Raw genomic sequence first — 57,671 nt, 5'->3', positions numbered from 1 at the left:
TGTTCATTTTCTAGAACTAGAGCATCTGGAATTCATTAGATTTTCAGAATGAGCGATTTTGGTTGAATAAAGGGTATTGAGTTCGTTAGGGGGCTTGGTTTTCCTATAGGATCATTGACTGACGATTCATTGTGATGAGACTGTTTGCCAATCGTTAAGAAATCGTCTCTAGCCTGACTGCGTCATCGAGAATGTCGAAAAACATGCAAGGCAGAAGGTATATGCCTTCATCTAGAGGTGTATATATAACATATCAAGTGGAAACGATTACAACTTGTCCTAAACTCCGACATCAACTGAGCTTGGCCTCGACAACACTTGCAGAACAGTCAGCCATGAGGAAGATGGTGAGCGCATGCAACTGGTTTTAACGGATGAACAGCAGATGATTCGTTCCATGGTGCGCGATTTTGCTAAGAATGAAATTGAACCTACCGCTGCTTGGAGGGATGAAGAAGAGAAATTCGATCGCGGACTGTTCGATAAAATGGGTGAACTCGGTTTAACGGGCATTCCATGGCCGGAAGTCTATGGCGGGCTTGGTGCAGATTTTCTTACGTATGCCCTCGTGGTTGAGGAACTCTCCCGGGTATGTGCTTCTACGGGTGTTATGTTATCTGTGCATACGTCACTTACAAGCTGGGCGATCTATAAGTATGGTACAGAAGCCCAGAAGCTTAGGTTTTTGAAATCATTGGCCGAGGGCAAGCAGCTAGGGGCTTATAGTCTGACTGAAAGCGGATCTGGTTCCGATGCTGGCGCTATGCGTACGACAGCGACTAAGGAGGGAGACAGTTATCTGCTCAATGGCTCCAAGCTGTTTGTGACGAATGGCGGAGAAGCAGAGATTTATATTGTTTTTGCGATGACGGATCTCGCACAGAAGCACAAGGGATGCACGGCATTTATCGTGGAAAAAGGTGCTCCTGGCTTTATTTTTGGTCACAAAGAAAGAAAACTGGGCATACGTTCCTCGCCTACGATCGAACTTCGCTTCGAAAACTGCCGTATCCCCGAGGAAAACCGATTAGGGGAAATAGGTGAAGGATTTCCGATTGCGATGAAATGTCTGGAAGGAGGACGCATTGGCATTGCTGCGCAAGCACTTGGTATTGCGCAGGGCGCAATGGATGTCTCTATCGCATATGCCAAGGAGAGAAAGCAGTTCGGCAAGCCAATCGGCAGGCAGCAAGCGATTGCCTTTAAGATTGCCGATATGGCAACGAAGATCGAAGCGGCTCGGTTATTGACTTACCAAGCCGCCTGGAGGGAAAGTGCTGGGTTGCCATATGGCAAAGAAGCCGCTATGGCGAAGCTTTTTGCAAGTGATACGGCGATGCAAGTAAGCATCGAAGCGGTCCAAATATTCGGAGGCTATGGGTATACGAAGGAATTTCCGGTAGAGCGTTACATGCGTGATGCCAAAGTAACTCAGATCTACGAAGGAACGAATGAAATTCAACGTATTGTAATTTCCCGTATGCTGCTTGCAGATTGAAGGAAGCGGTTGAACTTGAGGAAGGGAGTGCATGAGATGAGTGATTTGCACCGACCTGGACTTGAAAATGTCATTGCCAGTGAAACAGCCATTTCGTACTTGGATGTGGATCAAGAAGAAATCGTGATTCGTGGGTATGATTTGATCGAACTTGCTCAGAACGTAACCTATTTGGACATTGTGGGACTGCTTCTTTACGATGTTTTGCCTAGTGAACGGGGGCGAAAGGATCTTGAAGGGGATATCCAGAGGGAATATGACCTTCCTCAGAACGTGTGTTCTGTTCTTGCTTTATTGCCACCTCAGGCTCATGCCATGGATGTATTGCGCACAGGGATTTCGACTTTAGCCAGTTACGATCCGGAGTTGGATGATCGATCTCATGAGGCAAATGTGCGCAAAGCGCTGCGGTTGCTTGCCAAAGTGCCGCAAATTGTCGCTTATGGCTATCGAGCCAAGTGCAGCCAGCCGTTCATTGAACCGCGGAAAGATCTATCTTATACCGCTAATTTCTTGTATCTGATGACGGGACATGTCCCAACGCAATTGGAAACGGATATTTTTGATCAGTCACTTATCGTCTATAGTGAGCACGAGATGCCGAATTCAACTTTCGCTGCAAGGGTCATCGCTTCAACGCAATCGGATATCTACGGAGCATTAACTGGCGCGGTTGCCTCGCTGAAAGGGACCCTGCATGGGGGAGCTAATGAAGCCGTGATGGCTATGCTATTGGAAGCAGGAACAGAAGAGAAGCTGGAGTCTATCCTCTTGGCTAAGCTGCAAAAGCGGGAACGCATCATGGGGTTTGGACATCGCGTTTATATGAAAAAGGCGGATCCACGCGCAATTCTTATGAAAACGGCGTTAAATGAGCTAGCCATACTCAAAAATCAGCCTCAGCTATACAACATGTGTGTCCGAGGGGAAGAAGTCATGAAGCGGGAGAAGAATCTGCATCCCAATCTGGACTACTATGCAGCCCCTGTCTATTATTTGTTAGGGATTCCTATTGAGTTGTTCACACCCGTGTTTCTGGCAGCCCGTACGGTTGGGATTTGTGCACATGTGATTGAGCAGCATGATCATAATCGGCTTTACCGCCCGCGCGTGAGCTATACAGGACCACGAAATCTGCATCCTTTCACGGCGGAGAGTCTTTAAGAGAAAGGATGGATGTCGATGAGTAGCTTTGGTTACTCGGATGCTAAAGCACTATCCTTTGATCCATTAATAGAGGAAATTGCCGAGTATACACTGAACGCAAAGATCGAAAGCGCGGAAGCTTTTCGAATTGCCCGATATGTCTTACTGGATTCTATTGGAACCGGACTGCTGGCATTACGCTTTCCTGAATGTACGAAGCATTTGGGTCCTGTTGTCCCAGGTGCCTATTTGCCAGGGGGAGCCCGCGTTCCGGGCACCAGGTATGAGTTAGAGCCGATTCATGCGGCCTTTAATATTGGCTGTATGATTCGTTGGCTGGATTATAACGATACATGGCTTGCAGCTGAATGGGGGCATCCATCTGATAATTTGGGCAGCATCATTGCACTTGCCGATTATATAAGCCGCTGTAGGATCAGCGAAGGGAAAGCTCCTTTTCTTGTCAAAGATGTTCTGAACATGTCCATCAAAGCCCACGAAATTCAAGGCGTGCTTGCGCTGGAAAACAGCTTGAATCGTGTGGGCTTAGATCATGTACATCTGGTCAAAGTCGCCTCTACGGCTGTGTCGACCGCGATGTTGGGAGGAAACAAGGAGGCAATAGGCAGCGCGATTTCCCAGGCATGGATCGATGGAGCCAGTCTGCGAACCTATCGTCATGCCCCGAATACGGGCTCGCGCAAATCGTGGGCTGCCGGTGATGCTACGAGCCGCGCGGTGCGACTGGCTTACATGACGATCGGTGGTGAAATAGGGTACACCACGGCGCTAACCGCCAAAACCTGGGGTTTTCAAGACGCTTTGTTTCAAGGGAAAACGCTCACTCTAGGGAGAACGCTTGACTCATATGTCATGGAGCATATTCTTTTTAAAATCTCCTATCCGGCTGAGTTTCACGCCCAAACTGCGGTCGAATGCGCGCTTGAACTGTATCCGTTGGTTCATAACCGTTTGTCAGATATCGCTGTAATCACGTTGACGACGCATCAATCTGCAATGCGAATTATTGATAAACAGGGTCCGCTTCATAATCCTGCTGATCGTGACCATTGTTTGCAGTACATGGTAGCCATCGGGTTGCTTTATGGCACATTAACAGCTGAACATTACGAAGATGACATAGCCCAAGATCCACAGATTGATCAACTTCGCGAGAAAATGATCGTGGTAGAAGATCCGCAGTACAGTTTGGATTATTTGGATCCAGATAAACGTTCAATTGCAAATGCGATTCAAATTCACTATAAGGATGGCACATCAACAGATAAAGTCGTCTGTGAATATCCGCTCGGTCACCGCAAACGGCGGGAGGAAGGGTTGCCTAAGGTAAGAGATAAATTTGAAGCCAATTTATTAACCCGCTTTCCTAAGCGCAAAGCCAGTGAGATTATGGAGCTTAGTGTAGATGAAGATCGCTTGCTTCAAATGCCTTTTCATGAATTCATGACCCATTTTGTTATTTGAAGCCGTAAGACTGGCAACAAGCCAAGGAGGAGGGGACTATGTCCTGGCTGATTGAAGATGAGCCCGATCAACGCCAGCTTGCTGCTTTATTTCGAGAGGCTGTAGAAGCGGGGCCAATTGTCAAAATCCCCGGAACGCATGACGGGATGGCTGCGAGATTAGCCAAGCAAGCAGGGTTCAAGGCAATCTATTTATCAGGAGCTGCCTACACCGCCAGCAGAGGGCTGCCTGATTTGGGTTTGATTTACTCCAACGAAGTAGCAGAGCGTGCTCGTGAACTAATTCGCGCAGCGGGGCTTCCTTTGCTGGTCGATATTGATACGGGGTATGGTGGGGTCCTGAACGTGGCTCGCACAGCAAAGGAAATGGTGGAAGCCAAGGTCGCTGCCGTGCAAATCGAGGACCAAGATATGCCTAAGAAATGCGGGCATTTAAACGGGAAGAAGCTCATTTCATGTGAAGAAATGGTACAAAAAATATTAACAATCAAAGCGGTGAGTCCAACGCTGTATCTCGTCGCCAGAACGGATGCCAGAAGCGTTCACGGCATGGAAGAAGCGATTGCACGAGCAAAACGCTACCTGGCCGCTGGCGCTGACGCAATATTTCCTGAGGCTTTGGCCAATCAAGATGAGTTTAAGCAGTTCGCACAAGCCGTGCAATGCCCTCTATTGGCAAATATGACAGAGTTCGGTCGAACGCCCTATTATACAGCCGAACAGTTCGAAAGCTGGGGATATCGAATGGTGATTTATCCCGTGACTTCACTCCGGGTCGCGGCCAAGGCGATCGAGAATGTCTTGGCAGAAATTAATCAAACAGGGACCCAGATTGCCTCGCTTCCTGCCATGCAAACACGCGGTGAATTGTACAAGGCAATTCGGTATGCCGATTATGAAGCCTTGGATAAGCAAATCGCCAAAACGGTCCTGCCTGAAGAGACGGGGGGGCGAAGTGAATGAGGCAAAGTGTTATTGTAAGCGCGGCTCGGACGCCATTCGCTAAATTTGGTGGAGCTCTGAAGGATGTTCCAGCAGTCATGCTTGGCGGAATTGCCATGAAGGAGGCAATTAGACGTTCATCGCTGGATCCAACGATGATTGATGAAGTTATCATGGGGATGGTGCTGCAAGGCGGAGCAGGCCAAATACCTTCTCGGCAGGCGGCGCGCTTAGCAGGACTAGATTGGTCCGTTACCACTGAGACGATAAACAAAGTATGTGCTTCTGGTATGCGAAGTGTGACACTTGCCGATCAAATTATCCGTTCGGGCGATGCGGAGGCGATTGTTGCAGGCGGGATGGAGAGTATGAGCAATGCTCCGTACTTGCTGCCAAGTATCCGTTGGGGAGCTCGGATGGGCGATCAGCGGATCATGGATCTTATGCAGCATGATGGTCTGATGTGCCCGTTTCATCAGGTTCAGATGTTCGTGCACGGCAGTGAGGTCGCCGATGAATTCGCTATAGATCGTCAATCTCAGGATGCATGGGCGCTTCGCAGTCACCTAAGAGCTATCCGAGCTATACGGAACGGTTATATGGCTGAGGAGATTGTTCCTGTAGACATCCCAACGAAGCAAGGGACGCTTGCGATTACAGAAGATGAAGGTCCTCGCCCAGATACAAGTCTTCTCAAGCTCTCGGCATTGCCCGCGCTAGTGAAGAATGGGACGATAACCGCAGGCAATGCGCCGAGTGTTAATGACGGTGCAGCGGCTCATTTGCTCATGTCCAAAGATAAAGCCATCGAACAAGGGATAGTGCCGCTTGCAACGATAGTAGGCCATGCAACCGTAGGTGAGCGTGCGCCATATATTGCGATTACACCTGCCTTGGCCATCCAAAAAGTCCTGCGCCAAACGGGGATTTCACTCGATCAAATCGACAGATTTGAAGTGAATGAAGCATTTGCAGCGGTCTTGCTGACCTGTAAGCAGCAGCTGGGGTGGAACTCCGAACGAGTCAATGTGAATGGCGGAGCCATTGCACTTGGCCATCCCCTCGGCGCAAGCGGGGCCCGCATCATTTTAACACTGATTCACGAGCTGCGCCGACTAGGGGGAGGATATGGGATTGCGGCTATTTGCAGTGGAGCCGCCCAGGGGGATGCGATTCTGCTCAAAGTAGATGGGTAATTCCATGTGAATGGAGAGGTGATCCGATGAACATTCAAACCATCATGGTCGTTGGTGCAGGTCAAATGGGAAGCGGGATTGCTCAAGTAGCTGCAGCTTCAGGCATGAAGGTGTTCCTGCATGATACGTCATCAGAAATGCTGAACAAAGGTTTGATATCCATTAACAGCCAGCTTCATCGACAGGTTGAAAAAGGAAAGATAACGGCAGATCGTAAAGCTGAGATTCTAAGTCACATTCATTTAGCGGAGTTTTTGGAACAAGCCGAGCAGGCGGATCTTGTGATTGAAGCCATTTCAGAAAATATGGCTTTGAAAGCCTTGTTATTCCATCGCTTGGATAGCCTATGCCGACCGGCAACAATCTTAGCCACCAATACGTCATCGCTTCCCATTTCAGAAATTGCCGCCGTAACCAGAAGGCCATCGCATGTAATTGGCATGCATTTTATGAATCCTGTGCCCATCATGCCTCTTGTGGAAGTGATCCGCGGATTGGAAACCTCACAAATTGTCTTTGATGAGATATATCAGCTGAGTGAGAAGCTGGGTAAAATCCCAGTTGAGGTGAACGATTTTCCTGGTTTCGTATCCAATCGTATTCTAATGCCAATGATCAATGAAGCCATTTTTACCGTGTATGAAGGTGTGGCTACGGCCGAATCGGTGGATAAGGTGATGAAACTGGGAATGAACCATCCGATGGGGCCATTGGAGTTAGCGGATTTTATTGGATTGGATACCTGTCTCTCCATAATGGAAATCTTGTATGACGGATTCAAGGATCCCAAATACCGACCATGCCCGCTGCTGCGGAAATATGTCAAGGCAGGACGCTTAGGTCGTAAATCCGGGCATGGATTTTATGTGTATTAGAATAAGAGGAGGGACAGGTGAAGGCTGCTCAAACTGTCCCTTTTTTAATTGACTAGGTAGGCATATAATGGTAGTTATTTGAACCCGGGTCATGGCTGAACAAGCCTGTCAAAACGTGATGGATACTTTACAGGTATTTGATGCGTATGAGGAATTATCCGTGCTTGATCTTGGCAGCGGTGTAGGCCGTAATAGCATTCCGATCGCTCAATCATTGAAATCTCGTGGTGGACAAGTCGTATGCGTGGATATCAAATATTTACGGATGTCATTCGGAAAATGGTGCGCGGCACGAAAGTTAATGGCATTAACTGTCTTATCGTAAATACCAATTGTCAGGAGATAGATTTGTTGTCAGGCAGCTTGCTTGAACCGATGATGGAAGTGAATCTGGCAACGGAAAAGGCGGAGAAAATCTTCGCCGAGGCTTATCAGGGTTGGGACATTACTTATACGACAATCAAGCAATTAGAGTTTGCAATTGAGCGTAATGAACGGCCCGTGCTGCTCAAAAGTGATTGTATAACGTATGTTGCACGCCGAGTAAACTAGTTATTGCGATGCACAAAGTTTTATAATACCCCCGTAGAATGGAAACGAAATGCGAACAACTATTGGGTATGCAGTCCATACATAATCAACTAATATACCGCTACTATGGGCAATGTCTATGAAACAGCGAGAAGGAGCGAGTCATGTTAAAGAGAATGGAAGAACTGTTCGGTGTTGATTTGGGCACCTGCAATACGCTGATTTACCAACAACGCAGAGGTATCGTTCTGCAAGAACCGTCTGTCGTCGCCATCCAAACGGATACGGGAGAAATTAAGGCTTTTGGTCAGGAAGCTTATGAAATGATCGGGAGAACACCTGCGAATGTAGAGGTCATTTATCCTTTGAAGGATGGTGTCATTGCTAATTTCGATATGACCTTAGCGATGCTTAAATATTTTATTGGCAAAATAAAAAGTGGTTTTCGTTGGTTTCGCAGCTTCCATGTCCTGATTTCTGTCCCTTGCGGCATTACGAATGTGCAGAAACGTGCCGTGGAAGAAATGATCGTCCACAAAGGTGCAAGACGTTCAGCAACAGTGGAAGAACCGCTTGCTGCAGCTATGGGCGCTGGACTGCCTGTTGAGGAACCGATCGGGAGTATGGTGCTTGATATCGGCGGTGGAACTAGCCAGGTTGCTATCATTTCTCTTGGAGGCATTGTTGTCAGTGAAGCTATCCGCCGTGGCGGTATGTCAATTGATCAAGATATCATTGAATATGTGAAGCGAACGTATAACATTATCATTGGCGAGCGTACCGCTGAGGATATTAAGAAGACGGTTGCGGCGGTTATGATGCCAGTTAAGGATATCCAAATGAACATCCGTGGGCGTGACCTTATGGAAGGATTGCCTACTAGTTTGACCATTTCATCGAATGAAATTTATGATATTCTGAATGATTTCATGCAATCGTTACTGGAGTGCATCCGTTTGGCGATGGAGAAATGTCCGCCGGAGCTTGCCGGTGATGTGATGGAACAAGGCATTTTGCTTTGCGGTGGAGGCGCTCTATTAGAAGGATTAGACAAGCGTTTACAGCTAGAGTTAGGCGTGCCGGTTCATTTAGCGGAAGATCCTATGGCTTGTATTGCTCTTGGGACAGGGAAAATGATAAACTTCAATGGGGCGATTATTGACCGGTCTATCAAAGTGATGGAAGAGGATCGGGAAAGCGTCCAATAAAGGAGGCTTTTTCCATTGAAATTCAGAGCAGTTTCTGAGCAGACCCGAATGAATTATATGATGTGGAGCATAAAAAGGGAGATTCTCAAGGAGAATGCCTATTTGCTTTCGCTTACTTATGACCCGACACCTATCATGAATAGAGTGAGCCAGATTATCGATGCCTGGGATCCTATTGGACTATTGGATGAGCATAGTCTTGACGATGAGTATGAAGGGGAAGCCCGTACGATTACCATTTTTATATCGAAGCACCTCCAAGATCTGAATTCGCAAACTCTTAGCAAGGAAATCCAGAAGGTGTTTCGGCGGTCGTTCCTTGATGAATTTCAAGATGAGGAAGCCTGTTCGGAAATTGCAGCCGCGATGATTCTTTCCCTGCAGGAGAGCCATTCACTAGGGTGATTTCTGTTGCAATAACCTGACATTTATAAGAGAATAGATCGAAGGCTAGTGAAATGGGGTGTTGCAATGAGTGAAATGCTGAACAAATATTGTGCGAAACTATTCGGTAAAACCGGTGTCATTATTGAAATTGGTGTCGTCAAGAAAGTTACGAATCGGACTATTCATGTCGATTGGGGCAAGAAAACATGGATCTATCAAAACAAAGATTTCATATGGGTTCCATTGACTAAGGAAGAATTCGAAACGAGATACAAGAAGCCCAAATTCTCCGATGGCGCGTTAATCCGGGCTGCTGAGTTAGAACTCAAGATTACGTATAATTAAGCTGTCTTACAACCGCGCTATGGGTAATTGCCATTGCGCGATTTTTTTATTTTACCGTTTTTCCGAAACTTGGTAAAATGAGTAGGAAGTGAAATTTGCCTAGGAAAGAGGTTGACGAACCACTTGAATGCAATTCAGAAACGAATAGATGAGCTTCAACTGCTCAATCCCCCTTTGACAGCAAGAGAAGATCTCGATGAGTTTTGGCATAGAACGTTGGAAGACGGTCAAGCAAGACCATTGAATGGCAGCCGCATACAGCAACCGAGCCCACTGCGCTATGTGAATTCCTATCGTGTAACGTATGAAGGTTATGATGATACTCCGATTCATGGCTGGTTTCTGGTGCCCACTTTCGTAACTGGAAAGCTGCCCTGTGTAATTATCTATCCCGGATATACGGGGGGGAGCGGGCGCCCAGAAGATTATGGCCAGTGGTTATTAATGGGGATCGCTGTCTTTGCCGTAGATGTCCGCGGTCAGGGAGGCGATACAGGCAACCATCTTCCACAAACGTCAGGGATGACGAGAGGCTGGATAACCCAAGGAATTCTGGATAAAGAGACCTGTTATTATAAAGCGATTGCGGTGGACAGCCTCAAAGCTGTGGATTGGGTGTATGCACAACCAGAGATTGATCCCGCTAAAATCGGACTTGTTGGCGGCAGTCAAGGTGGTGGACTTGTCCTTCTTACAGCAGCATTAAGTGATAAAGCTTCACTTACCCTAGCGAATATCCCCAATATGTGTCATCTCGACCATGGTGTGCTGAATTCAACAGGCTCCTTGACGGAGGTCGCGCAATACATTGAACGTAATCCGGATAAGCTGGATCAAGTTCTGGCAACGCTTAGTTACTTCGACATGCTGAATTTGGCTGACCGTATTCGCACACCGATTCTCATGTCTGTTGGACTTAAGGACACCGTCTGTTTGCCAGAAACGATTTATCCCGTATACAATCGCATACCAAGTGAAAAATACATACATGCTTACCCGTTCACAGGACATTTGGTGACGAGTCATCATAACCGCTTGATGCTGGATTTCGTTGCTAAGAAGTGGGCTTTAGAAGGGAATGCAAGAGACGGAGAGTGAGTCACCTTGTTAAAATTGAAGTTGGAAAAAGAGCAGAAGGATCAACTTATTAGTCATGTTCAAACGTACTTTTATGAGGAGAGATCAGAAGAAATCGGCGCACTTTCCGCAGAATTTTTATTGGATTATATGATCGCAGAAATTGGACCTTATATTTATAATCAAGCTATTCAAGATGCTTTGAAACTTGTTGGTGATAAGATGGTTGCCTTAGAAGACGATCTTCATGCGATTGAGAAACCGCTACAAACGAAACGAAGATAATGGAGAGATAGCAGCATGAGTACGTTAACCAAAGCAATTTTCATCGCAGCTAAGGCTCATGATGGTCAAACGGATAAAGGCGGCAATCCTTACATTCTGCATCCGATCAGGTTGGCCAGCAAGGCGGAGACAACAGAAGAATCGATCGTGGCTGTTTTGCATGATGTTGTGGAAGACTCAGACATCACCTTGTTCGATTTGAAAAAAGAAGGGTTTTCCTCGTCCATCATTGAGGCGCTGGACTGCTTAACCAGAAGAGCTGACGAATCTTATGCCCAATTCATCCAACGGATTAAATTGAATCCGCTAGCTACGCAAGTCAAATTATTGGATCTAGAAGACAATAGCAACATAAGTCGAATTCCTAACCCTACGGATTCTGACTATGAGCGAATGGATACATACAAACAGGCTATAGCGGCTCTCCGATTCTAAAATAAGTATGCTTTAACCATGAAAGCACCGGTCTATCAGAAGGAAGTTCTTCTAACTGACCGGTGCTTTTTAACATGACATAAGTCATCTTGGTTTGGTTACTATGTTCACTGTTGGTTCAATCCTAAATGAGTGATACTTAATTAATAGAAAGAACAACTTTTAGGAGGAAATAACATGAACTCAACTGTATCCCTAAGTATCTCCATTTTGATTTTTATTTTGATCCTTCGCGGGCAATTCCGCGGCACTCAAAAACCGATTAAAAGATCAGGCACACCTCTATTATTGCCCATTCTGTATATTTCTACTTCTCTATTTCAATTGTTTGATCCGAAATTACACATACAAAGCGTTCAAGTCATTACGGCGTTAGCCATAGGCATCGTCGTTGCTATTCCCCTTATTATGACAACCAAGTTTGAAGTAAAAGCGGATGGCACTTATTTCAAACGAAGCAAAGCAGTCATTGTGATTCTGATCGCGATCTTTGCATTCCGATTCGTGCTCATGGAGACGATAACGAATATGGATGCTTCAACACTTGCTTTCTTCTTTAATTTGGTGACGTTAAGCTACATCGCAGTCTGGCGCATGGTTACCTTCAGTAAATTTCGCCGTGTTTCGCAAACCCTTGCTACGTAATTGAAATATGCTCAGAATGATTTGTTTTGAGTGGTTGTCCTTCTTTGTAATATAAATGGGGGGACAATAGAATGAAAAAGATATGCACATCTCCGTACTCATGTTCATCCAAAATACGATAGAGGGCCTGCACAATATCATCATGCATCTCCTGATCTCTCGGAAACATAAGGATTTCCAATGACAGCGGAGAGTTGTTGATTTGCTCAATATGAAGTAGTTCAATCTTTACTTTCTCTGGAAGTACACCTGTAAGCTTGGAGAATTCCTGAATCATAATGGATGAAACAGAGGCAATAAATTCCTTTGGAAAACCTTTGAATCTGAGAAAAGGCATCGTTGTATCCTTCTTTACAATGTGTTAGCAAGCGAGTTTATTAAGTTTAAAGAAAATCAGGAGGAAAAACAAAATCGATATTAGATGAAATCAATCTCATTCATAGATAGATAGACATTGAACGATCTGACTTGCTCATACGTATTATAGGTGTTTCCATAAGAAAGCGGGAACATGCATCATGATTTTTACCAAATAGATGAGGTAATTAGGAGGTAGTTCAATGTCTAGAACAATTGAATTTACAGAGGATGCGTTAATTTTGCATTTATCGGGAATTGTCAGTGCAGCAGCTTTAAGACGCCGTGTTGAAATACCTTATTCGCAGATCAAGCAAGTAACCGTAGATGATTGTAAAATTTCGATGTTTCAATTCCGGGTGGGCACATCGATTGCGGATATCAGGGAAGGCCGCTTCTTAATTGGAGACAGATGGTGCTTTATTTCTTATGAAAATCATAACGATGTTGTTACAATCGAGCTGGAGCAGCATGAATTCGGCAAAGTTGTTTTTCAAACGGAAGATCCAGTGGGGACCAAAGATCAAATTATCGAGCATCTAACTAAGCGGCCAAGAAATTAGGTTTGACTTTTTGAATGGTTAGAACTATACTGGTTACAACCGGTGGGTGATGACATGAAACAAATTAGCAGTCGTTTTTCAATCGCGGTTCATATCCTGTCGCTAGTTGCGACGATTCCTTCGGAATGTACAGGCGATTTCATTGCAGGCAGTGTGAATACGAATCCAGTTATTATTCGTAAAATTATCGGTCTATTGAAGAAAGCCGGTTTTGTAGAAGTCAGAGCAGGGGTAGGCGGAACTTCGTTGCGGAAGCCTGCTGATCAAATTACATTGCTGGATGTTTACAGGGCAGTTGAAGTGATTGAGAATGGGGAATTGTTTAATTTCCACAATCATCCTAATCCCAATTGTCTGGTAGGGTGCAACATTGAAGCCGCACTTCGTGCGGAATTAAGGGATGCTCAAGCAGCTATGGAGCAGCGTCTAGGTCAAGTGACACTGGCACAATTGATCACTAAGTTTAAATAAAAATAGCTCTTCAATGAGCTAATTTTTATATATTTGTTGTAACTGAAATAGTTATAACTAAAGTTGTTCTATCATACTTAATCATCATAGGAGGAATTACAATGAAAATTTTGGTAACAGGTGCGACAGGACAATTGGGAGCAAAAGTGGTTGAGGCTTTACTTGCGACATTACCGGCAGAAAGCTTAGCTGTCAGTGTGAGAGATACGGACAAAGCCTCTGGCTTGCGTGCTCGAGGCGTAGATGTACGCCATGGCGATTTTGATCAACCGACAACTTTGGATGAAGCTTTCACTGGCATAGATCGTTTACTTATCGTATCCACGCAAGGCGATAATGAAACACGAATTCGCCAGCATCAAGCAGCTGTCTCAGCAGCGCAGCGGGCAGGAGTAGGTTTCATTGCTTATACAAGTGTGACAAATGCGGAAGAAACTACACTTTTTCTAGCACCTGTACATCGTGCGACAGAAGATGCCATTCGTAAAACCGGCATTCCGTACGCTTTCCTTCGAAATAACTGGTACATCGAGAACGAAGTAGGCACGATTCAAGGAATCTTAGCTGGTGCACCGTTAGTCACATCAGCGGGTGAAGGGAAAGTCGGTTGGGCTTCCCGCGGCGATTATGCGCAAGCTGCAGCCCAAGTACTGGCAAGCAGCGGGCATGAGAACACGATATATGAGCTGTCAGGCCAACCTATCTCACATGCAGATTTGGCAAAAATTCTGGGAGAGGCACTCAATCGCGAAGTTCAGGTCCAGCAAGTAGATGATGAAACTTATGGCACAATTATGGCCGGAGCAGGTGTTCCAGAACCGGTTGTTCCTATCCTAGTGGCGATCCAAAGTGGAATTCGAGATGGAGTTTTGGATGTAGTTAGCTCGGATCTTGAGACTTTGCTTGGTCGTAAAGCAACTCCTTTGCAAGAAGCGATTAAGGAAATCGTTGCTAATCTGAATGCCTAATTATATCGCTATTTAATTGAAGAGAGCTGCCCTTTCTGCCATCATTTTGGCTTTCTGGGCAGCTTTTTTTAGGAATTGAGTTGAAACCTCTGGGGAATATTATGTCCGAAGAGATCGTCGGCGTGATGAACTAGGACAACCATGAGGAGGCAAGGAAAGTGGAGAAATGGCTGATAAGAACTTTGTTCGTAAGCTCAATGGCTTCAATGCCATTTATTTTGAAAAGAAAAAATCTATTAATGTACTTAACCATTTTCTTTGCAAAAGGGGTACTATCGACTTCAATGGATTCGTATTTTATTAAAAGGAATAGAATTTCTTACCCCGTACGACCGTTCTCCAAAACTTTTGATACCAATGTGTTGTATGATTTATTGTTTTATCCCCTGCTGAGTGTGATCTGGGTCAGATATACCTATCACAGTAAGCCTCGTGAGTTGATTATAAGAAGTTTATATTTCAGTGTCCCGATGTCTCTGTTGCAGTGGGCTTTGGAGAAGAAAACGAAATTGTTTAATTGGAAGTCGTGGTCCGTTTTCCATACGTTCGCTTCGATTAATTTCACCTTGTTCACCATTAGGGGGTTCGTTGGGCTTGTAAGACGAATGATGCCAACCCAAGCGCTGCCAACCATGGCGCATAGAACGGAACCCGTTCTACCAACGCATATGAAGATGTCCAATTCGGTTGACGACTCGAATCCCGCTCAGTTCGCTTGACTCAACACCATTCTTGCTTTCAAGAGCCGATCCCTGGGATCGGCTGTTTTTGTGTCTTTTTACAGTAATTCCCTACCGATTCAAAGAGGATTGTGTGATAAACTACAACTGAATGTTTTGAAAGTGTATGAGGCATCTTTTATTAGACAAAATTCGATTTTAAGACCTAAATCATTTATAATAGTAAAGACAATTTTATGCGAAAGCATTCGATAAATAAATTGTTTGCGGTTGGGTAGAGGAGGTTACTATGATTAAGAGACGTTACTTGCTCTGCAGCAGTGTAATCCTTTTTTTGCTGCTTACAGCTTGTCAGGCGGATAGTTCGACTGTTAAACGGCTGGATGCTAAGAACGTCAAAAATTCGTACGGAGAGCAGATGCAGGTCACCCAAAATCGTGACATTTTGTATCAATTTATTACAAAAAAACTTACTGGTAGTTATGGTATCTATACCAATCTACTAGAAACAAATCAAACGAGCGAAGCGGCAACAGGTCACGAAGTGTTGAGTGAATCTGGGGGTCTCTTGATGAGGTATTATGCCTTAACGGGTCAGAAAGAGCGATTCGATGAGCAGTGGCAGCTTGTTAAACAAACTTTTGATCTGTCGACGGGTTTTAGTTATCGCTATAGCCCTAAGTTGCAGAAAAAATTTACCCTTAACGCCTCAGTAGATGATCTGCGAATTATTCGGGCGTTGGCCGAAGCTTCACTTATGTTCCATACGGATGCCTATAAAGCGGAGTTAGAGGCTTACGGGAAACGATTTTACCAAAACAATATCGCAAATGACCAGTTGTATGATTTCTATGATGAAACCTACAAAATGAGGAATACCTTTATTACCTTATGCTACATAGATACCCTATCTTTGAAGCTGCTTGAAGTACCTAAAGCCAATAAATCCAACCTGGAATCAAATATGTTAAAGATTGCCAAGGACGGTTATTTGTCCGATGAGTTTCCCTTTTATCAAACGCGATATGATTACAGAACGCACGCTTACCAATCGGAAAATATCAATACGGTAGAGTCTTTGTTGACCATTTTGAATTTGGCAGAAGTCGGGCAGCAGAAAGACGCAAGTATTCAATTTGTAAAAGAACAAGTGAAAGCCGGAACTTTGGTTGGTCAATACTCAGTAGCAGGAAAGCCTTTGAATGATGTAAGGTCTACAGCCATTTATGCGATGGCAGCCATTCTAGGTTCTGTTATTGGGGATAAGGAATTGTATGAAACTAGTATTCAAAGAATGAATGAGTTTCAAATTCAGGATCAACAAAGCCCCTTATATGGCGGATTCGGAGATACGCAAGTTCAACAAGCTTACTCCTTTGATAATCTGATGGCTTTACTAGCGTTAGCTAACTAGGAGGGAGGGAATGTGATGAACAGCAGCGTTATGCGAGGCGTACTTCGTTACATGTCACCTGCTGCTTTCGCCGCTGCTTGTGTGATGCTGATCTCAGCTATCGCACTTTTTATGCAACCTTATATCGGAATGGCCGATAACGGCGACTTTTTTCGGATTTTATACAGTAACGGACTCTACTTCAACGATCCCAACTATAACAGCCAGTATCTTGGTTTTTTCGTGAAAAATTACGGAATCTATCAATATTATAACGAGAACGGCGCAACGTTATACTCCTCTCAATCATTGTTTATCAAGTCCTCCATGTATGTGAATCACTTTTTTCATGATGCTCAGAACTTTGATATTCGTTATCAAGCTTTGCTGTATCTAGTACTCTATGTAGTCGCTGTTTATTTGTTGGTGGAGGCGCTGACCTGGAAAATATCCAAAAAGAAAGGTTATCTCATCGCAGTCATTGCTATTTTTATTTTAGGTGACACGGGTTATACGGCCTACTTTAATTCCTTTTATAGTGAAAGTGTCGTACTCCTTATGACGGTTCTCCTGTTCGCCGCAGGGTTGCTATTATATCGGAAAAGATATAACGACTACGTCCTGTTAGCTGTATTTGTAATAAGCGCTATCGCTTTAACGACAAGTAAGCAGCAAAATGCTCCGGTAGGCATCATAACTGCTGTTCTAGGCGTTTTCATTATCAATATTCGCAAAAAGCGAAGTTATCGAATCGTTACTCTTATCTCACTCTTTGTCATGCTTGGCGTGGGGATTGGTACTTACGTCCTTATTCCCAAAGAGTTTATCAATATTAACAAGTACCATGCGATGACTCGCGGGGTGCTTATGAATTCCGTTAATCCCGAGAAGACGCTGGAAGCCTTTGGCATTGATAAGCAATATGCGGTTCTAAATGAAAGTTTGTACTATAATCCGTACGCTTCCGTTGATGTAAATTCCAAGATGCTGCAAGACAATTTCTACAGCAAATATGGATTTGGATCGATATTGTCGTACTATATGTCTCATCCTGATCAAGCGGAGAACATGCTCAATCTGGCCGCTCGTGATGGTTTCACGATTAGACCCAAAGCAATGGGGAATTACGAGCAGTCGGTTGGAAAATCATTCGGCGCGCAGACCGTCTTTTTCTCAGGATATAGCCTATTGAAAGACGCCCTTGCACCTAAAACTTTCGGATTCATCATTCTCTGGATTCTGATTGTCCTGGGGTTATACACGCCAGCATTCGTTGCTGCTATCCGTCAACGTCAATGGAGGAGCGCCCTGAGACTCCCGTTAATTGTGATGATGATTCTAATGGGGCTATCCGGTATTTTCGTTTCAATTATCGGGGCAGGTGACGCGGATCTATCGAAGCACGAATTTTTGTTTACATTAACTTTTGATTTGGTGTCTTTATTGACAGTTGTCGATTTATTGGCCAAACGGCTCTGGAACAACGAACCCATTAACGAACTAGGGACAGACGAAAGCTAAGGGAGGGGACGAGATGCAGAATCGGCGAATCTTTCTACTAGGACTCCTACTTCTGATTGTACTTGCAGGATTACCCTATTCCAAAGTTGCTGCAGCTAATACGCCTAAACCGGATTCCGTACTTTTGCTTTACGATAGTGCAGCGATCAGTACGCCAAAGGAAGGAAATGTTGAGGCGCTTGAACGATTGTTGGCTTCCTTTGGAACTCAGGTTACCGTGCTTTCTTACGATCAATATCAAGCCGGGATGTTGATGAAATATTCCAAGGTTATTTCAGTGCGCAACGCAGACGATTTATTTCAATTGCCTGATAGTTATAAGCAGGATTTGGGTAATTATCAGGGAGATTACTTGCATATCGGGAATCAAGTTCCCATGATTGTTCAGCAAGCATTGGGACTTGGTGAACAAATCGTAGAGCAGGATACCGCAAGCCTGAAGATTGGACAGTTGAGTCAAAAAGCGATGATGGTTAATGAGATTTCCTATGTAACCAAGTACACGGGCAAGGCTTATGGCAGTTTTACATCAGACAAACTAAAATCAGCTGCGCCGTATGGCGTTTCCAACGGGAAATATGCTTATATTCCCTATTTGGCAAAAGGAAATTTAACTGAATTGGCCGCGGCCTATTTATTGAGAGATTGGCTGTCAGCAAAGTCGAATCATCAATTTTACTTGCTGCTGGATGAGATTTATCCCTTTTCGAATTTGGGCTTGTTGGATGAAATGGCCGATCGCTTGTATGAGGCAGGCATCCCTTTCATAGCCAATGTGCAGCCGGTTCTTAGCAATCTTGATTATCCAGCCGCGCAGCGTTACCTCGAAACGTTAAAACACGTGCAGTCCCGAAATGGCAGTATCGTTGTGAATGCCCCAGTTGTTGCTTCTACGATCAGCCAGGATATCACTGTTTTGAAATCGGAAATGAGCTCATTCCTTGATGCTTTGGCAGGATACGGTATTGTCCCGCTCGGAGTAGGGTCTGAAATGTATTGGACCTATGATGATCATTATGCAGCCAATGGCTTGTCTTATTTTGATTCCAGCATCCTGTTTCCAAACGAGCATGTCATGTATCGTGCGAGGACTGATAAATCACAAGCTTTCGGATCTTCCGTTTACACGATTCCAGCCGATGATTTGAAAACCTATGTAGCCCAAGGTCAAATCTTGGAACCACTGCCGATGGACGCTGCACTTGTGTATGCATTCCCCGATAACAATAAGAAACTTGATACCCTGATGTCATCTTTGATCCAAGATTGGACGTTATTTTCTAATTACAAGTATGAGGACCACACGGTTCGAACGCAAGTGAATGAAATGGGGTCGGGCAAGGGGCAGCTTCACATTAACGGGCAAACCATTTTGTTAAACAGTGTTCTCAAAGACATCTCAGCGGATCATGCTTATGTCCAAGAAGGCAAGAAAAGTTTAACAAACTTGTTTTCGGTACAAAATAAAGTATTCATTATTTTAATCGCCTCAACACTACTCATTTTCAGCGCTTTTCTATTTATCGGCTACCGTCTCTACAAACGAAAATACACGCATACGGGGAGACAGCTATGACAATTGCAGACATCCTCATGTTAATCTCGGTCATTTGTATCTGGTCATTGCTTCTTGTGAATGTTGTTCTCATTGTCGCCGGTTACCTGTACTACATTGAAATTGAAAATAAACCGCTTCCTCCTTTGAAGGGTGAAACGCCTTTCGTTTCGATCATGGTTCCGGCCCACAATGAGGGGAAAGTGATTATGAAGACCGTTGAATCCTTGCTTGCCCTAGACTATCCGAATGACCGATATGAGATCATCGTCATTAACGATAATTCCTCCGACAACAGCAGTGTATTGCTGGAACATCTTCAATCGAAGTACCCGGAGAGAAATTTGACGATTATCAATACGGATGCAGTGACAGGGGGGAAAGGTAAATCTAACGCGTTGAACATCGGTTTTCAGAAAAGTAAAGGAGAATATATTGCGATCTATGACGCTGATAACACACCGGAGAAGAAGGCGCTGCTCTATTTAGTTTCGGAGATAACTAACGATCCCACACTTGGGGCAGTGATTGGTAAATTCCGCACACGCAATCGAGATGCTAATCTGTTGACGCGATTTATCAATATAGAAACTTTGTCCTTTCAATGGATGGCCCAGGCAGGCAGATGGAAGTTGTTTAAACTGTGCACGATTCCGGGCACGAATTTCATCATGCGGCGAGAGATCGTGGAACGTATCGGAGGTTGGGATGTCAAGGCGATCGCAGAGGATACGGAAATCAGTTTTCGCATTTATATGATGGGCTATCGAATCAAATTTCAGCCCAAATCCGTCACTTGGGAGCAGGAACCTCAAACGGTCAAAGTCTGGTTCAAACAGCGGACAAGGTGGGCGAAAGGTAATATTTATGTCATCGTCAAAAATGTCCCGTTGTTATTCAAAAGATCCGCTCGCAGTATCCGCTTCGATATTATTTATTTTCTTTCGATTTACTTTTTGCTGCTGACTTCGCTCGTCATGTCGGATTTACTTCTTGTGCTTCACGCGCTTGGTTATATAACGACAACGATTGCTAGCTTCAGTTCTTTTTTATGGGTACTTGCGATTACGCTGTTCGTAGTAGGTACCTTCGTAACTCTTGTCACTGAAAAAGGAGAAATGAGGCTATCCAATATATGGATCATAATGCTTATGTACGTATCGTACTGTCAGATGTGGATGGTCGTCGCGGCTTACGGCATGTATACATACTTAAAAGATTTAGTGTTTAAAAGAGAAGTAAAATGGTACAAAACCGAAAGGTTTTAGCTAGGAGTGAGCGATATGAAGAAAAGAATGTTGGGGCTCGCCGTTTTATTCGCATTGGTTATAGGCCAATATGTTTCTCCAATGGCAGTATCAGCTGAAGAGATAACCGCGGGAACGAAGCAGTATCAAACGAATTTCACGGAAACTTCGCTATCCGGCGGAAATACCTATATGCAGCAATTTTTTCAAATTGAGAATTACTGGCACGTAGCAAGTGTTGACGTTCACCTTGATTATAAGGTTTCGCAGCTCACTCAGAATGAGCGTTCCAACCTCACGCTAATGATTAATGGAACACCTTTTCACTCCTTTCGGCCAATCGAACAGGCTGTGGGTGGACAACAATTAACCGTTCATGTTCCACCTGAAATGATTGTGAAAGGTGTAAATTCACTAACGGTACAAGGGCATTTGGAGACGAGCTCCCCAATCGTACAAAATACGTGCCTTCCAACAGACACAAGGGATAATTGGCTGCAAATTGCCAAAACCTCGCGTATCGCAGTAAATTATACAACGGAATCGATACAATTAAGCATTCGTGATTTTAATCAGCATTTTATTGGCATGGGCACGGTGAAAGAGGGCCAGAATGCAATTGCTGTCCCCAAAGCGGGAAATCTGGCTGAATTAGAAGCAGCAACCTATGTGGTATCCGGGTATGCCAAGGCCAATCCGGTCACGGATAAGGCGATTCCACTCATCGAGTATAGTCCAGACAATGTGAAGGGCAAACAGACTGTTATATTGGTGTCACTATTCGATGATCTACCAGAAGACATGAAGTCGCTCGTGCAATCGAATAATCTTGAAAATACAGCATTGATTCAATTAATTAAGCAAGCAGATCACGACATATTGGTCATTACTTCGGCTGATGCAGGTTTGTTGGTCAAAGCTGGACGATTGGCTGCGAATCAGACTTTGTTAAGTCAAATTGACGCCGACCGCAAAGTTGTGGACAACACGACAGAAGTGGATACACCGACCGTAAATGTGAGTCGTACGATGACCTTGACAGAAACTGGAGATAAGCTGACAGGGGATAGGCACCAGGAAAAAGCTTATTTTATTTCCTTACCTGGAAACCGCTCAATTGCGGATGCCAGTAAGCTAAGGATTACATATCGCTATGCGAGAAACCTTGATTTCGACCGCTCCATGGTAACTGTTTTGATTAATGACACACCGATCGGCAGTAAGAAGCTATCCACTGAGCTTGCTGACAACGATCATATGGATTTGATCATCCCCAAAACGTTAAATATCAGTGGTAATTTTACGGTAAAACTGGCCTTTGATCTGGAACTTAAGAATACAAATTGTCTCGAAAACCAAGGACAAATGCCGTGGGCTTTCATTGAGAAGGATTCCATGCTTCAACTAAATACCAAAGATAAAGCAGATCTCTTGTTTAATAATTATCCTTATCCGTTCCTGAGGGACGGAAGCTACAATAAAGTAGCTGTCGTTCTGCCTAAAGATAAAGATCCATACATCTATCAAACCTTAACCAATTTATTTAATTTATTGGGACGTTACGCACAAACAAACACTGGAGAAGTTCTTTATTTCCAAGACAATGTTAGTGCGCAGCAGTTAAAAGGACGGGAAATTATCGCGATTGGCAGCTACAAGGATAATCAGGTCATTCGTGATCAAAACAACAAGTTATATTTCCGCTATGATCAGAGTGGCCGAGGCTTTGTTTCCAATGAGAAAATGAGTATCGATGCCAGTTACGGCACACGCATGGGGACTCTGCAATTGCTGGATTCGCCATACGAGAGCGGCTTCGGTCTCCTCGCTGTAACCGGCAGTGAATCTAAGTACATGTATTTGGCATCGAAGCTGATCGGTTCGGAAGGCACGTTATGGAAAGTGTTTGGAGACGGGGTAGTAACGGATATAGATGGCAATATCCATGCGTTCCGTTTCAAAAAAGAAACGGCTGCCGAATCATCGAACGTGTTGACAGATGTGCTTGAACGCCGTGATGTGCTCGGCTTCATGACTGCTGCACTGCTTGTTGCTTTGTTGGTTCTCTTATCACTCATCATGATGATTCGTAAATACAACAAGAAACGGGGCGATCGTCGATGAAGCGCTCTAGAAGCAGTGTCATATCGGATGGTGCATTCCTGCTGCTGATTCTTGCCTGTTTTGTCAGTATCGTCTTCACGGCTGGCAATCCAAACTTGTATATTCAGAACATCATCTTCTTGAATCTTGCTTTTCTAATCGCTGTCGTTACCTACTTCACTAGTGTAACTACGGGGTTGATTCTGAATATATTGTTCATCTTCGGTTATGGGACATTTACGCTATATCAAACCGTTGTAGTGGGTGGGCTTATTGGGACACAGAATTATTTCTGGCTCATTATGACGCCATTATTTACTCTGGCAACTTGGTTGTTAACCTTGGGAAACAGACAGCTCCAGCAAGAAAATGAACAGTTGGTTAAGGTGAATGAATCACTAGCGACGGTTGATGCCAGGACAAGTTTGAAAAACACCCTGTCTTTTCAAAGCGATGCCTCGGTATTCATGGCTTTGTCCGCTCGGTACAATATACCTTTAACTTTACTAGTTATTAGTGTAAAGTACTGGGATGAAATTCGGCGCATGATTGGAGAGGATCAGCTTCTGGAAGCTGTACATGATCTGTCCAAAATGAGCCAAATCAGCATCCGTACGAATGATTCGCTCTATTTGCTTAATAAAGAGAATCCGATGTGGGGCATGATATTGTTCACAGATCTTCCTGGTGCGATGATCGTCATTGATCGGTTAAGAAGTCGAGTCGACGAACGGAATCGGGACGAATATGCGCAAAAATATCGGGTCGAGTTGATTCTGAAGATGGGAGCCGTCGCTTATGACGCCGAACAAATCTCGAATCCGCTGGAGTTTATTGCATTGGCGAAGAAACAGGTCGAATATGATGTTTGATGTAGGAAATTAGCTGCCTTCTGGCAGCTTTTTTTTACAGACTTTATATGTTTTTGGGATGAGAGATGCTTACCTCTTATTTATAGAATAATAGCCAGAAACGTCAAGCCGCGATACTAGCAAAATGTGTCAGGATAGCGAGTTGGAGGGAACTACAGTACGCTATAATTCTGAAAACCTCAATGTTCCGCTTCAAAGGGAACTACGATCCGCTACTGCACCATTTCCCGGTTGAAACGGACAGTTTCCGCTTAAATAACGGATCTCAGTTCCCATTCATGCTATGTTTACCCCAGTTCTCGCCATTTAGCGGATCATAGTTCCTTTTCACACGACGCTCTCTGTCATTGTAAAGCCCAAAGGGGAACTAGGATCCACTAATTGTTGAAAGCGGCTATGAAGCCGCTCATCACCTAGGGCGGCAAAGCTGCTTTTTTTATTTTAACTTGACAAACGACGTGTTGAACGTTAAGTTTTATTTATTCCGACCGTACAGTATAAATAAAACGAGTGGTATCTTTTCATCAGAAGTGGAGGCACTATTCATGCCCAAAGTAGGAATGGAACCTAAACGCAGGGCGGAGGTTATTAATGCAACTCTCACCTGTATTAGTAAATTTGGAATAGATGGCATGACTTTGGATAAAGTTGCTGAACATGCAAGCTGCTCTAAGGGAGTTGTGACGTACTATTTCAAGAATAAGGAAAGCTTAATAATCGAGGCTTTCAAATCCTTCTTGAGCTACTACGGTATGAAGATCAATGCCGAAATTCAGCAAACAATGACCCCCAATGAGATGATAGAGCTCACACTCAAGCATATTCTCCCACCTAATAATCATGTGCAAGGAACCATCAATGTCTCAGATCTTGAGGGTGTTGAGAACATGTTCATCCCGCATGAAGATCAAGCCAAGCTTTTTCTTCATTTCTTCTCGAGAGCTGTTTTGGATCAGAAATTACAAGAAGTTGTAGCTGCAGTTTATCACAAGGAAATATACGGTATTGCGAGGATTTTTGATTATGGCAACAAGCTGGGAAGTATGAAGGTTGATGATTCAGTTAGCGCAGCATACGGCCTCTTGTCGATGGTAGTAGGATTGAGTTTTTTTAGAGTGGCTAATATCCAGCCGATGAATCAGGGAGATAATCGCTATATTGGCGAGGATTATGTTCAAAGGCTGATCAAGCGTTAGCGAAGCAACAACCGATAATGGAAAACATGGAGGAAGATGATGAAAATAACGACTATCAAAGAAAATGATGTGGAAATTGCTGTTGTGACTAGCAGTGAAATCTTGATAACGGATGTGCAATCGGCCTTGGATCTTATGGCAACTATTAATTATGAAACGGGTTGCAACCGTATTATTTTGCCTAAATCAGTTCTGAACGAAGATTTCTTTGACTTAAAAACACGCCTTGCAGGTGAGATCTTGCAGAAGTTTATTAATTATCATATCAAAATGGCCATCGTCGGAGATTATTCTGGCTATGCGAGTGAGAATTTGAAAGACTTTATGTATGAGAGCAATAAGGGAAAGGACTTTTTTTTCCTGTCAACGGATCAACAAGCGATTGATAAATTGAGCAGACAGTAGCTCAGCAAACAAGGATGAAAGAGGAGGAAGGATGATTGCCAAATACCGCGCAAAGCTATTTTGATTATCCGATGGTACCAATTCAAGGCGGGGCAGTAGAATTAAGGGACGATAGAACCAAAAAGAAGTGGCAGACTAACATTCAACCCTTCCTGCTTGCACCATTTCCTGTTACTGCGGGCATGTATTCAGCAATCACTAGTAAATCAGCCTACTCAGCAGAAAGAGATCATATGCCGATAGTTAATGTGTCTTGGCACGAGGCTGTTATTTTCTGCAATTTACTTTCCCGGAGGGTAGGATTGAAGGAGAGTTATACGATCCAAGGGGAAGACATTATCTGTGATTGGGAAGCGAATGGTTATCGTCTTCCTTCCGAAGCTGAATGGCAATATGCTTGTAAAGCAGGCACAACAGGATATAGGTATGGAGAAGTTGAGCAAATTGCTTGGTATAATGAAAATTCAGAAGGAACTAGCCATGAAGTGGGACAGAAGCAGCCAAATCCTTGGGGGCTGTATGACATGCTAGGGAACGTCTGGGAATGGTGCTGGGATGTTTACGATGAGAACGTCTACGGTTCTTATCGCATATTTCGCGGAGGCAGTTGGGCCGAGGAGGCGAGGGGATGCGGGGCCACATGCCGGCGGCGCAGCCACCCGACTTTAAGTATTGATGACCTGGGATTTCGTCTGGCTCGGACTCCGGGTTAACCGATATCGGACCCTGAGTGTGAAATGAATAAGGACAGAAAGAATGACTATAGCTAATCTTTATTAAGCAGATTTCCTAGACGTTTGTTATCCTATTCATATGATAAATAACAGTTCGATTCAAGAGAAAATGAAATGGCAGATCGATGAGACGATCATCGTCAGCAGGCTGCGGGCCGCGGGTTGTGTGTTTGCCGAGGATGAAGCCCGGATGCTACTATCAGCAGCATGCAGCCCAGACGACCTCATGGCCATGGTGGACCGTCGATCAGCAGGCTTGCCGCTGGAGCACGTCATCGGCTGGGCAGAATTCTGCGGGCAACGAATTATGGTGGATATTGGCGTCTTCGTTCCTCGTCACCGCACAGAGTTTCTTGTTCTACAAGCTGCTTTGCGTGCTCATTCAGGAGCCGTTGTCGTTGACCTATGCTGCGGTTCGGGTGCGGTCGGTACAGCATTGTGTACCACTGTGGAACGGATCGAGCTGCACGCCGCTGATATCGACCCGGCTGCTGTAAACTGTGCGCGCCGCAACCTCGCTGCCGTCGGAGGTAATGTATACGAGGGTGATCTCTACGATGCGCTGCCAGCCAAGCTGCGAGGCCGTGTCGATGTGTTGGTTGCGAATGCACCTTATGTGCCTACCTATGCAATCAAGATGCTTCCTCCGGAAGCCCGCATACATGAGGCGCGGATGGCGCTCGATGGGGGTGAGGATGGACTGGATATTCAGCGCAGAGTGGCGGCTCATGCACCATTCTGGTTGGCACAAGGCGGCTGCCTGCTAGTCGAGACTAGTCTGAGACAGGCGCCTCAGACCGTCCAGATTTTCGCGCAGAGTGGATTGATTCCACAGGTGGCTCGATCGGAGGAACGGGATGCAACTGTCGTAATCGGAACGATGCCTTGATCTTGAACGTTTGCAATCTATTGGTTGACAATATAGATTAGTTATCTCTATAATTTTGACTACTATCAAAGTCAAATTAAAAGGTGAATAATGAGATGTCTCCTAGAACCAAAGAGCAAAACGAAATCATTCGCAAGCAGCGAAAACAAGAAATTTTACAGGCGGCTATCCGCGTTTATGTCGATAAAGGCTATGTCGCGTCTGAAATGAGCGATATCGCGAATCAGGCAGGGCTTGCACATGGCTTAGTTTACTATTACTTCAAAAATAAGAAAGCTTTGTTCCGCGAGTTGTATGAGTATATGATGGAGGAGTCCAAGCAATATACGAAGACATTTTTCCAGCAAGAAGGCTCATCTTATGCGTTGTTCGAAAGCTACGCACGAATCGTCTGCGAGCGGGTTTTGGAGAATCCTGTCACGCAGCGTTTTTATATGCGAATCAGCCTGGACGTGCATCACTTGTACACGCCAGAAGAGTTTTCTCCATTTGAGTGGATTAGAAACTTCATGTCTCAGATGACATTGGCCATCGAGAAGGGCATCCAACAAGGCGCGATTCAGCAAGGCGACGCTAATTTGATGGCTGTGCAATTCTGGGGATCTGTCTCTCAGGGGATGAATTATTTGGATCAAGTCCAACAGGAGCTGACAGCGCAAGGAATTCCCGATGCGGATAGGAAAGATCAGCTTAAGACGATATTGGATCAAGTTGTAGAATCGGCGATTTCGTTATTTAAGCCTAAGTAATTTTTTTTGCTTTTTATATTGACTTATATGTCAATCAAAAATAAGATGGGATTATGAAGTGAAAGGAGTTAACGTAATGAAAATATTGGTTATTGCAGCTCATCCTAATTTACGTGAGTCACGTGTCAACAAACGCTGGGTAACGGAATTGCACAAGTATCCTGAGCAAGTAACTGTGCATGAATTGTACGCAGCTTATCCAGAAAAAACGATTGATATTGAGCGTGAACAGGCATTGATTGCAGAACATGATCGCCTAGTGCTTCAATTCCCTCTACAATGGTACAGCACACCGGCTATGTTGAAGCAATGGGTGGATGACGTATTTACAACGAGTTGGCTGTTTAGTCACGGAGGCAAGAAAGTAGCCGGCAAAGAACTTATTCTCGCAATATCAATCGGTGGTGTAGAAGCGACCTATCAGGCTGGAGGCTTGATCGGGTACACGATCAGCGAACTGATGCGTCCTTTTCAAGCCTTGGCGAATCAAATTAATCTGACATTGCTTCCACATTTTAATTTGTACGGCGCGGTTAAGGCAACGGATGAGGAGATCGAAATCAGTGCTGCACAGTATGCCCAATATATTTTGACCCCTGAACTCAATCCTCGAATTGCTTGGAAACGAAACCTGGAAGCTATGCAAAAAACAGTGATGACAGAGCAGAAGTAAATCTTATTACACTACTTGGTAAGTAACCAAGGTCGCAAGATGGGCAAAACGTTGGCGGCTTGCATGGCCTGTGTATGATCAAGGCCCTCAAGAAGTGAGACATCCCAACCAAGAGCTTCAATCTCCTCACGCCGCGTAATGAGCGGACCAACGATGTCCACTTCCTGATCACCCCAACGTTTGCCATAATGAATCTTGTCAGATGAACCTGCAAAGCATAGACGTGGGCATGTTATCATGGTTTGTGCCTCTAGATCGCTGAAATCTTGGAGTACCTGATATAAGGTGACGAACTGCTTGGTCTGAGCCACAGTCATTGTTATTTCAACTCGGGACCAATCAAAGTCAGTTGAAGCGTTGTTCTGGGCGGTGTTCGAAGACTCAATCGTTGAAACGGACAACTGATGCGTCGCCCTGGTGACGCTCAGCATTTCACGGTAGGGACCGTCGATTGGCGGGAAACCACCCATGACAAGGGCTGAAAGCCGACGAGTTCGAATCGCCAACTGCATGCCACAAAGAGCAAGCCATGAATAGCCGTAATAGGCAAAATTCTCTGCATCTGCCGTATCGGCAATGGACAGAAAGTCGATAGTAATGTTGTTCGGTGTTAGTGTATCGGGTTTAGCAAAACTCAAAACATGACCTTCATAGTCGAAGGCAATCACACGAAATTTATCGCAAAGACCGTCTATCAGAGAACGGCCAAGGGCAGGATCTACGCCCCATTGTAACATCTCCTCGGCTTGTGGCCCTTCGATCGGAAATGGATTTACCGGAAGCAGCAGGTTAGGTCCATCCCCTTTAATCTCAACATGTATCCAATTGCCATCGTGCATTTTTACATTCAACATTTCGAATCCTCCCCTTACTTTAATCTTTGGATTTAAGGTTTGCATAAATCGAGAGTTTGGGGTAATTTAAAGTTGCAAGTGATTAAATCAAGGAGTGAATGGATGCGATATTACAGACCTGTAGATATTGCCAAAGAGCTTCAAATAAGCACAAGTGCTTTAAGACATTATGAATCTTGGGGAGTCGTCCCATTGCCTGAACGAAGTGATAATGGGTATCGTCTCTATACCAAAGTTCATTTGGTCTATTTTCGCTGTCTTCGTGCCATGCTGCCCGGCTTTGGTTTCACACTTACTTATGATGTGCTTCGTGATATTCAAAAGGCAGATATGGACCATGCATTTTGGCTTGTTAATGCCGAACAAGCCAAATTACATGAGGAAAAAAGGGCTGCTGACCAGTCGCTTGTACTGCTTCAAGACCCCCAATTAACTGTTTTCAAGGATAGGAAGCTAAATAAATTGATGACTATTGGTGAAGTGGCCGCAATAACCAATGTTCAATCCTCAGCCATTCGCCATTGGGAAAAAGAAGGACTTCTCAAGCCAGAAAGGGATCCTCGTAATGGATACAGGTTTTATACGCCCGTTCATGTGAGACAAATTTTATTGATCAACAATTTGAGAAGGACTGTGTATTATTTAGGCAAAATGAAAGAGCTTGTCCAAGCTGTAGAACATCAAAGCATTGAAAAGACGAAAGAAGTTACTGAACACGCTCTCATTCGCATTAATCTTCGCAATAGGCAACAATTGAATGGGATTCATAAGTTGATAGAGTTATGTATGGAAGTAGGTCTAGCAGGCAAGATTGAAGAGCCGTTTTCCAAACCCATTCATACCTTTCATAGCGAGCACTGAACATAATCTTATTAAAACAGCAAGAAGAAAGGCGCATCCATGTGGACTTATACAGTAGATATATTTCGTGATTTATCTCCTGGCGTGAAGCGATTCATCGCTACGGAGAGCTTATTTGGCATCGGTGTGGGCATCCTCAGCCTTATCCTAAATTTACACCTTCTAGAGCTAGGCTTCTCCAAGGGCGATGTCGGCAGAATAACATCGTTAGGCGCATTGACGATCGGCTTGGCTAGTCTGCCGGCTGGTTTCATCGTGAAGCATGTGGGGCGCAAAACGATGCTCGTAACAGGCATGCTCTTGGCATTCCTGTCATTGACGGTGTTCGGATTCGCAACCAGCCTTGGTGCAGTTACCGCTGCGCAGGTCATCTGGTCGCTTGCGATCACAGCCATCGTGAACACCGAAATTCAGTTGATTTTCCAATATTGCCGCAGCAAGAAAGAAGAGACAAGCGCTTATTCTTTGCTGTTCGCCGTTTTTACATTTTTCACTGGCCTTGGCACATGGCTCGGCGGCTACTTGCCGGATTGGCTGCATGGCCAAACTTCTACCTACCAGTCAGCGTTCTTCGTTGCTGGTGGATGTCTGGCGCTCTCAGGTATATTACGCGGATTGCTGCTTCCATCTACACATGCCAGGGTGGGGGATGCTGGCGAGACCCGCGGCGTACAAGGAGCGAAGCCTTCGAACCAGGCCAAAAGGGGGCATGCGATCTATTTCCTATTGCTGCTCTCGTTGTTAATATTCAATTCAGGCTTTACTTATGGACTGCTAAGTCCCTTCCTGAATGTCATTCTGAAATTCCGCTTTCAGATGGAGGACGGCAACATTTCCGGATTGCTTGCATTGTCTGGATTTTTCTTCTTTATCGGTTCCATTGCTATGCCGTATATCGTAGAGCGATGGGGTAGCCGGAAAACATTCGTGTTCCTGTTTCTGTATAACATGGTGGTCGTTGCCTTGATGGCGCTAGCTATGCCAGCGTCGCTATTCGCGATATTGCTGCTTATTCGCGGGACGGGATTCACTATGCTGAACAATTTGATGGATAGCGAATGCATGTCGGCAGTGGCCGAAGAAGACCGCAACTTGTTCGCAGGTATGCGGACGGTCTCACGCAGTATTGGCAACACGATTGCTTCTTTTTGGGCAGGCTATATTTTGGCTGGAAATCATTATTCGCTGCCTTTCGTTCTTACGGCGATTGCCATGCTGGCGGGTTATGCTGTGTATGCGTGGTTCGTACAGGGCATGCTGGATAAAAGACTGCGAGATCAGTCATGACGCAAAGTAATTTAGAAGGAGACTTTTGAGATGGATACGGAACGAGTTAGACAACAAATCGAATTTATTCGCGAAATTGATGGGTTGAAGCACGTGCTTCGTCAATCTTACCTAATGAACGGCTCGCGGCGCGAAAATGATGCTGAACATACCTGGCATATAGCCGTGATGGGATTATTGCTTAAAGAACATGCCATCGATCAGAATTTGAACTTGAAGAAAGTCGTTCATATGCTGCTTATTCATGATCTGGTCGAGATCGATGCTGGAGACACTTTTGCCTATGATGTCAAAGGGTATGAAGATAAATGGGATCGGGAAGTAGCGGCTGCTAAACGTATTTTTGGGCTTCTTCCTACGGATCAACAGACCGAGTGGATGGACTTATGGCTCGAATTCGAGGAAGGTCAGACGACGGAAGCCAAATATGCTGCTGCAATGGATCGACTTCATCCTGTGCTGCATAATTTCTATACGGAAGGCATAGCCTGGAAAGCTCACAAAGTTTCGGTTGGCGCGGTAAAGAAGAGGGTCGCTGTCGTCGCTGAAGCTGCTCCTGCATTAGGACAATTTGTCGCGAATCTGCTTGAAGAAGCAGTAGAAAAAGGTTATCTATTGCCATAGATTGAGGACATATGTCCTTGCCCTAAACTCAGGCACATCGTTAAATAAGAGGAAGACGTGCCGAGAATAAGGGAGGCTTATAAGAATGAAAGGATTTATATATGCTTGTTTGGGCGGAGCATTCCTGACATTGCAAGGTGCAGCCAATGCGAACATAGGTGAACGAATCGGAACTTGGCAAGCGGCCACACTCACCCAAGGTACCGGATTCGTAGCGGCCTGGCTGCTTGTTTGGCTGATTCGCGATAGATCTTGGCGGGATCTCAAGCAGGTGAAGACTGTTTATAAGTTAGGCGGTGCTTTGGCAGCCTTCATCCTGTTCAGCAACATCACGGCGTTTCACCGCAATGGCGCAGCTTTGACGGTGTCGGCAGTGCTAATTTCTCAAATCACTGCGACCATTTTGATGGAAAAGAAAGGCTTGTTTGGTCAAGCTCCGCTTCGATTAAGATCAGCGCAATGGGCCGGCGTGGGGTTAATGGTTATTGGCATTCTTTTGATAACCGTATAAAGGTTGCAATCGATACGCTGTAGAGGAGGGAGCGCTTGAAATGAAAGAGCTTATAGACATGACACGGATTAGTCGCTATTTAAGTGAATTTGGCTTAGAAAAAGTTTTCCCAGAACCGCTGAGGCAGCATATGAGCTTATACCGGTTTGAACCGGATGAAACACTTATTTTGCAAGGCGAAGAATCCCAAATTCTATTTTTGCTGGTGCAAGGAAAAGTTAAAGTATATACAACCTCAACAGAAGGGAAAACGTTGCTGATAAATTTTACAACTCCTTTAGGGCTGATCGGGGAAATTGAATGTTTGAAGGGGTGGGAGAATCTAAACACCGTAACTGCGGTATCCGCCGTAGAGACGATCGGTATCCATAAGCGCTGGTTAAGCCAGTATAGGGAGGAAGCACCCTTTCTGCGCTTTTTGCTAGACATGGTAACCCATAAATTCTACTTGAAGTCGATTTCACTTAGTTTCAATCTGCTGTATCCCGTAGAAGTCCGCTTAGCCAGCTATTTGTTGTCGATTTCTTCTGAGGATGAGAATGAGATACAAGCAAGCATAAGCGTATCCAAATTAAAAGATACGGCGAATCTGATCGGGACCAGTTACCGGCATATGAACCGAGTGCTTCAAAGTTTCTGTTCGGCAGGATTCGTTGTGCGAAGAAGTGGAACACTCGTCGTGAAAGACCGACTAGGGCTAATCACGGTAGCTGGCCGAAATATTTATGAGAGTGCTGAAGGGAGGGAGCATCTATGATAGTGGGCATCTTGATGGCATTGGCCGCTGGTTCTTTGATAAGTGTTCAAACGATGTTCAACAGCAAAGTTAACGAAGCTGTAAGCTCTCAGACGACGACTGCTTTGGTATTGGGAATGGGTTTTGCAGCTTCCTTCTGTATGGGAGTGCTGTTTGAAGGAGTAGAATTTTTTGCATTAAAGCCCATGCAAGCATGGTTCTGGTTTAGCGGATTATTAGGAATTGGCGTTGTGACGTGTGTAGTTAGGGGCGTAAAGCTGCTAGGAGCCAGCAATGCGATCTTACTTGTCATGGTTTCTCAGCTGATCTGTGCTTTGTGGTGGGATTCCGTAGGCTGGTTCGGCCTGGAGACAGTTACTCTTACGATGCAAAAAACAATAGGAGTGACTGTTTTAATCACTGGTCTGATCCTGTTCAAGGCAACGCCTAAACGTTTGAAGACAGTATCAAACTAAATATTTAGGTCACATGATCTTCGAAAACTGTACGTATGCAGGTTATGACAGCAATGGTGGTTGGTATTGAGACGTTCTAATCGCTGAACCTATGAGTATATTGTAGGGATGGTTTTTTGGAGCTTCTTGGGGAGGTTGATCTCGAATGCCCACTTACTTCCTACTATTGCTTCTCCTCACGGGGGGCTGGACACTGGCGGAACAGCAGGAGAGTCCATTGGATTCAATTTGTTCGCCTTCTACTGTAAGCGCACCCAAAGTTTCGCCAATGGCTAAGAAATCGATTCATTATACGAATAAGGCTCTGTTTTTAACGTATCATCATCTGGATGATCAGGAGTCTTTCATCACGATAACACCTAACAAATTTAAGCAGCATTTGCAGGTATTACAAGATAATCAGTATAATGTAATAACGATTGAAGATTATGCTTGTTTCCATGCACATCGGAAGGCGTTGCCTCCGAACGCGGTTGTCATCACATTTGACGACGGGTATCGTTCTTTTTATGAGAAGGCGTATCCGATGCTCAAGCAGATGGGGTATCCAGCGACCAATTTTGTTATTGTGAGCGATGTTGACTCCGACAATCCCTCATTGCCATTCCTAACCTGGCCTCAAATTGTTGAGATGAAACGCGATGGCTTTAGCTTTTACTCGCATACATATGATCTTCATCAGAAAAAGCGTGATGAAGCAGGCAATTTAGTGCCTCCGTTAACTAATCGGATCTACTTGCCAAAGGAGCAACGAATGGAATCGGAAGAAGAAAAACGGCAGCGAGTGGGAGGAGATTTGCTGTTGGGTGAGGCGCTGCTGAGAAGCAAGCTTCACAATCAGCTCTCGCTTCTCTGTTTCCCATTAGGGGAATACAATCAACCAGTTATAGACGACGCCAAACAGCTTGGATTTTCTTTGTTTTTAACAACAAGAGAAGGCATTAACACAGGCAGCAGCGAAGAAATCACCCGAATAAGTGCGGGGATGCCTTATGTATCAGCAGATATTTTGCTCAAAAAATTGCTGCAATATGATCAGAAATAGTCAAGGTTAACAAGAAGGATGTGACTTCCCAGTGAAAAGGATAATCATCTGGTCATGTTTGATCTTTTTTTCGATTGTCTTGACTGCACTATCACTAGCAACGGAATACCCTTTTTCAATACCAAGATCAATTCTTGCTATTGAATTTGGCAATGCTCGTGTCGTCCCGCTTACATCAGATGCTAGTAAATTGATTGGGAGACGAGGACCATCTGAACAACAACTTACTACATATCTGTCTCAGAATGGCTGGAGGCACAAGGCAACACTTGACACCGTTATCAGCTACGAAAAGGACAATATTACTTTAAATGTCTCCTCTCGTTTCCAAAAAGGATACTGGTGGTTCGTTCTAGACAGATCCCCCCATTGCGAGAGCTCTTGATCTAAAGATGTAAAGGAGGTAAGCTTCATTTCTTCAAATAAACAGTTGTATATCGGGTTCATCTTCTTCCCCATTATCATTATTTTAAATGCCGTGGTCATCGTTGGCACACCTCATTCGTTTGTTAAAATTATGAATTTAATTTCAATTGTTGCGGTGGCAGGGGCTCTGGGGGCTTTCATCAGAGAAATCTTTGTTCGGAGAGAAAAGGGGAGAGGGGAAGATAGTTGAACTAGTTGAAAATATTTTGTATAGTAAACATGCCTGCGAAATATTGACGTTTGGGTACATCAATCCAAAATTAAAGAAATGGAGACTAACAAATGATTAATAAAATCGGACAAGTTATGTTATATGTGAATGATCAAGATGAGTGTTTGAAATTTTGGACAGAAAAAGCAGGGTTCAGCGTAGTTGCTGAGGAAAAAAACGAGTATATGAGATGGATTGAAATTGCTCCAACTAACGATGCTCAAACGAGTTTTGTGCTCCATAATAAGGCCGTAATTGCAAAAATGCAGCCTGAATTAAATCTTAGTACACCTTCGTTATTGTTTTTCTCAGACGAACTTGATTCCTTATATCAAGATTTTAAGGACAAAGATATCACTGTCGGAGAACTGGTAACTATTCCATCCGGAAGAGTATTCAACTTTGCCGATAATGAAGGAAATTATTTTGCTGTTTTGGAAAAAAAGTAATGTAAAAATCACATAGTTCAGTTCTTCCGGACGATGAATCATTATCGTCTTTTTTCCATTTTCTATGGCATCGCCACCAGACTCATTTCTACTTATCGGCTAATTAACGATTTCTCATAGCATCTACGTAATCTTTGGCAGCTTTCAAAGAAAGGCCAGCGGCATCTCTTAATTCTTTGATGGCCTCAATCTTCTTGCCACCTGCCAGTAGAACCTGAAGCCGCTGCTCTAATTCCGGGGCAAGTTCCAAAGCATAGAGAGGTTTAGCGTAAACGGAAGCAGTAGAAGTAGAAGTAGAAGAAGCAGCAGAAGCTGGCTTCTTGGGTAGGGGATAGGTTTCCGGTCGACCCTCCAGTCGTTCAATATCATATTTCAGCTCATTAATGCGGGCTTGCTGGCCTATTAGCTTAATCATTAGAATTATAGATATCAATAATGAAATAATGGCTATGATTTCTGCTCTTTCCATCTAGTAACCTCCTTTTTTATCTTATATAATAACTTATATTCCCAGATAGTCAAAATAGTCCGGCGTTTATCGATGCCAATAAATGTGAGAGGAGTAAGACCATGAGTAGTGAAAAGAACAAGGAAATCATTGAAAATTATATTGAGGCTTACAATTCTTTTGATCTACAAGGTATGGTTAAACTTCTACATAAAGACATTCTGTTTAGGAATTTTTCAAATGGTACAATGGACACAGAAACCAGAGGAATACAAGAATTTGGTGAATTGGCGGCAAAATCATCTAAGATTTTTTCTAGCCGTCATCAGACAATTACGCAATACCATGCTGAAGGTGACACAACTGAAATACTTATTGATTATGAAGCCATATTGGCCGTTGATTTGCCTAACGGGTTAAAGCTTGGAGACAAGCTTCAATTAAAAGGGAAGTCCGTATTTGGGATTCACGAAGGGCAAATATCATTAATTGAGGATTACAGTTGAGCTTGGACTTTACGCTTTATTCGTGCTTTCTTTGATGAGAATCAGCACTGGGAAGCCGTTAAAAGCAGGCAACGCCAAAAGATACGTCCCGTAGTGTTGAAAGAAATCCAAAAATTTCGAGATTGTGGAGACCCTAACAAAGGGTTTAACCTGCTCGCATATGAAGGGTGCCACGATCTTAAGGTGGTGCCCTATTGGTGCAATGGACGTTTCTGCACGGCGTGTTCATTCGGAGAAATGGAAGAGTGAAGCAGATATTTTGTCAGAGGACGTATATCAAGTCAACCATCGACATGTCATCTTGACAATCGACGAAGGTCTAAGAGACATGTTGTTGGGTTGGGGTGAGTGAAGCTTGCCCAGCAGGTTCGGAGTTATAAAACAAGCTATTTGTCAGAAATAAGATCCGCTAGCTTGCTATCGCGCGGAGATAAGGGAACGTCACCCGTGATATTGGAGAAATATGTCATGATAGCGAGTTTGAGGGAACTACAGGGCGCTATTATTCTGAAAACGGCTATATTCCACGCCAGAGGGAACTACGATCCGCTATTTCACCATTTCCCGGTTGGAATCAGCAGTTTCTGCGTAAATAGCGGATCTCAGTTCCCTTTCATGCTACGTTTACCCCAGTTCCCGCCATATAGCGGATCATAGTTCCTTTTCACACGACACTCTCTGTCATGGCAAAGCTCAAACGGAACTAGGATCCGCCGATATTGTTGAAAACCGTTATGAAGCCGCTCATCTCTTAGGGCGGCTTCATAACGGTTTTCTTAATATATAAGAATTTATAAGTTTTTGGGTAAGCGAAGCTTACCCTTATTTAATTACTCTCTAATTGGAAGTTATTACAGCCATTAAAGGAACTAGAAAGTGGATAAAGGAAGCTGCGAAGAGACTTAGCCGTATGAGAATTACAAAGAATAAGAAGTTCTGCTAATTTTGCAACTTTAAGAAGATACCCTGCGTCTATTGAATTAGGATTAATTAAACAAAAATGGATTAAGGAGGGAAACAAAATGGTGAATATGAAAAGAGATATACGCGCAGATATTGCAATTATTGGCGGAGGAGTAGGAGGGTGCGCTGCAGCACTAGCCGCCTGTAGGATGGGAAAGAACGTATACATGAGTGATGAATATGACTGGATTGGCGGTCAGTTGACGAGTCAGGCGGTGCCGCCTGATGAGCATAAGTGGATTGAGCAATTTGGCTGTACACGAAGCTATCGCAAGTTTCGCAATCAGGTTAGAGAATACTACCGTCAACACTATCCGTTATCGGAGTACGGGCGTTCGGCGTTCTATTTGAATCCCGGTAACGGTGGGGTAAGCCGGCTGTGCGCCGAACCGCGCGTCACGCATGCCGTATTACAGGAGATGTTTGCGCCATTCGTAAACAGTGGGCAACTTACCATTCATACACGTTGTAAAATCATAAAAGCGTATAGACATGGAAATGAGATCCAAGCGGTTACCGTCAAATGTGAGAATGGGGAGAAGCTGACTGTCCACGCGTCTTATTTTCTTGATGCAACAGAATGCGGGGATTTACTGCCGCTTGCGAAAGTCGAATATGTAACTGGGGCAGAATCGAAATCAGAAACACACGAGCCCCATGCCCTGGAAGGTCCCTCAGATCCTCACGATATACAAGCTTTTACTTATTGCTTCGCGATGGATTACTTCGAAGGTGAGAATCATGTCATAGATAAACCCAAAGATTACGAGTTCTGGCGCTCATTTCAAGCACCATTCTGGCCGAATCCGCAGTTGAACTGGGTATCGCCTGATCCCAAGACGCTGGAACCGACAGAAGAAACGCTTTTTCCCGGTACGGATAAATATCCTTTATTTATTTATCGCCGGATTGTGGATCGAGCAAACTTCACAACCGGGACATATCCGTCGGATATTTCGCTAGTCAACTGGGCCCAGAACGATTACTTTCTTGGCAATATCTACGATGTGCCTGAGCACCTAGCCGAAAAGCATCTGCATCAAGCGAAACATCTGAGCTTTTCTTTGTTATACTGGCTGCAGACGGAAGCGCCACGGCCTGACGGGGGAGCCGGTTATCCGGGACTGAGGCTGCGTCCGGACGTCGTTGGGACGACCGATGGCATGGCCCAGGCACCATATATTCGGGAATCGCGCAGGATTAAAGCGGAATTCACGGTTTTGGAACAGCATATAAGCGCAGCAATAAGAGGCGATCGAGGGGCCGAAGAGTTCCCGGACAGCGTAGGCATCGGATGTTACCGGATCGATTTGCATCCGAGTATGAGGGGACGCAATTTCCTCGATATCTCATCGTTGCCTTTTCAAATCCCATTAGGGAGTCTGATCCCCAAGCAGGTTACCAACTTGCTGGCTGCGTGCAAGAATATAGGAACAACTCATATTACCAATGGCTGCTACAGGCTTCATCCGGTTGAATGGAACATCGGGGAGTCCGCAGGCTTTACAGCTGCTTTTTGTTTGAACCAAGGCTTGACCCCGAGTGAGGTTCGCGTCAACGCAGCAAAACTCGGCGAACTACAAGCTTTACTAACAGCGAATGGTATCGAACTGACATGGCCTAAGATTGGGGCTGTGTAACCTATCAAGTGTGTACATGTAAACTTAAAAGATCGTTTTGTTTCTAACCTTAACAGGACTGAAACGAAACGATCTTTTCGCACTTTCGAGAACGATGCCATGTGTGGATGTCAAATGTTTTTTAAACCAAATTATGGTAATATAAATATAATCAATGGGCACCGAGAAACGAAAGGCAAGGAATTTTCCGCGAGATGACGAGGGGGGAATTTGTGTTCAAAGCTGCTAAGACACCAACACATACACATGCAGGACCTGCCGCTGCAATGAATCTGCAATCCCAAGAGGCAGTTGATACGAAGGAACAAGGAGTATCCACTTCGATATCCTCAGGAATGCCTTTAAGTCCTGCCACTGTTATGCAGTTGCAACGAACCGTGGGCAATCAAGCCGTCATGCAGTTACTGAGGCATCAAAGCAATCAATCTCCTAGGGCAATAAACAAACCTATGGTCAGTCGATCAGCTTCAACTGACGGACCTAAGCTGCAGCGTTCCATAGATAAGTCTCCAGATCAATATTTCCAGGAGCAGAGCACGGATGTTATTCCCGATGACCTATTAAAAAAGTATTTGTACCAATATATGTGGGAAATTGCTGTCAACACTGAAAAACAGACATATAAACAAGCCATACTTGAAGCCACGAAACGTTCACCTAATCAGAAATCAAGTATTCTTGCCACATGGGACCAGCTATTGTCCGCTTTTCATAACTATGACCTCCAGGGTGCTATCAGTTTGCTGAATCAACTCATTGAGGTGACGAAGGATGCTTTCAGCTTGCCTCTCCCACCCGTCGATAATAGTAATTCCAAAGATGCGAAACACCGTGCACTGATTGTCCAAGGCGCACATATGCGGGGAGACATGTATGGCGTCGCTGGCGCGTTGGCTCTTCGTCCAGACTTGAGTGTCGTCATTCTTTCAGATTTCGCGCATTATGGAACGGCTAAAATGATGGAAAGCTTCTATCAAGGGTTGATCGGTGAGAAACAGAACGTCTACATCTTGCATGTACCCAACGCCAAGAAAGAATATAATGAGGGTTTTATCAACAACAAAAAAGATTGGATAAACACAAGAGCTGCGGAATTCGAAACTTCAACAAAAGAAGAAAACAAAGAACGAAAGTTCGCGTCAATGGAAATTACGTCAGAAACGAAAATAATTAGTGAAAACTTTGACAAGAACATCAAAGGATCTTATGCCACGATTAAAGACAAATGGTTGGGTAAAGCTGATTCTCACAAAGAAGCTGAACTCCAAAAATGGCTGGAAGACAAGATGCAAATGCCCCCAGGCGCGTACGCGCTGTTATGGATGAAACAAGGTGAGCTTACGCACCCTCATGCACATCACTATACAAGTGAAGGAAGTCAGCAAAAACTTATTAAGGATATAAGGAAATCGGGAAGAACGCCGGTAAATATCGGGGATCGAATAGGGGAGGCAACGGTCCCCGATTTAACCGAGTTCTGGAATCATCCCGAGTTTCCTTATCAGAACGAAGGACGCAAAGGGCAGCTTCGCATGCTCCATTATTTAGCTCATTCGGGACAATATGATGTCGTGAGTGTGGGGATGCGCAGCGGTATTCTGGAAGGCCCGGCACTGGTTGGCATGAAGGTTATTTTCATGGAGGAAGAAGGCAATGATCAAGCTGCGAGATGGGAAAATCTGATTGGCACCTTGCCGAGTCTCAAACGTGTTATTCTCGATGCGCCGCCGGGACTGGCTGAGAAGAAACTTTGGATTAATAACATCCTATGGAGAAATCATAAAAGCGAAAAACTGGGCGGCATGAAAGTGATTGAGCATCTCGAGGATTGTTCAGGACTTAAGCACAATGACATCGCCAAAATACTTCTCGACTGTACACACTTGCCGGATGCTGAGAATCCGTTGATGGACATGGTCAATGTGGCTAATAAAGATGAGATTCGAGAAAAAGTTCACCTTTTATTAGAAGCAGCTTCACAAGAAATGAATGAAGAATATGAACGAAACTGGAAAGAAGAGATGTTGGGAGTTGTTACCGCGGAGTCGAAAGAAGGGATGAACAATAGCGAGGTTGGGGTGCTCAATCATCTATTGACCTCCTGGGATGAGCCCGTGGCAGCGAAGGATTCAATGTCAGAAGCGGAATATTGGAAGAGAACACGCCGTAGCAATACCAAAGACCCCAACTTCAACTGGGAGAATGAGAAGAGGGACCAAACCCTTGAACGCAAAAACAAGCAACTGCAAGCACAGCTGGAGGAGAAAGGTTTAGGTCTCGTTCTGAAGAACAGAGATCAAATCGCCGAATTTAGAGTCGAACAGTCGGAATTCGAAGAAACCGTTTTAATGAAAGAGTATAGGGATAGACTCAGTAAGGAAATCTTCAGACTTATGGATTTGGCGGTCGAATCAGAACATAAAGCACTTATGAAAGCGCTGCTCCTTGAGGATCAGGTAAAGTCTCAACTTGGAACCGTCGAATACGAATCGAAACGCTTGCTTTCTGCAGATAGAGAAGACCAGGAAATTGTATTTTCTTTATTCAATGATCCGATATCCGTACTTGTGAATGTTTTTAAATATGATGCCATGATAGCTAAACTAATGTTGGACAAAACGAATAACAATCTGCTTGCAAGTTATAATCTGATCCGCCTGCATACGAAAAACTTTCCTTTTCTTGATAAATTCAAGGATGCAGCTATTTCTAAAGATCCAATAGCTAGCGGTAAGCAGAAAAACGTGTTTGGGTTAGCCGATTATGATGACTTGGTCATTGGGATTATGAATCGCGATGATAGCTTCAAAATGCTTTGTGGCGAGCTCAGTATTCTCCATGATATTAAGCAAATTGATCCCCAATTGCCTATAGTTGACATTATCGGAATTACCGTACATGGAGATCTCCCGGCTGTTATTATGAAGCGTTATGCTGAGCATTCCAAAGATTTCGTCAAGGTCAAGGACTCGGATCAGTTAAAAATGCCCAAGCATTTGAATGTTTCAAGTATTCAACAAATTATTGAGATGGAAAATAGAATGATCGCGGCAGAGATTCGCATTTCCGATTTGCAATTTCTAATTGATGAGCAAGGTCGAGTTGTTCTTGCTGATCCAGGTGGACTTGTTAAGCAATATGCGCCTTCCAAAAATGAAGAAGGTGTTATCGACAATTTATTAGCTACCAACATTGACAAATTATTGCGAGAAAAAGGAATTCAAGATCATGTCTGGGATGAAGTTGAGCTTGCTCAACAGATAAGCGAGCTAACTAGCAAAAAACCAAATGACGTTAGAGTGAAGTCAATTATCGACATTCTAAGCAAGAAATATGATTATAAAATTAATCTAGACAGTTCTCTAAAGTATGCTAGTTTGGCAGCACCCAAATTGGCAAAAGCGTCACAATCCAAGACAACAAAAGCGGGAAATAAAGGAAATGCTCAACAGAATTCTGGTGCTTCACAAGTTACTGCTACCACTCCGTCTCGCGTTTTAAGCAGCGATGAGAAACAAATTATGGACGTTTTGAAAAACAAAACTGACACAGACTATATGGTTGCACTGCCTGATGGCTATGGGGATAATGAGATTTTACCTATTTTTGGTATAAACACAGTCCAATTTGATATTGCCTGGAAATCATTGAAGGACGACAGGAAAGTTTCCATAACCAAAGTTGGCATTTCACTGAGCACAAAAGAAAAGAATAAATTAAAGAAATGATTGCCTTCTTCCTTAACATTGTGGAGGGATCGTAAAATTGTCCACCTAGTTGTATAACTAAACGCTGAAAGTTCGAGAAAGCGTAATAATGTTCACCAAATCTGTGCCGATTATAGGTTTTGGGACGGAGGAGGGGGCATTACAATATAAAAAGTAAGCCCTTACATTTAGGCTGTCGGAAGGAGGGACACGATTAGAGGCCGCTGATTGGAGCACGTTTGTACGACTCATGTTGTTAATCTAGGAGGGAAATGAAATGTTTAAAAAGAGTTTAGCTGCCATGTTAGCTATGGTTAGTCTCCTGATTATGATCGGTGCAGTTCCTGCCTTCGCCGCCAATGGTCCGATTACTTGGGGTTCTACAGTAACGGTGACGAACATCAACACATTTACCGATGGTGGCACGGATGCTAGGGGCATTAGTCCTGGTACGTTTGGCTCGGAATATCCGCGAATGATCAAACTAGCTAATGGCGACTGGCTTGCTGTCGCGGCGATCTATGATAACAATGGTTACACCAAAGTGTCATGGGGAGGTACGCGTCAGCAGGTGTTTCGCAGTACGGACAACTGCCGGACATGGAGCTTAACGGCGACACTTTGGGAGGATGGACGGGACTTGGATAACGGCCAGTTCGCCCAACTGCCGAATGGCGATATTTTACTTGCGATGCGTTCTGTTCGCTGGCAAGAGTCTTACCAACTGAAAGTGTACAAAAGCACGAACGGAGGAAGCAACTGGAGCTACTTGAGTACGATCGATGAAAAAAACGGTGCGCCAGGCTCTCTCGGCAATCCGGACAAAGGGGTCTACGAACCGCATATGGGATTATTAGATGACGGTTCATTGGCTGTCATGTATGCGAATGAGAAGCACGTTACCGAGAATCCGTCGTACAGTCAAATTATTTCGGAGAAAATTTCTACCAACGGAGGCGCAAGTTGGGGCAGCGAAATCTATGTGGCGTGGGATCCTGGCAATGCTGGTGCACGTCCTGGCATGCCTGTATGGACGAAGATGGGGAATGGCCAGTACATCGTATCTTTTGAAGTATGCGGCACGCAGAACTGCAATATATTTTACAAAAAAAGCAGTGATGGCAAGACATGGGCAAGCGGCATTGGTACGCAAGTGTCGACGAACCAGCATGGCGGACCTTACCTTATTTCCTTAACGGATGGAAGGCTCGTGCTTAGTTCGAATTCGAATGTGATATCCATGAGCAATGATTATGGAAATACTTGGTACAATAATGATGCACCAGCCTTTGGCAACACGTTATGGGGAGCCATCTATCAGACGGCATCCAATGAAATTGCTTTTATTGATTCCGTAGACCGCAGTGTTGGCGGGCACAATGTGCAAATCAGATTTGGCGCACTGACTACGGCGTACACCAACGACTTTGCTGCGAACGATAACGGTTGGGTTCGCTTTGGCGGAACATGGAACGTGGGCAGCGGAACGTACAATCTGACATCGAGCAGCGCAGATAAATCGATTCTTACGCCGTACCCGTCTGGCCGCAACTATACGCTGGAAGGGGATATTAAGCTCAATAATGCCGGGCAGGGAAGCCTGATCTTCAACGTGACGAATCCGTCAACGGGAGCCGACAGCCTGCTCGGATATGGAGCGGGTATTGATTCAACAGGCTCAGTCTGGTTGGGACGCTTCAACAACAGCTGGACGCAGCTAAGCTTGGTCAACACCCCGATCGCCACGAATACCTGGTATCATATGAAGGTCGTTGTGAACAACGGGAATATCAAAGTATATGTTGGCGATATGACAACAGCGAAGATCAGCTTCAATGATGCTGCTTATGCAAGCGGCACGATTGGAGTTCGCGGCGGCTTCGGCAATAGTGTGAGCTTTGATAATATCAAAGTGAATTGATTCATGCTGAAATAGACAAAAAGACTGTCAGGACATATTAGTCCCTGACGGTCTTTTTTTATTAGAAGGGAAGAAGTGAAAGCTCGTTCCATTGGATTAATTCCAATGCAACCTTGCACCCAGCCCTTTGAGGGCTGATTTCATTGGACAAACTCCAATGAAAAGAATACCTGTGTCCTGCTGCTAAGTATGTTGGACCCACATGCTTTGCAACCTGAAGTCTACTCAATCTTACTTTTGACACCCTATCTTAAGATCGTCTACTTTTGGCACATGCGTGTCTCGGACAGACCTTAAATTTGTTCCCAAAGATAATTTTTTTATCGGTTTAGGGGGAGCGCTAATCGATGTAAAGTAATAACCAAGGAAGCCCTTACACGATTATGGAAAGGCTTTCGCAAATCATAATTCAGCAAGAGAGAGGGTTGTAAAGACAATGAAAAAAAAGTTAACTAGTATGCTAACGGCAAGTGTTGCGCTTGCGTTGGTAGTTTCAGGCTGCTCGAGCACAAAAGAAAGCGCAACCAATACAACGGGTGCCACAGCGAAAGAGACAACCAAAGCGGCAGAGAGCAAATCGACCAGTCCTGTTGAAATTACGTTTTGGAATATGTTTGGCGGTGGCGAAGGCGATTTCGTAGATCAAATTATTAAAGGCTACAATGATTCTCAAAAGGAAGTGACTGTCAAGCAGCTCCGCCTAGAATCCAATGAGTATTATGCGAAGCTCAGCACAGCTCTATCTTCCTCCAAAGGGCCTGACGTGGCCGTGGCTCACGTTGACCGCATTTCTCCGTTCGTAAAAGCGAAGCAAATCGTACCGGTCGACCAACTAGCGACAAAGGTCGGATTTGATTTGAAACAGATTTCGGAATCCAATATCAAAAGTGTCTCTTATGATGGCAAACCTTATGCCGTGCCGTTAGATACACATTTCCATATGTTTTATTACAACAAGGACTTGTTGAAAAAAGCGGAGCTGTTGAACGACGATGGAACGCCTAAACTGGGCGATCTTACGCCGGATGGATTCAAGAAAACATTGGCCCAAATTCATGCCAAAGTACCCGATGTGCAGGCGCTTGCGGTGAATACCCCTTATTTCCAAGAGCCTTTCCTGAACTTGTATTATGAAGCGGGCGGCGATTTGTTGAATGCGGATTTAAATAAAGCAGCTATTAACAATGTTAAAGCGCTTAACGTATTGAAGTTTTATATGGATCTGTACAACAACAAATACAGTGATTTGAATGACAAAACCCCTTGGGATTCGTTCCACAGCGGGAAAGCGGCTTTCTGGTTCGGCGGCGTGTGGGAAGCCGGACTCTTGCTGAATGATAAAGCGCTCAACATTGGCGCCATGCCACTGCCGGCTATTTTTGGCAGTCAGACGCATTGGGCAAGTTCTCATCTGCTCGTCGTACCATCCTATGTTACGCCTGAGAAACAAGAAGCTGCTGCGAAGTTCATGAAGTATTTCTCGGAGATTGGCGGAAAAACGTGGGGCCAAGCAGGACATGTACCAGCCAACAGCGTGGTTACCAACAGCGATGAGTACAAAAAACTGCCGTATCGCAACTTCTTTATTGAAGCTCAAAAAACGGTGAAGTTCGCGCCAAAAACCGATAAATATACGACAATTATTACGACGGTATCAGAATCGCTGCAAAATATTATTTTCAGCAAGCAAACGCCTGAAGAAGGCCTGAAGATGATGGAGAAGCAAATCAACGATATTATTGCGAATTAAGTTAATCAGCAAGATCAGCAAGAAGCGGGTGCGGCTTCCGGTTTAGGAAGACGGCAGCTTCACCCGTGCTTTGTATAAAGATACAAGGAGAATAACCATGGAGATTAATGTGAGAGAGCGCGAAAGGACATTGATCCTCCGCAAACCATTTTCATTACGTTTCGTTACTGAATTGAAAGCTATCCTCTATCTGCTGCCGTTCCTCATTCCGTTTGCCATATTTTATCTCTGGCCGGTGTGTCGCGGAGCTTGGATGAGCTTGCATGTGTGGGGCATTCAGGGCATGCAGAAGTATGTCGGCTTCGCCAATTATAAGAAGATTTTCACCGATCAAAACTTTTACTTGTATGTGTGGCATTCCTTTTATTTTGTTCTTATCTGTGCACCCACGGTCATCGTGCTAGGACTCATTTTGGCGCTTATCATTAATCAGAATATTCGGTTTCGCACGGCAATACGTTCTATGTTTTTTCTGCCCTACGTGCTGTCCGTATCCGTTATCAGTTTTATCTGGCTTCGTCTGTTCGACTCCAAATATGGGCCGATTAACGCGCTTCTGAAGGTCATTGGGCTTCCCGGAGATATTCACTGGCTTACGGATAAACACTTTGTCTGGTGGGCAATCACGCTTGCGACCGATTGGTGGACAGTCGGGTTCGTCATGGTTTTGTTCCTGGCAGGATTACAAGAAATACCTACGGATCATTATGAAGCTGCGAAAATAGATGGCGCGGGAGCTTGGAAGCAGTTTCGGCATATTACACTGCCAGGCTTGTCGAGAGTCATGAAAATACAAGTATTCTATCAAATTATTTCTTGCTTGAAGCTATTCGGGCAAGTACAAATCATGACTGGCGGCGGTCCAGGCGACACCACGAATACGATGATTCGATATATCTATGTCACGGGTTTCAAAAAGGATATGTTTGGTCTAGCTTCCGCACAGTCGATCGTATTTTGCGTGATCATGCTGCTGATTGCCGTTATTCAATTTAAATTAACAGAGAGTAAAGATTGACGGAGGATGAACAATGAAACCAATCGCACTTAACGTCATCGCCGTGGTGCTTGCCCTTGTCTTTATTTTTCCCCTGATCTGGATGCTGCTGGTGTCGCTTAAACCGGACGGTGTCTATGTATACACACTTCAGGACTGGTTGAAATTCACTGATCTAAATATGGCTAATTATGCTAAAGTGTTGAAGGATTCGCAAATATTGAGATGGACCTGGAACAGCTTCACGATCGGCGTGATAACAACGATTCTTTCCTTGTTTTTCAGCTCATTGGCAGCCTTTTCCTTTTCCAAATTAGCATTTAAATCCAAAGGCTTGTTCTTTCTGCTCATTGTTTCAGGCTTGCTTATTCCAACGGAAGCGATCCTCATTCCGCTTTATGAAACAACACTGCATCTGAAACTCATCGATAACATCTGGGCGATTATTCTCCCAGGATTGACGAATCCCATAGGTATTTTGCTGCTAAAGCAGTTCATGGACGGCGTTCCAAAGGACTACATAGAGGCAGCACAAATTGACGGCTGCAGGAATTTTGGGTTATGGTCGCGGATTTGCTTGCCGCTTACGAAATCGGCGATGGTCTCCGTGGGTATTTTTTACTTCATCTTATCGTGGAACAATTTCCTGTGGCCCTATTTGTCGATTACCTCGCAAGAGAATATGATTCTTTCAGCAGGACTGCCAACCTTTTTGTCGAATAATACGATGTCCTTGAATCTCATTATGGCAGCCAGCGCGATTGCGGCGATACCCACTATTCTGGTTTTCGTGCTTTTGCAGCGACATATCGTGCAAGGTGTGGCAATGTCAGGAATTAAAGGGTAAAGGAAAGATCCTCTAACGTAGAAAGGGTTGTTGCGATGACCCCAACAGCAGGGAAGACTAACAAATCGAAGTGGAATCGCTACATCTCATGGATGAATATATGGACGAGCAGCATACGCTACAAATGGATGCTGCTTTTGTTTCTGTTTTCCTTAACGCCGCTGCTTGCCATGGGTTTTATGTCATTTTCGATTTCCAAATCAACGATTAACAAGAAGGTGACGGAGTACTCGGAACAATTATTGAGGCAAACAGCCGAAAATATCGACACCCGACTTGGGATATACAAAGATATGATGATGCAGGTCGTAGGCAACAACGACATCGTCTCCATGCTGCGAGTCCTAGATCGAACAGATGCTGCGCAGTATGATTTGGACTCTCTTTCACTTACGACGAAGCTTTCAACGATCATAGCGATTAATCAGGATTTGCAGTCGATCTCCTTCCTGTCACCGAAGCATTACATCAAAGGGATTTACCGCTGGAACGACCGCTCGAATGAGAAAGTTTCACCGTTCCTTCGAACGCTCGAGGACGGGAGCAATTTTCGCTGGTTTCCAACCCGTCTGGGTACGTATGTAGACAGTTTGAATTCACAGAATGTCCATGTGTTCTCTTTGGCCAAACAAATTTATAAGACTTCTGATGATAGTCCGGTAGGCATTATTGCCGTGTTGGACATTCGCGAAGATGTGCTCAAAGAAATCGGCGATAGGACAACGAAGAGCAACATGGATATCCAAAGCTTTGTTATTGACGGAAGCGGACAAATTATTTCTTATCCAGACAGCCAGTTGCTTGGCAAGAGTGTCAAACAGGTGTTGGGAGAAAGCGGTTACAGCCAATTATTTCGTACGCCTTCGGAGGAGTTGGCCTTTCCGCTCAAGCATGACGGTCAGCGGCTGATTGTCAATTATAAAAAATTGCATACGAACGACTGGATTGTGGTCAATGTCATCTCGGAATCATCGTTGTATAAAGATACCAATCGTCTGTTGCAAATTATAATGATTATTGCGTTGATCTGTATTCTGTTTTCGATCTTAACGGCCATATTTTTGGCGAATTCGATTTCTAATCCAATCTTGAAAATGATCCGTCTGATGCGCCAGGTAATGTCGGGAGATCTTAGCGTTAGATTCAAGGCCAAACGGCGCAATGATGAATTTGATATATTAGGCGAGAATTTTAATTATATGGTTGCCAGAATTGATGAGCTGCTTAAAGCAGTCTATGAAGAACAGAACCATAAGCGCGTAGCAGAGTTGAAAGCACTGCAGGCACAAATCAACCCTCATTTTCTATATAACACGCTGGATATTATTAAATGGACAGCCTTGTTGCAGAAAGCGAATAATGCCGCAGAAATGGTTAGTCTGTTATCCAGGCTGCTCCGTATCAGTTTAGGCAAAGGCGAAGAGACGGTTACGGTTGAAGAAGAGATTGAACATGTACAGTGTTATCTGGGCATTCAAAAATTCAGATTCAACTTCCATATTGAAACGTTCGTATATCTGGATGAAGATGTTCGCACACTTCGAACGCCGAAACTGATTTTGCAGCCGATTGTGGAGAATGCCATTCTCCATGCGTTTACCGAGCGGGAATCAGGCGGTGAGATTCATATTCGTTGTAGCCTGCATTCCGGGGGCGGCATCAGGTTTGAAGTAGCGGATAACGGCTGCGGGATGGAGCCATCGCTTGTAAAGCGCCTTCGTACACATCAAGAGACATTCGGTGAAAAGCTCGGTGGCATCGGTTTATCGAATGTGGATGAACGCATCAAACTGATCTGTGGTAAAATGTATGGCTTAGACATTCAAAGTGAACTTGGAACCGGTACGCGAATCGGTATTCGGCTTCCTTATATGGAGTAGGTGGAGATTCATGTTTAGCGTCGTGATTGTCGAAGATGAATATATTGTCAGGTATGGGATTCGGTCTATGATCGAGTGGGAAAAGATGGGGTTAACCGTTATTGGAGAAGCAGCCAACGGACAAGAAGCCCTTGCGTTCATCCGCCAGGAGCCGCCGGATATTCTGATTACCGATATCAAAATGCCAATAATGGACGGCATTGGTTTAATTTCAGAAGTGCGTAAATTTAGCCCCCACATGAAAATCCTGATTCTCAGCAATTTGGAGGATTTTCAATATGCCAAGGAAGCGATCCGCTACGGGGTTTCGGAATATTTAATCAAGTCGGATATGATGCCGCGAGATTTCGAACAAGCCTTGATGAAGGTGAAGGAAGCCTTAGAAGAGGCGTCTCCCAACAGGGAAGAGAAGCAATCGGCAAGCGCCCAGCCATTATGGAAAGAAAAGCTGCTGCTGGATCTTGTCGAAGGTACAGGGACAGAACAGTTAAGCGTGCAGAGCGCTATCGAAAGTTTGGGACTTCTGGATGCCAAGCTGCCGCTTTATGTGCTGCATATTGGGAAAAATGCTTTGCAGCTGGGTATCACGGAAGGGCAATCCTATATACGAAGTGCGTTGGATCGCGTTGTGGCGGGGGAATATGGGGCTAGCTACGAAGTGTTCCCAGATAGACTAGGCGAAATGAATGTGCTTTTATTTTCGAGGAAGGCTCAAGACTTGAAGGCAGTGAGGGAAATCGCGCAATCGCTTCTTACGTATCTGGTAGATCACTATGAGATGCTTTGTACCATTGGGGTCAGCAGAGGCATCATGGCTTGGTCAGATTTGCAGAATGCGCATGAGCAAGCTATGACCGCCGCTAAGTATAAAATGTTTATCGGCAGCGGGAAGGTGATTGTCTACGGTGTGGATTACGTTCCTGTGCAGAATCAACAAACCGAGCCTATCAAGGTGAGTACGAATCACATACATTCGATGGTCTATGCTTTTCAATCTGAGGAACTGCAAGCCTATTTGGAAGAAATATTCGAGCATCTCGCTTCCCGCAAAGATTCTGACATGGTACATATCATCTCTTTGGAGCTCCTAATTATGTTGACGACCCTTTGGTCGGACGTTTCCAGCGATCAGCACAATATTCTTCATCTGAAAAAGCAATATTTTGACCAGTTAGCCAAATTGGAGACGATCCAGCAGAGTAAAGCGTGGTTTCTACAGGCTTTCGAGGAGCTTGTCCAGCACATGATTCACGTATATAACAGTGACCGTAACGGGATTATTAAGGCAGCCCAATACATGCAGATGTACTATCATCAGGAAATTTCCTTGCAATCGATCAGCCAGCTAGTTCATTTAAGTAAAAATTACTTTGCCAATCTGTTCAAAAAAGAAATGGGTGAAAGCTTTTTGGAGCATTTGACCCGCATCCGCATTGAGAAGGCGAAGGCGCTGCTAACAGGCGAGCTCAAAACGGCGGACATCGGTCATTTGGTAGGGATTCAGGACCCGAAATATTTCTCTAAAGTGTTTAAAAAGATTACGGGGGTTTCCCCATCGGAATATCGGAATCGAACTAGAGCCGACGTCTAGTCGATTCCTTTCATATCTATATTTGCAAGCGCTTACTAAAATTAGTATTGATTAAACAGAGAGAGAGGGGGAACTGTTATGTTTAGGAAGTACCGGGCTCTGCCTCTATCCTTTATCGTTATGCTGGCGCTCACGGTCTCAGGTTGTTCGACAAACTCTGATGGCAGTGCCGAGCAAATGGCCAAAAATAAAGCAGCATCAATCGGCAATGAAGCTCCTGTGGAGATTTCGTTTTGGAATCCATTCGGCGGTGGGGAGGGGGATTTCGTCGAGCAAATTGTTAAAGGCTTCAATGTCTCGCAGAGGGAGATTTTCGTCAAACAGCTTCGGCTGGAATCCAATGAATACTACGTGAAATTGAGTACAGCACTTTCTTCTGGGAAGGGACCGGATGTCGCAGTTGCCCATGTCGATCGGATGTCGCCGTTCGTTAAGGCGAAACAGATTGTGCCGCTTGACGGTTTGGCAGGTGAAAACGGATTCGATTTCAAAGAAATTGAGGAGTCCAATTTACGGAGTGTGAGCTTTAGTGGCAAACCGTACGCTGTACCGCTTGATACGCATTTTCACATGCTTTACTACAACAAGGCGATTTTGAAAAAAGCTGGTTTGTTGAATGAAGATGAGACGCCGAAACTTGGCGAGGCGTCGCCGGAGGGTTTCATTCGCATGCTGACGCAAATTCAAGCGAAAGTAGCCGGTGTTCAGCCTTTCGCAGTGAACACGCCTTACTTTCAGGAACCATTCCTGAATTTATATTATGAAGCAGGGGGTGAGCTGCTCAATTCCGATATGTCGAAAGCAGCCATCCATAACGAGAAAGCGCTCAGCGTGCTGAAGTTTTATCAGCAGCTTTACGCTAATCATTTGTCCGATTTAAACGATAAAACGCCATGGGACTCCTTCCACGAGGGGGAAGCCGCGCTATGGTTCGGAGGCGTGTGGGAAGCAGGTCACCATCTCAGCGAGAAGTCATTGCCGGTCGGCATGATGCCCCTTCCTCCCATATTCGGCAGCTTCTCGCATTGGGGGAGCTCGCATACGCTGGTGGTGCCTGCCTATGTGACTAAGGCGAAGCAGCGTGCAGCAATGGTCTTCATGAAGTATTTCTCTGAAGTTGGCAGCAAGACCTGGGGGCTTGCGGGACATGTGCCGGCGAATCGAGCTGTTCTGCAAAGCGAGGAGTATCAACAACTGCCCTATAGGAAGCTCTTTATCGAAGATCAGCATCATGTTAAATTTGCGCCGCAAACCGACAAGTATGCGACGATCTTTACAACGCTTTCGGAGGATCTCCAAAGCATCGTTCTGGGCGGGCTGGATCCTGAAGCAGGACTTGCAATGCTGGAGAAGAAGATCAACGAAATTTTAGCTAATTAGTTCGTTGGTCTTCAGCTCGCGGCTAATGAGACTTGTGACATCAGGTCTTAATTAGCTCTTTCGCATGCTTCTTGCCAGCTGTGAGAAGGTCCCCGCTAAGTTTACTGTCAGTAACTGAGCGTGCCAGGACTAGAGTTCCGACCATAGTACTAAGCAGTACGCTACCTTTGGCTGTGTCTATTTTCCCGACCTCGGAAATAAAATCAATCATTCGTTCCAACTCGTGGGTGAACACCCGCCGAATCTCATCGGAGGAACGTGAAATTTCACTGGAAAGGGCGGGAAGGATGCAGCCAATCTCAGTTCTATCGCGATGCTGCGTACTTAAATAGTAATCAATGACGGCATTGATTTTGGGACCTATATTTTCCTGGTCAGCGACTTCCTGCAAAAATGAAATCGTATCGCTAATGGCATAGCGACAGGCTTCGGCAACCAGTTGCTCTTTGTTGTCAAAGTGCGAGTAGAACCCTCCATGCGTCAGTCCGGCACCTTTCATGATAAAAGGAACGCTGATGTCACGAATCCCATTCGTACGAAAAGCTTGAGCGGCACTTTCGATGATTTTACCTCTAACTTTAAACTTATGACCTTCAGGATAGGGCATTGTAATCACTCCGTTACGTATAAGTCTATCTTAAAATATTATAGTCATCATAATAAAACGTGTCAATTTCTCCTGTTATAGCCGCTTGTCATGAGCAGACATACAGGTTGCTATTGACTGAATTAAAATATGATGACTATAATATATTATGATCATCATATTTTAAAGCGGCGGTGTATTTAGGAGGTGTTAGGTGCAGAATCCGCTGGAAGCAGCAGAGAACACCGTTTGAAAATCAAGCATTCATGGAGAGGGAGAGAGAACAATGAATTTTAAAGCAGGCATTTATATTGGAATTGCCATCGTGGTTATTGCAGGAGGTGCTCTTCTTGCTGCAAAAGGCAAAGATGCCGTTAGTCAGGCGGAGAGTAGAAAGCAAGGCGTGCTTGAGGCGGAGCAAAACATGGTTGTGTTTGACAAAAGTAAGGGGATAATTGTTAAAATAAACGCTGCTGCGGGAGATTCCGTCAAACAGGGAGACATTCTATTCAAAGTTAAAACAGCCGAAGGAGCGGATATGGATATCCTTTCGCCTAATGATGGATTGATTAGTAAAATCATGGTTAAGCCGGGAGATCAGCTTGCGCAAGGTATGCCGATTGCAGTCGTGCAAAAAACAAGCTATTATGCGGACCTTTATGTGCAGGAAGGGCAAATTCAGAAGCTTGATGTCAATAAAAGCATTCAAGTTCATTTTCCATACTTGAAGCGTTTTGCCCAAGTCGATGGCGTTGTCGCTTCGATTTCGGCCGCCCCCCAATTTGCCAGCTTACGTATGACACGCGAGAGAGGGCAAGCTGATTTAAGCATGTATCTTGTTCGAATAACCGTAAATTCAAACTCCGATCTTCTTCCTGGTATGACAGCGGAGGTGGACCTTGATGAAATCGTTGATTGAGGAGTGGAAGTACGCAGCGAGCAGCAAGTACCTTCTTACAATCTTTATCGCACCGCTGATAGCCGCTTTGTTTTTTGGGTTGATGTTCTCGAAGAACCAAATTAGCAAATCACCAGTTGTTGTTATCGACGAAGACCACAGTGCTTATTCGCGACAACTGATTTCGAAACTGAACGCGTCCCAATACATGAAAGTTACGAATGTATTTGCGGGTCGCATAGACCCCGAAACCTTGCTGGCAAACGAGCAGGCTGTAGCCGTCATTATGCTTCCTAATCAACTAGAGATGCGTAAGTTGCAAGGCAAATCTGCGAATATCGGGATTCTAATGGATAACACGATGCCCTCAGGGCTAATGGGTATCCGAACCGCCATTCAAGAGATCCTCACAACAGAAAATATGACTTTATCCATGACACGTCTGGGGCAAAGTGGGATGGAGGCGGATATGGCCAAAGGGCTTATATCGCCGTTATCTCTCCAACAGCGAATGCTGTTTAATCCAACAACCAGTTATGTAGACTTTATGGTCATCGGATTTGTGAATATCATCGTGCTGATGATGACAACCAGCGCAGCTGGATCGATCGCGCCTCGTCTTCGCAAAGAAGGGAAGCTGCTTGCGAATGGCGTATCGCCTGCCCAGCTCTGGATCCGCAGCGTTCCTTATGCTGTGCTGAGTACATGCTCATTAATCCTGAGCTATGGTCTATTAAAGCAAATAGGTAATATGCGTTTTGAAGCTGAGCCTTATATTTTTATTATTCCATTACTAATTTATTCTTTTGCCTTGTCACTAACGGGATTATTGATTGGCTATACGGCCAAAGATGCGTCCAAGGTGGGTTTGCGAACAAGCCTTGTCTTGTATCCGTCATTTCTGGCTACGGGGATTCAGTTGACTCCGCTTGCTTTTCCTGTGTTTTTTCAGATCATTGCATGGGCATTGCCCATGAACTGGCTGAATCGTTTACTACGTGGAATGGCATTTCGTCATGGATCGCTGACAACCTACAATTTGGAGATAGGAGCATTAGTAGTCATTATTGGTGTTGCGTCCTTGTTAATCGGGTTGTTGATGCTTCGTGAAGTGCGCAAAACAACAAGCCATCTTTCTTTAGAAGGTGAATAGTTACATGCACAGAATAAAGCAGCCGAACACACCTGAATCAGGGTGTCTGGCTGCTTTTTTGTTTATATCTAGTTTGACTGCATCTGAATCTGTCTGGAAACCCGTTCTCCTAACTCTGCTGATGCATGGTATAGGTAGCTCATAACAACACTTTGCGTTTCATGAGATATGCTGGAGAGATCGGCAGCAAGGTTCTCAATCAGGTGTTCCTGCTGAACAGGTGGAAGGGAGTTATAATACTCTCCCGCTTGTGTAAAATTATCAGGTTTAGGCAAATCAGATCTTACGAGGCGACCTTCTACGAATCTACCTTCGCCACTTGTTTCCAGCGAACCGGGTGACCAGTTATGCTGATGGTTGATAGGAATTTTCCGGAAATCAGGTCCCAAGCGCCGCCGCTGTGAATCCGTGTATATATTCGCCCGTCCTTGCAGCATCTTATCATCCGATAATTCGGCTCCCTCCAAAAGATTAGAAGGTGAAAAGGCGATTTTCTCGACTTGCTCCATGTAGTTATCCGGATTACGATTTAATACGAGCCGACCTACCGGCAACAAAGGATATTGTCTAATATCCCAAACCTTCGTATCATCCAGTGGATCATAGGGCAGGCTGACTGCGTCTGCGGGGTTCATCAGCTGAACATAAAGCCCGTATTCGACCGTCTTCCCTGAAGCAAGAGTGTCATAGAGATCCTTGCCAGCGTAATCGGGATTTTCCCCCGCTAATTGGGCTGCCTGGTGACGATCGATATACTCAATACCGGCAAGAGGATACCAGAGATATTTCACATAAGTTCGGTTACCCTGTGTGTTCCTCCAAACATAGGTGTTGACACTATGGCCCGGAATGTGGCGGAGGCTCTTGACCGTCCCGGCGTCCGAGTATAGCTGAACGAGGAAATGCGTTGATTCCGGCGCTCTGGCGATAAAGCTCCAAAATCGTTCAGGGTCAAGCAAATTATTGACCGGCGATGGCAAAAAGGCCTTGATCGATTCAGGGAATCGAATGGCATCTCGAACCAAAAATACAGGGATATGATTACATAATAAATCAAATACGCCTTTTTCTGTATAAAATTTAGTGGAGAATCCCCGTACATTCCGGGAAGTGTCAGGGGTACCCTTGTTACTTACTGCAAGGGAAAATCTTACTGTCACAGGGACCTGTTGACCAGGATTCTGCAGAAAGCAAAGCTGGGTGTGTGACGCCATGGAGTTCACGGTCTGAAAGTATCCGAATGCGCCATAACCCTTTACGTGTACGGGTCTCTCGATTATTTTGCTATGTACGAAGCTCTCCAGAGTTTCATGTAAAACACTGTCTTGTTCCAGAACGGGACCTCGCTCGCCGACGGTCTGAGAATGAAGGGCTGCGTTTTCTTCCATGATTTAACCTCCTGTAATCATCTCTGATATACATGGTTATGTTGAAATTCAAGCAATCATGATAGCTGGAATGATTTTTTCACAAAAAGGTAGCTCAGCTTTTTTA

The 57,671-nt window shown here is 44.7% G+C and carries 55 protein-coding genes and 1 pseudogene; 51 read left to right on the top strand and 5 right to left on the bottom strand.

The genetic code is table 11. The features are described 5' to 3' along the window. The first annotated feature begins 355 nt into the window (after positions 1 to 355). From LOZ80_RS12820 to LOZ80_RS12755, 14 genes are all read left to right on the top strand, one after another. Positions 356 to 1,498 carry an acyl-CoA dehydrogenase gene (locus LOZ80_RS12820; protein WP_238171800.1) on the top strand — a complete coding sequence of 381 codons (1,143 nt, stop codon included), beginning with the start codon at positions 356 to 358 and terminating at the stop codon, positions 1,496 to 1,498. A 36-nt stretch (positions 1,499 to 1,534) separates the two neighbouring features. Further along, the gene (mmgD, locus tag LOZ80_RS12815; RefSeq protein WP_238171799.1) at positions 1,535 to 2,662 is read left to right on the top strand and encodes a citrate synthase; all 1,128 of its coding nucleotides are present in this window, start codon (positions 1,535 to 1,537) and stop codon (positions 2,660 to 2,662) included. An 18-nt stretch (positions 2,663 to 2,680) separates the two neighbouring features. After that, complete coding sequence (locus LOZ80_RS12810) at positions 2,681 to 4,129, top strand: bifunctional 2-methylcitrate dehydratase/aconitate hydratase (protein ID WP_238171798.1); 1,449 nt, start codon at positions 2,681 to 2,683, stop codon at positions 4,127 to 4,129. Between the two features lie 38 nt (positions 4,130 to 4,167). Further along, complete coding sequence (gene prpB / locus LOZ80_RS12805; RefSeq protein WP_238171797.1) at positions 4,168 to 5,091, top strand: methylisocitrate lyase; 924 nt, start codon at positions 4,168 to 4,170, stop codon at positions 5,089 to 5,091. Next, complete coding sequence (locus LOZ80_RS12800; protein ID WP_238171796.1) at positions 5,088 to 6,266, top strand: acetyl-CoA C-acetyltransferase; 1,179 nt, start codon at positions 5,088 to 5,090, stop codon at positions 6,264 to 6,266. The genes prpB and LOZ80_RS12800 overlap by 4 nt, the downstream gene beginning before the upstream one ends. A 26-nt stretch (positions 6,267 to 6,292) precedes the next feature. Next, positions 6,293 to 7,141: a 3-hydroxybutyryl-CoA dehydrogenase gene (locus LOZ80_RS12795; RefSeq protein WP_238171795.1), complete on the top strand. Its 849-nt coding sequence runs from the start codon at positions 6,293 to 6,295 to the stop codon at positions 7,139 to 7,141. Positions 7,142 to 7,381: 240 nt separating this feature from the next. After that, complete coding sequence (locus tag LOZ80_RS12790; RefSeq protein ID WP_238171794.1) at positions 7,382 to 7,693, top strand: hypothetical protein; 312 nt, start codon at positions 7,382 to 7,384, stop codon at positions 7,691 to 7,693. 143 nt (positions 7,694 to 7,836) lie between these two features. Beyond that, positions 7,837 to 8,880 (top strand): rod shape-determining protein, encoded by a 1,044-nt coding sequence (locus tag LOZ80_RS12785; protein WP_238171793.1) that lies wholly within the window; start codon positions 7,837 to 7,839, stop codon positions 8,878 to 8,880. Between the two features lie 15 nt (positions 8,881 to 8,895). Continuing rightward, a complete protein-coding gene (locus LOZ80_RS12780) occupies positions 8,896 to 9,285 on the top strand; it encodes a DUF1871 family protein (RefSeq protein WP_238171792.1) in 390 nt (129 codons plus the stop codon). A gap of 66 nt (positions 9,286 to 9,351) precedes the next feature. Continuing rightward, entirely contained in the window at positions 9,352 to 9,612 is a 261-nt protein-coding gene (locus LOZ80_RS12775; protein ID WP_238171791.1) for a hypothetical protein, read from the top strand. Between the two features lie 123 nt (positions 9,613 to 9,735). After that, positions 9,736 to 10,710: an acetylxylan esterase gene (locus tag LOZ80_RS12770; protein ID WP_238171790.1), complete on the top strand. Its 975-nt coding sequence runs from the start codon at positions 9,736 to 9,738 to the stop codon at positions 10,708 to 10,710. A gap of 6 nt (positions 10,711 to 10,716) precedes the next feature. Then, a complete protein-coding gene (locus tag LOZ80_RS12765; RefSeq protein WP_238171789.1) occupies positions 10,717 to 10,974 on the top strand; it encodes a DUF2164 domain-containing protein in 258 nt (85 codons plus the stop codon). Between the two features lie 15 nt (positions 10,975 to 10,989). After that, positions 10,990 to 11,409, top strand: coding sequence for a GTP pyrophosphokinase (locus tag LOZ80_RS12760; RefSeq protein ID WP_189019752.1), 420 nt, complete (start codon positions 10,990 to 10,992; stop codon positions 11,407 to 11,409). Between the two features lie 177 nt (positions 11,410 to 11,586). Next, positions 11,587 to 12,054, top strand: a complete 468-nt coding sequence (locus LOZ80_RS12755; RefSeq protein ID WP_238171788.1) for a CcdC protein domain-containing protein — start codon at positions 11,587 to 11,589, stop codon at positions 12,052 to 12,054. Here LOZ80_RS12755 and LOZ80_RS12750 read toward each other — a convergent pair. Beyond that, complete coding sequence (locus LOZ80_RS12750; protein ID WP_238171787.1) at positions 12,047 to 12,391, bottom strand: DUF1904 family protein; 345 nt, start codon at positions 12,389 to 12,391, stop codon at positions 12,047 to 12,049. The genes LOZ80_RS12755 and LOZ80_RS12750 overlap by 8 nt on opposite strands. A gap of 223 nt (positions 12,392 to 12,614) precedes the next feature. On the opposite strand from LOZ80_RS12750, the gene LOZ80_RS12745 reads away from it, so the two are divergent. The 16 genes from LOZ80_RS12745 to LOZ80_RS12670 all read left to right on the top strand — a co-directional run bounded on the left by LOZ80_RS12745 (position 12,615) and on the right by LOZ80_RS12670 (position 28,430). Continuing rightward, positions 12,615 to 12,974, top strand: a complete 360-nt coding sequence (locus LOZ80_RS12745) for a hypothetical protein (RefSeq protein ID WP_238171786.1) — start codon at positions 12,615 to 12,617, stop codon at positions 12,972 to 12,974. A gap of 54 nt (positions 12,975 to 13,028) precedes the next feature. Beyond that, positions 13,029 to 13,445, top strand: coding sequence for an Rrf2 family transcriptional regulator (locus LOZ80_RS12740; protein WP_238171785.1), 417 nt, complete (start codon positions 13,029 to 13,031; stop codon positions 13,443 to 13,445). Positions 13,446 to 13,546: 101 nt separating this feature from the next. Next, the gene (locus LOZ80_RS12735) at positions 13,547 to 14,413 is read left to right on the top strand and encodes an SDR family oxidoreductase (protein WP_238171784.1); all 867 of its coding nucleotides are present in this window, start codon (positions 13,547 to 13,549) and stop codon (positions 14,411 to 14,413) included. Between the two features lie 158 nt (positions 14,414 to 14,571). Next, positions 14,572 to 15,132, top strand: a complete 561-nt coding sequence (locus LOZ80_RS12730) for a CBO0543 family protein (RefSeq protein ID WP_238171783.1) — start codon at positions 14,572 to 14,574, stop codon at positions 15,130 to 15,132. A gap of 250 nt (positions 15,133 to 15,382) precedes the next feature. After that, positions 15,383 to 16,507, top strand: a complete 1,125-nt coding sequence (locus tag LOZ80_RS12725) for a hypothetical protein (RefSeq protein WP_238171782.1) — start codon at positions 15,383 to 15,385, stop codon at positions 16,505 to 16,507. Positions 16,508 to 16,522: 15 nt separating this feature from the next. Beyond that, on the top strand, positions 16,523 to 18,007 hold the full coding sequence (gene wsfD / locus LOZ80_RS12720; protein WP_238171781.1) for a glycan biosynthesis hexose transferase WsfD: 1,485 nt from the start codon (positions 16,523 to 16,525) through the stop codon (positions 18,005 to 18,007). Between the two features lie 13 nt (positions 18,008 to 18,020). After that, positions 18,021 to 19,583, top strand: coding sequence for a hypothetical protein (locus LOZ80_RS12715; RefSeq protein WP_238171780.1), 1,563 nt, complete (start codon positions 18,021 to 18,023; stop codon positions 19,581 to 19,583). Beyond that, entirely contained in the window at positions 19,580 to 20,830 is a 1,251-nt protein-coding gene (locus tag LOZ80_RS12710; RefSeq protein ID WP_238171779.1) for a glycosyltransferase, read from the top strand. The genes LOZ80_RS12715 and LOZ80_RS12710 overlap by 4 nt, the downstream gene beginning before the upstream one ends. A gap of 15 nt (positions 20,831 to 20,845) precedes the next feature. Next, positions 20,846 to 22,933, top strand: a complete 2,088-nt coding sequence (locus LOZ80_RS12705; RefSeq protein WP_238171778.1) for a cellulose biosynthesis cyclic di-GMP-binding regulatory protein BcsB — start codon at positions 20,846 to 20,848, stop codon at positions 22,931 to 22,933. Beyond that, complete coding sequence (locus LOZ80_RS12700; protein ID WP_238171777.1) at positions 22,930 to 23,784, top strand: GGDEF domain-containing protein; 855 nt, start codon at positions 22,930 to 22,932, stop codon at positions 23,782 to 23,784. The genes LOZ80_RS12705 and LOZ80_RS12700 overlap by 4 nt, the downstream gene beginning before the upstream one ends. A gap of 545 nt (positions 23,785 to 24,329) precedes the next feature. Beyond that, on the top strand, positions 24,330 to 24,980 hold the full coding sequence (locus LOZ80_RS12695) for a TetR/AcrR family transcriptional regulator (RefSeq protein WP_238171776.1): 651 nt from the start codon (positions 24,330 to 24,332) through the stop codon (positions 24,978 to 24,980). A gap of 39 nt (positions 24,981 to 25,019) precedes the next feature. After that, a complete protein-coding gene (locus LOZ80_RS12690) occupies positions 25,020 to 25,385 on the top strand; it encodes a DUF4180 domain-containing protein (RefSeq protein WP_238172973.1) in 366 nt (121 codons plus the stop codon). A gap of 71 nt (positions 25,386 to 25,456) precedes the next feature. After that, positions 25,457 to 26,098, top strand: a complete 642-nt coding sequence (locus tag LOZ80_RS12685; protein ID WP_443147064.1) for a formylglycine-generating enzyme family protein — start codon at positions 25,457 to 25,459, stop codon at positions 26,096 to 26,098. A 100-nt stretch (positions 26,099 to 26,198) separates the two neighbouring features. Then, on the top strand, positions 26,199 to 27,008 hold the full coding sequence (locus LOZ80_RS12680) for a putative protein N(5)-glutamine methyltransferase (protein WP_238171774.1): 810 nt from the start codon (positions 26,199 to 26,201) through the stop codon (positions 27,006 to 27,008). Positions 27,009 to 27,103: 95 nt separating this feature from the next. After that, positions 27,104 to 27,757, top strand: coding sequence for a TetR/AcrR family transcriptional regulator (locus tag LOZ80_RS12675; protein WP_238171773.1), 654 nt, complete (start codon positions 27,104 to 27,106; stop codon positions 27,755 to 27,757). Positions 27,758 to 27,833: 76 nt separating this feature from the next. Continuing rightward, positions 27,834 to 28,430 carry an NAD(P)H-dependent oxidoreductase gene (locus tag LOZ80_RS12670; RefSeq protein WP_238171772.1) on the top strand — a complete coding sequence of 199 codons (597 nt, stop codon included), beginning with the start codon at positions 27,834 to 27,836 and terminating at the stop codon, positions 28,428 to 28,430. An 11-nt stretch (positions 28,431 to 28,441) separates the two neighbouring features. Here the strand turns inward: LOZ80_RS12670 and LOZ80_RS12665 are convergent, their stop codons facing one another. Next, positions 28,442 to 29,284 (bottom strand): alpha/beta fold hydrolase, encoded by an 843-nt coding sequence (locus LOZ80_RS12665; protein WP_238171771.1) that lies wholly within the window; start codon positions 29,282 to 29,284, stop codon positions 28,442 to 28,444. Positions 29,285 to 29,386: 102 nt separating this feature from the next. Between LOZ80_RS12665 and LOZ80_RS12660 the strand changes: the two genes are divergently transcribed. The 8 genes from LOZ80_RS12660 (at position 29,387) to LOZ80_RS12625 (ending at position 35,910) form a co-directional block, all read left to right on the top strand. Then, positions 29,387 to 30,145, top strand: a complete 759-nt coding sequence (locus tag LOZ80_RS12660) for a MerR family transcriptional regulator (protein WP_238172972.1) — start codon at positions 29,387 to 29,389, stop codon at positions 30,143 to 30,145. A 39-nt stretch (positions 30,146 to 30,184) separates the two neighbouring features. After that, positions 30,185 to 31,432 (top strand): MFS transporter, encoded by a 1,248-nt coding sequence (locus LOZ80_RS12655; protein ID WP_238171770.1) that lies wholly within the window; start codon positions 30,185 to 30,187, stop codon positions 31,430 to 31,432. A 30-nt stretch (positions 31,433 to 31,462) separates the two neighbouring features. Next, a complete protein-coding gene (locus LOZ80_RS12650; protein WP_238171769.1) occupies positions 31,463 to 32,056 on the top strand; it encodes an HD domain-containing protein in 594 nt (197 codons plus the stop codon). Positions 32,057 to 32,141: 85 nt separating this feature from the next. Further along, positions 32,142 to 32,567 carry a DMT family transporter gene (locus LOZ80_RS12645; protein ID WP_238171768.1) on the top strand — a complete coding sequence of 142 codons (426 nt, stop codon included), beginning with the start codon at positions 32,142 to 32,144 and terminating at the stop codon, positions 32,565 to 32,567. Positions 32,568 to 32,607: 40 nt separating this feature from the next. Further along, the gene (locus tag LOZ80_RS12640; protein ID WP_238171767.1) at positions 32,608 to 33,324 is read left to right on the top strand and encodes a Crp/Fnr family transcriptional regulator; all 717 of its coding nucleotides are present in this window, start codon (positions 32,608 to 32,610) and stop codon (positions 33,322 to 33,324) included. Continuing rightward, positions 33,321 to 33,779 carry a DMT family transporter gene (locus LOZ80_RS12635; protein ID WP_238171766.1) on the top strand — a complete coding sequence of 153 codons (459 nt, stop codon included), beginning with the start codon at positions 33,321 to 33,323 and terminating at the stop codon, positions 33,777 to 33,779. Before LOZ80_RS12640 ends, LOZ80_RS12635 begins: the two co-directional genes overlap by 4 nt. A gap of 145 nt (positions 33,780 to 33,924) precedes the next feature. Beyond that, on the top strand, positions 33,925 to 34,824 hold the full coding sequence (locus tag LOZ80_RS12630) for a polysaccharide deacetylase family protein (protein ID WP_238171765.1): 900 nt from the start codon (positions 33,925 to 33,927) through the stop codon (positions 34,822 to 34,824). A gap of 708 nt (positions 34,825 to 35,532) precedes the next feature. Next, complete coding sequence (locus tag LOZ80_RS12625; protein ID WP_238171764.1) at positions 35,533 to 35,910, top strand: VOC family protein; 378 nt, start codon at positions 35,533 to 35,535, stop codon at positions 35,908 to 35,910. 103 nt (positions 35,911 to 36,013) lie between these two features. Here the strand turns inward: LOZ80_RS12625 and LOZ80_RS12620 are convergent, their stop codons facing one another. After that, on the bottom strand, positions 36,014 to 36,379 hold the full coding sequence (locus tag LOZ80_RS12620) for a ribosomal protein L7/L12 (RefSeq protein ID WP_238171763.1): 366 nt from the start codon (positions 36,377 to 36,379) through the stop codon (positions 36,014 to 36,016). A gap of 101 nt (positions 36,380 to 36,480) precedes the next feature. On the opposite strand from LOZ80_RS12620, the gene LOZ80_RS12615 reads away from it, so the two are divergent. The 11 genes and pseudogenes from LOZ80_RS12615 to LOZ80_RS12565 all read left to right on the top strand — a co-directional run bounded on the left by LOZ80_RS12615 (position 36,481) and on the right by LOZ80_RS12565 (position 53,540). Then, positions 36,481 to 36,864 (top strand): nuclear transport factor 2 family protein, encoded by a 384-nt coding sequence (locus LOZ80_RS12615; RefSeq protein ID WP_238171762.1) that lies wholly within the window; start codon positions 36,481 to 36,483, stop codon positions 36,862 to 36,864. 18 nt (positions 36,865 to 36,882) lie between these two features. After that, positions 36,883 to 37,201, top strand: a pseudogene (locus LOZ80_RS39490) (transposase zinc-binding domain-containing protein); the annotation flags it as partial. Positions 37,202 to 37,895: 694 nt separating this feature from the next. Next, entirely contained in the window at positions 37,896 to 39,467 is a 1,572-nt protein-coding gene (locus tag LOZ80_RS12605; protein WP_238172971.1) for an FAD-dependent oxidoreductase, read from the top strand. A 212-nt stretch (positions 39,468 to 39,679) separates the two neighbouring features. Next, positions 39,680 to 43,195: a hypothetical protein gene (locus LOZ80_RS12600; protein ID WP_238171760.1), complete on the top strand. Its 3,516-nt coding sequence runs from the start codon at positions 39,680 to 39,682 to the stop codon at positions 43,193 to 43,195. 256 nt (positions 43,196 to 43,451) lie between these two features. Then, the gene (locus LOZ80_RS12595; RefSeq protein ID WP_238171759.1) at positions 43,452 to 45,095 is read left to right on the top strand and encodes a 3-keto-alpha-glucoside-1,2-lyase-like domain-containing protein; all 1,644 of its coding nucleotides are present in this window, start codon (positions 43,452 to 43,454) and stop codon (positions 45,093 to 45,095) included. A gap of 436 nt (positions 45,096 to 45,531) precedes the next feature. Continuing rightward, positions 45,532 to 46,845, top strand: coding sequence for an ABC transporter substrate-binding protein (locus LOZ80_RS12590; protein ID WP_238171758.1), 1,314 nt, complete (start codon positions 45,532 to 45,534; stop codon positions 46,843 to 46,845). A 97-nt stretch (positions 46,846 to 46,942) separates the two neighbouring features. Next, a complete protein-coding gene (locus LOZ80_RS12585; protein WP_079410046.1) occupies positions 46,943 to 47,863 on the top strand; it encodes a carbohydrate ABC transporter permease in 921 nt (306 codons plus the stop codon). Between the two features lie 13 nt (positions 47,864 to 47,876). After that, positions 47,877 to 48,689, top strand: coding sequence for a carbohydrate ABC transporter permease (locus LOZ80_RS12580; protein ID WP_079410035.1), 813 nt, complete (start codon positions 47,877 to 47,879; stop codon positions 48,687 to 48,689). A gap of 35 nt (positions 48,690 to 48,724) precedes the next feature. Continuing rightward, a complete protein-coding gene (locus LOZ80_RS12575) occupies positions 48,725 to 50,569 on the top strand; it encodes a cache domain-containing sensor histidine kinase (RefSeq protein ID WP_238171757.1) in 1,845 nt (614 codons plus the stop codon). A gap of 10 nt (positions 50,570 to 50,579) precedes the next feature. Then, positions 50,580 to 52,160, top strand: coding sequence for a response regulator (locus tag LOZ80_RS12570; RefSeq protein ID WP_238171756.1), 1,581 nt, complete (start codon positions 50,580 to 50,582; stop codon positions 52,158 to 52,160). 78 nt (positions 52,161 to 52,238) lie between these two features. Continuing rightward, positions 52,239 to 53,540, top strand: a complete 1,302-nt coding sequence (locus tag LOZ80_RS12565; protein ID WP_238171755.1) for an ABC transporter substrate-binding protein — start codon at positions 52,239 to 52,241, stop codon at positions 53,538 to 53,540. A 40-nt stretch (positions 53,541 to 53,580) separates the two neighbouring features. Here the strand turns inward: LOZ80_RS12565 and LOZ80_RS12560 are convergent, their stop codons facing one another. Next, positions 53,581 to 54,147, bottom strand: a complete 567-nt coding sequence (locus LOZ80_RS12560; RefSeq protein WP_238171754.1) for a TetR/AcrR family transcriptional regulator — start codon at positions 54,145 to 54,147, stop codon at positions 53,581 to 53,583. A gap of 265 nt (positions 54,148 to 54,412) precedes the next feature. Here LOZ80_RS12560 and LOZ80_RS12555 point away from each other — a divergent pair, with 265 nt between their 5' ends. Both LOZ80_RS12555 and LOZ80_RS12550 read left to right on the top strand, forming a co-directional pair. After that, positions 54,413 to 55,045 carry a biotin/lipoyl-containing protein gene (locus LOZ80_RS12555; RefSeq protein ID WP_238171753.1) on the top strand — a complete coding sequence of 211 codons (633 nt, stop codon included), beginning with the start codon at positions 54,413 to 54,415 and terminating at the stop codon, positions 55,043 to 55,045. Next, complete coding sequence (locus LOZ80_RS12550) at positions 55,029 to 56,177, top strand: ABC transporter permease (protein ID WP_238171752.1); 1,149 nt, start codon at positions 55,029 to 55,031, stop codon at positions 56,175 to 56,177. Before LOZ80_RS12555 ends, LOZ80_RS12550 begins: the two co-directional genes overlap by 17 nt. A 68-nt stretch (positions 56,178 to 56,245) precedes the next feature. Here LOZ80_RS12550 and LOZ80_RS12545 read toward each other — a convergent pair whose 3' ends face one another. Further along, entirely contained in the window at positions 56,246 to 57,565 is a 1,320-nt protein-coding gene (locus LOZ80_RS12545) for a catalase (protein ID WP_238171751.1), read from the bottom strand. Between the last annotated feature and the right edge of the window lie 106 nt (positions 57,566 to 57,671).

The sequence above is a fragment of the Paenibacillus sp. HWE-109 genome, from assembly GCF_022163125.1.
GTDB lineage: Bacteria > Bacillota > Bacilli > Paenibacillales > NBRC-103111 > Paenibacillus_E.
The sequence above is the reverse complement of the archived record's forward strand: the minus strand, read 5'-3'. Positions and strand labels throughout refer to the sequence as shown.

Excerpts from the sequence above, each read along its gene's own strand:
- LOZ80_RS12820 (WP_238171800.1), top strand. The coding sequence starts at position 356 with ATGCAACTGGTTTTAACGGATGAACAGCAGATGATTCGTTCCATGGTG.
- mmgD (WP_238171799.1), top strand. The coding sequence starts at position 1,535 with ATGAGTGATTTGCACCGACCTGGACTTGAAAATGTCATTGCCAGTGAA.
- LOZ80_RS12810 (WP_238171798.1), top strand. The coding sequence starts at position 2,681 with ATGAGTAGCTTTGGTTACTCGGATGCTAAAGCACTATCCTTTGATCCA.
- prpB (WP_238171797.1), top strand. The coding sequence starts at position 4,168 with ATGTCCTGGCTGATTGAAGATGAGCCCGATCAACGCCAGCTTGCTGCT.
- LOZ80_RS12800 (WP_238171796.1), top strand. The coding sequence starts at position 5,088 with ATGAGGCAAAGTGTTATTGTAAGCGCGGCTCGGACGCCATTCGCTAAA.
- LOZ80_RS12795 (WP_238171795.1), top strand. The coding sequence starts at position 6,293 with ATGAACATTCAAACCATCATGGTCGTTGGTGCAGGTCAAATGGGAAGC.
- LOZ80_RS12790 (WP_238171794.1), top strand. The coding sequence starts at position 7,382 with ATGCGTGGATATCAAATATTTACGGATGTCATTCGGAAAATGGTGCGC.
- LOZ80_RS12785 (WP_238171793.1), top strand. The coding sequence starts at position 7,837 with ATGTTAAAGAGAATGGAAGAACTGTTCGGTGTTGATTTGGGCACCTGC.
- LOZ80_RS12775 (WP_238171791.1), top strand. The coding sequence starts at position 9,352 with ATGAGTGAAATGCTGAACAAATATTGTGCGAAACTATTCGGTAAAACC.
- LOZ80_RS12760 (WP_189019752.1), top strand. The coding sequence starts at position 10,990 with ATGAGTACGTTAACCAAAGCAATTTTCATCGCAGCTAAGGCTCATGAT.
- LOZ80_RS12755 (WP_238171788.1), top strand. The coding sequence starts at position 11,587 with ATGAACTCAACTGTATCCCTAAGTATCTCCATTTTGATTTTTATTTTG.
- LOZ80_RS12750 (WP_238171787.1), bottom strand. The coding sequence starts at position 12,391 with ATGCCTTTTCTCAGATTCAAAGGTTTTCCAAAGGAATTTATTGCCTCT.
- LOZ80_RS12745 (WP_238171786.1), top strand. The coding sequence starts at position 12,615 with ATGTCTAGAACAATTGAATTTACAGAGGATGCGTTAATTTTGCATTTA.
- LOZ80_RS12740 (WP_238171785.1), top strand. The coding sequence starts at position 13,029 with ATGAAACAAATTAGCAGTCGTTTTTCAATCGCGGTTCATATCCTGTCG.
- LOZ80_RS12735 (WP_238171784.1), top strand. The coding sequence starts at position 13,547 with ATGAAAATTTTGGTAACAGGTGCGACAGGACAATTGGGAGCAAAAGTG.
- LOZ80_RS12725 (WP_238171782.1), top strand. The coding sequence starts at position 15,383 with ATGATTAAGAGACGTTACTTGCTCTGCAGCAGTGTAATCCTTTTTTTG.
- wsfD (WP_238171781.1), top strand. The coding sequence starts at position 16,523 with ATGAACAGCAGCGTTATGCGAGGCGTACTTCGTTACATGTCACCTGCT.
- LOZ80_RS12715 (WP_238171780.1), top strand. The coding sequence starts at position 18,021 with ATGCAGAATCGGCGAATCTTTCTACTAGGACTCCTACTTCTGATTGTA.
- LOZ80_RS12710 (WP_238171779.1), top strand. The coding sequence starts at position 19,580 with ATGACAATTGCAGACATCCTCATGTTAATCTCGGTCATTTGTATCTGG.
- LOZ80_RS12705 (WP_238171778.1), top strand. The coding sequence starts at position 20,846 with ATGAAGAAAAGAATGTTGGGGCTCGCCGTTTTATTCGCATTGGTTATA.
- LOZ80_RS12700 (WP_238171777.1), top strand. The coding sequence starts at position 22,930 with ATGAAGCGCTCTAGAAGCAGTGTCATATCGGATGGTGCATTCCTGCTG.
- LOZ80_RS12695 (WP_238171776.1), top strand. The coding sequence starts at position 24,330 with ATGCCCAAAGTAGGAATGGAACCTAAACGCAGGGCGGAGGTTATTAAT.
- LOZ80_RS12690 (WP_238172973.1), top strand. The coding sequence starts at position 25,020 with ATGAAAATAACGACTATCAAAGAAAATGATGTGGAAATTGCTGTTGTG.
- LOZ80_RS12685 (WP_443147064.1), top strand. The coding sequence starts at position 25,457 with ATGGTACCAATTCAAGGCGGGGCAGTAGAATTAAGGGACGATAGAACC.
- LOZ80_RS12680 (WP_238171774.1), top strand. The coding sequence starts at position 26,199 with ATGATAAATAACAGTTCGATTCAAGAGAAAATGAAATGGCAGATCGAT.
- LOZ80_RS12675 (WP_238171773.1), top strand. The coding sequence starts at position 27,104 with ATGTCTCCTAGAACCAAAGAGCAAAACGAAATCATTCGCAAGCAGCGA.
- LOZ80_RS12670 (WP_238171772.1), top strand. The coding sequence starts at position 27,834 with ATGAAAATATTGGTTATTGCAGCTCATCCTAATTTACGTGAGTCACGT.
- LOZ80_RS12665 (WP_238171771.1), bottom strand. The coding sequence starts at position 29,284 with ATGTTGAATGTAAAAATGCACGATGGCAATTGGATACATGTTGAGATT.
- LOZ80_RS12660 (WP_238172972.1), top strand. The coding sequence starts at position 29,387 with ATGCGATATTACAGACCTGTAGATATTGCCAAAGAGCTTCAAATAAGC.
- LOZ80_RS12655 (WP_238171770.1), top strand. The coding sequence starts at position 30,185 with ATGTGGACTTATACAGTAGATATATTTCGTGATTTATCTCCTGGCGTG.
- LOZ80_RS12650 (WP_238171769.1), top strand. The coding sequence starts at position 31,463 with ATGGATACGGAACGAGTTAGACAACAAATCGAATTTATTCGCGAAATT.
- LOZ80_RS12645 (WP_238171768.1), top strand. The coding sequence starts at position 32,142 with ATGAAAGGATTTATATATGCTTGTTTGGGCGGAGCATTCCTGACATTG.
- LOZ80_RS12640 (WP_238171767.1), top strand. The coding sequence starts at position 32,608 with ATGAAAGAGCTTATAGACATGACACGGATTAGTCGCTATTTAAGTGAA.
- LOZ80_RS12635 (WP_238171766.1), top strand. The coding sequence starts at position 33,321 with ATGATAGTGGGCATCTTGATGGCATTGGCCGCTGGTTCTTTGATAAGT.
- LOZ80_RS12630 (WP_238171765.1), top strand. The coding sequence starts at position 33,925 with ATGCCCACTTACTTCCTACTATTGCTTCTCCTCACGGGGGGCTGGACA.
- LOZ80_RS12625 (WP_238171764.1), top strand. The coding sequence starts at position 35,533 with ATGATTAATAAAATCGGACAAGTTATGTTATATGTGAATGATCAAGAT.
- LOZ80_RS12620 (WP_238171763.1), bottom strand. The coding sequence starts at position 36,379 with ATGGAAAGAGCAGAAATCATAGCCATTATTTCATTATTGATATCTATA.
- LOZ80_RS12615 (WP_238171762.1), top strand. The coding sequence starts at position 36,481 with ATGAGTAGTGAAAAGAACAAGGAAATCATTGAAAATTATATTGAGGCT.
- LOZ80_RS12605 (WP_238172971.1), top strand. The coding sequence starts at position 37,896 with ATGAAAAGAGATATACGCGCAGATATTGCAATTATTGGCGGAGGAGTA.
- LOZ80_RS12595 (WP_238171759.1), top strand. The coding sequence starts at position 43,452 with ATGTTTAAAAAGAGTTTAGCTGCCATGTTAGCTATGGTTAGTCTCCTG.
- LOZ80_RS12590 (WP_238171758.1), top strand. The coding sequence starts at position 45,532 with ATGAAAAAAAAGTTAACTAGTATGCTAACGGCAAGTGTTGCGCTTGCG.
- LOZ80_RS12585 (WP_079410046.1), top strand. The coding sequence starts at position 46,943 with ATGGAGATTAATGTGAGAGAGCGCGAAAGGACATTGATCCTCCGCAAA.
- LOZ80_RS12580 (WP_079410035.1), top strand. The coding sequence starts at position 47,877 with ATGAAACCAATCGCACTTAACGTCATCGCCGTGGTGCTTGCCCTTGTC.
- LOZ80_RS12575 (WP_238171757.1), top strand. The coding sequence starts at position 48,725 with ATGACCCCAACAGCAGGGAAGACTAACAAATCGAAGTGGAATCGCTAC.
- LOZ80_RS12570 (WP_238171756.1), top strand. The coding sequence starts at position 50,580 with ATGTTTAGCGTCGTGATTGTCGAAGATGAATATATTGTCAGGTATGGG.
- LOZ80_RS12565 (WP_238171755.1), top strand. The coding sequence starts at position 52,239 with ATGTTTAGGAAGTACCGGGCTCTGCCTCTATCCTTTATCGTTATGCTG.
- LOZ80_RS12560 (WP_238171754.1), bottom strand. The coding sequence starts at position 54,147 with ATGCCCTATCCTGAAGGTCATAAGTTTAAAGTTAGAGGTAAAATCATC.
- LOZ80_RS12555 (WP_238171753.1), top strand. The coding sequence starts at position 54,413 with ATGAATTTTAAAGCAGGCATTTATATTGGAATTGCCATCGTGGTTATT.
- LOZ80_RS12550 (WP_238171752.1), top strand. The coding sequence starts at position 55,029 with ATGAAATCGTTGATTGAGGAGTGGAAGTACGCAGCGAGCAGCAAGTAC.
- LOZ80_RS12545 (WP_238171751.1), bottom strand. The coding sequence starts at position 57,565 with ATGGAAGAAAACGCAGCCCTTCATTCTCAGACCGTCGGCGAGCGAGGT.